Source organism: Nesterenkonia pannonica (assembly GCF_019575955.1).
Taxonomy (GTDB): Bacteria; Actinomycetota; Actinomycetes; order Actinomycetales; family Micrococcaceae; genus Nesterenkonia; species Nesterenkonia pannonica.
This window is the reverse complement of the sequence record NZ_CP080575.1, coordinates 1,866,548-1,921,843: the sequence shown is the minus strand read 5'-3', so window position 1 is coordinate 1,921,843 and position 55,296 is coordinate 1,866,548. Positions and strand designations below refer to the sequence as shown.

The 55,296-nt window shown below is 66.4% G+C and carries 62 protein-coding genes and 16 pseudogenes (2 of these 78 only partly in view); 57 read left to right on the top strand and 21 right to left on the bottom strand.

The features are described 5' to 3' along the window. The 5 genes and pseudogenes from K0H76_RS13720 to K0H76_RS13700 all read left to right on the top strand — a co-directional run. Positions 1–1,279 (top strand): annotated as a pseudogene (locus tag K0H76_RS13720) (mycothione reductase) (it extends 174 nt beyond the left edge of the window). An 88-nt stretch (positions 1,280–1,367) separates the two neighbouring features. Continuing rightward, positions 1,368–1,970, top strand: coding sequence for a DsbA family protein (locus K0H76_RS13715; protein ID WP_258933357.1), 603 nt, complete (start codon positions 1,368–1,370; stop codon positions 1,968–1,970). Positions 1,971–2,012: 42 nt separating this feature from the next. Then, on the top strand, positions 2,013–2,264 hold the full coding sequence (locus K0H76_RS13710) for a valine--tRNA ligase (RefSeq protein ID WP_258933356.1): 252 nt from the start codon (positions 2,013–2,015) through the stop codon (positions 2,262–2,264). A 184-nt stretch (positions 2,265–2,448) separates the two neighbouring features. Beyond that, positions 2,449–3,189, top strand: a complete 741-nt coding sequence (locus K0H76_RS13705; protein WP_258935418.1) for a valine--tRNA ligase — start codon at positions 2,449–2,451, stop codon at positions 3,187–3,189. Positions 3,190–3,296: 107 nt separating this feature from the next. Continuing rightward, positions 3,297–4,538 (top strand): valine--tRNA ligase, encoded by a 1,242-nt coding sequence (locus K0H76_RS13700; RefSeq protein WP_258933355.1) that lies wholly within the window; start codon positions 3,297–3,299, stop codon positions 4,536–4,538. Between the two features lie 182 nt (positions 4,539–4,720). Here K0H76_RS13700 and K0H76_RS13695 read toward each other — a convergent pair whose 3' ends face one another. Further along, positions 4,721–5,428, bottom strand: a complete 708-nt coding sequence (locus tag K0H76_RS13695; RefSeq protein ID WP_146341490.1) for an MgtC/SapB family protein — start codon at positions 5,426–5,428, stop codon at positions 4,721–4,723. A 294-nt stretch (positions 5,429–5,722) separates the two neighbouring features. On the opposite strand from K0H76_RS13695, the pseudogene ileS reads away from it, so the two are divergent. The 12 genes and pseudogenes from ileS to K0H76_RS13635 form a co-directional block, all read left to right on the top strand. Further along, positions 5,723–8,924 (top strand): annotated as a pseudogene (ileS, locus tag K0H76_RS13690) (isoleucine--tRNA ligase); the annotation flags it as partial. A gap of 58 nt (positions 8,925–8,982) precedes the next feature. Next, a pseudogene (locus K0H76_RS13685) lies at positions 8,983–10,392 on the top strand (bifunctional folylpolyglutamate synthase/dihydrofolate synthase). Positions 10,393–10,510: 118 nt separating this feature from the next. Beyond that, complete coding sequence (locus tag K0H76_RS13680; protein WP_258935417.1) at positions 10,511–10,672, top strand: hypothetical protein; 162 nt, start codon at positions 10,511–10,513, stop codon at positions 10,670–10,672. A 192-nt stretch (positions 10,673–10,864) separates the two neighbouring features. Next, a pseudogene (gene ndk, locus K0H76_RS13675) lies at positions 10,865–11,277 on the top strand (nucleoside-diphosphate kinase). A 17-nt stretch (positions 11,278–11,294) separates the two neighbouring features. Then, positions 11,295–11,510 (top strand): hypothetical protein, encoded by a 216-nt coding sequence (locus K0H76_RS13670; RefSeq protein WP_258933354.1) that lies wholly within the window; start codon positions 11,295–11,297, stop codon positions 11,508–11,510. A gap of 187 nt (positions 11,511–11,697) precedes the next feature. Continuing rightward, on the top strand, positions 11,698–12,249 hold the full coding sequence (locus K0H76_RS13665) for a hypothetical protein (protein ID WP_258933353.1): 552 nt from the start codon (positions 11,698–11,700) through the stop codon (positions 12,247–12,249). A gap of 16 nt (positions 12,250–12,265) precedes the next feature. Next, on the top strand, positions 12,266–12,817 hold the full coding sequence (locus K0H76_RS13660) for a hypothetical protein (protein WP_258933352.1): 552 nt from the start codon (positions 12,266–12,268) through the stop codon (positions 12,815–12,817). After that, positions 12,787–13,239, top strand: a complete 453-nt coding sequence (locus K0H76_RS13655; protein WP_258933351.1) for an ABC transporter permease — start codon at positions 12,787–12,789, stop codon at positions 13,237–13,239. The genes K0H76_RS13660 and K0H76_RS13655 overlap by 31 nt, the downstream gene beginning before the upstream one ends. 6 nt (positions 13,240–13,245) lie before the next feature. Further along, positions 13,246–13,380, top strand: coding sequence for a hypothetical protein (locus K0H76_RS13650; RefSeq protein ID WP_258933350.1), 135 nt, complete (start codon positions 13,246–13,248; stop codon positions 13,378–13,380). A 14-nt stretch (positions 13,381–13,394) separates the two neighbouring features. Further along, positions 13,395–14,561 (top strand): ABC transporter ATP-binding protein, encoded by a 1,167-nt coding sequence (locus tag K0H76_RS13645; RefSeq protein WP_258933349.1) that lies wholly within the window; start codon positions 13,395–13,397, stop codon positions 14,559–14,561. Between the two features lie 143 nt (positions 14,562–14,704). Continuing rightward, positions 14,705–15,496, top strand: coding sequence for a glycosyltransferase (locus tag K0H76_RS13640; protein WP_258933348.1), 792 nt, complete (start codon positions 14,705–14,707; stop codon positions 15,494–15,496). Between the two features lie 41 nt (positions 15,497–15,537). After that, on the top strand, positions 15,538–16,080 hold the full coding sequence (locus tag K0H76_RS13635) for a hypothetical protein (RefSeq protein ID WP_258933347.1): 543 nt from the start codon (positions 15,538–15,540) through the stop codon (positions 16,078–16,080). 127 nt (positions 16,081–16,207) lie between these two features. On the opposite strand, the gene K0H76_RS13630 is transcribed toward K0H76_RS13635, so the two are convergent. Further along, positions 16,208–16,417: a hypothetical protein gene (locus K0H76_RS13630; RefSeq protein WP_258933346.1), complete on the bottom strand. Its 210-nt coding sequence runs from the start codon at positions 16,415–16,417 to the stop codon at positions 16,208–16,210. 118 nt (positions 16,418–16,535) lie between these two features. Here K0H76_RS13630 and K0H76_RS13625 point away from each other — a divergent pair, with 118 nt between their 5' ends. Then, entirely contained in the window at positions 16,536–17,090 is a 555-nt protein-coding gene (locus K0H76_RS13625) for a hypothetical protein (protein ID WP_258933345.1), read from the top strand. A 105-nt stretch (positions 17,091–17,195) separates the two neighbouring features. Next, positions 17,196–17,708, top strand: coding sequence for a hypothetical protein (locus K0H76_RS13620; protein ID WP_258933344.1), 513 nt, complete (start codon positions 17,196–17,198; stop codon positions 17,706–17,708). Between the two features lie 9 nt (positions 17,709–17,717). On the opposite strand, the gene K0H76_RS13615 is transcribed toward K0H76_RS13620, so the two are convergent. Then, the gene (locus K0H76_RS13615; protein ID WP_258933343.1) at positions 17,718–18,446 is read right to left on the bottom strand and encodes a hypothetical protein; all 729 of its coding nucleotides are present in this window, start codon (positions 18,444–18,446) and stop codon (positions 17,718–17,720) included. Then, positions 18,443–18,694, bottom strand: a complete 252-nt coding sequence (locus K0H76_RS13610; RefSeq protein ID WP_258933342.1) for a hypothetical protein — start codon at positions 18,692–18,694, stop codon at positions 18,443–18,445. The genes K0H76_RS13615 and K0H76_RS13610 overlap by 4 nt, the downstream gene beginning before the upstream one ends. Positions 18,695–18,869: 175 nt before the next feature. Between K0H76_RS13610 and K0H76_RS13605 the strand changes: the two are divergent. From K0H76_RS13605 to K0H76_RS13590, 4 genes and pseudogenes are all read left to right on the top strand, one after another. Then, positions 18,870–20,091 (top strand): annotated as a pseudogene (locus tag K0H76_RS13605) (AAA family ATPase); the annotation flags it as partial. Between the two features lie 533 nt (positions 20,092–20,624). Continuing rightward, positions 20,625–21,656: a hypothetical protein gene (locus K0H76_RS13600; RefSeq protein WP_258933341.1), complete on the top strand. Its 1,032-nt coding sequence runs from the start codon at positions 20,625–20,627 to the stop codon at positions 21,654–21,656. A 267-nt stretch (positions 21,657–21,923) separates the two neighbouring features. Beyond that, positions 21,924–22,172: an AAA family ATPase gene (locus K0H76_RS13595; protein ID WP_258933340.1), complete on the top strand. Its 249-nt coding sequence runs from the start codon at positions 21,924–21,926 to the stop codon at positions 22,170–22,172. Between the two features lie 70 nt (positions 22,173–22,242). Further along, positions 22,243–22,419 carry a hypothetical protein gene (locus K0H76_RS13590; RefSeq protein ID WP_258933339.1) on the top strand — a complete coding sequence of 59 codons (177 nt, stop codon included), beginning with the start codon at positions 22,243–22,245 and terminating at the stop codon, positions 22,417–22,419. A gap of 4 nt (positions 22,420–22,423) precedes the next feature. On the opposite strand, the gene K0H76_RS13585 is transcribed toward K0H76_RS13590, so the two are convergent. The 10 genes from K0H76_RS13585 to K0H76_RS13540 form a co-directional block, all read right to left on the bottom strand. Beyond that, positions 22,424–22,990: a hypothetical protein gene (locus tag K0H76_RS13585; RefSeq protein ID WP_258933338.1), complete on the bottom strand. Its 567-nt coding sequence runs from the start codon at positions 22,988–22,990 to the stop codon at positions 22,424–22,426. Between the two features lie 88 nt (positions 22,991–23,078). Continuing rightward, positions 23,079–23,378 carry a hypothetical protein gene (locus K0H76_RS13580; protein ID WP_258933337.1) on the bottom strand — a complete coding sequence of 100 codons (300 nt, stop codon included), beginning with the start codon at positions 23,376–23,378 and terminating at the stop codon, positions 23,079–23,081. Positions 23,379–23,577: 199 nt separating this feature from the next. Continuing rightward, a complete protein-coding gene (locus K0H76_RS13575) occupies positions 23,578–24,006 on the bottom strand; it encodes an ATP-grasp domain-containing protein (RefSeq protein ID WP_258933336.1) in 429 nt (142 codons plus the stop codon). A 33-nt stretch (positions 24,007–24,039) separates the two neighbouring features. Beyond that, a complete protein-coding gene (locus tag K0H76_RS13570; protein WP_258933335.1) occupies positions 24,040–24,246 on the bottom strand; it encodes a hypothetical protein in 207 nt (68 codons plus the stop codon). Positions 24,247–24,291: 45 nt separating this feature from the next. Next, a complete protein-coding gene (locus K0H76_RS13565) occupies positions 24,292–24,597 on the bottom strand; it encodes an acylphosphatase (protein WP_258935416.1) in 306 nt (101 codons plus the stop codon). Positions 24,598–24,646: 49 nt separating this feature from the next. Further along, positions 24,647–24,772, bottom strand: a complete 126-nt coding sequence (locus tag K0H76_RS13560; protein WP_258933334.1) for a hypothetical protein — start codon at positions 24,770–24,772, stop codon at positions 24,647–24,649. 73 nt (positions 24,773–24,845) lie between these two features. Continuing rightward, positions 24,846–25,529, bottom strand: coding sequence for a hypothetical protein (locus tag K0H76_RS13555; protein WP_258933333.1), 684 nt, complete (start codon positions 25,527–25,529; stop codon positions 24,846–24,848). Between the two features lie 58 nt (positions 25,530–25,587). Beyond that, positions 25,588–25,800 carry a hypothetical protein gene (locus K0H76_RS13550; protein ID WP_258933332.1) on the bottom strand — a complete coding sequence of 71 codons (213 nt, stop codon included), beginning with the start codon at positions 25,798–25,800 and terminating at the stop codon, positions 25,588–25,590. A 356-nt stretch (positions 25,801–26,156) separates the two neighbouring features. After that, positions 26,157–26,507, bottom strand: coding sequence for a hypothetical protein (locus tag K0H76_RS13545; protein ID WP_146341507.1), 351 nt, complete (start codon positions 26,505–26,507; stop codon positions 26,157–26,159). Between the two features lie 38 nt (positions 26,508–26,545). Then, positions 26,546–27,226 (bottom strand): hypothetical protein, encoded by a 681-nt coding sequence (locus tag K0H76_RS13540; protein ID WP_258933331.1) that lies wholly within the window; start codon positions 27,224–27,226, stop codon positions 26,546–26,548. A gap of 308 nt (positions 27,227–27,534) precedes the next feature. Here K0H76_RS13540 and K0H76_RS13535 point away from each other — a divergent pair, with 308 nt between their 5' ends. From K0H76_RS13535 to K0H76_RS13515, 5 genes are all read left to right on the top strand, one after another. Beyond that, positions 27,535–27,813 carry a hypothetical protein gene (locus K0H76_RS13535; protein ID WP_258933330.1) on the top strand — a complete coding sequence of 93 codons (279 nt, stop codon included), beginning with the start codon at positions 27,535–27,537 and terminating at the stop codon, positions 27,811–27,813. Further along, positions 27,810–28,772, top strand: coding sequence for an MFS transporter (locus K0H76_RS13530; RefSeq protein WP_258933329.1), 963 nt, complete (start codon positions 27,810–27,812; stop codon positions 28,770–28,772). The genes K0H76_RS13535 and K0H76_RS13530 overlap by 4 nt, the downstream gene beginning before the upstream one ends. 115 nt (positions 28,773–28,887) lie before the next feature. After that, entirely contained in the window at positions 28,888–29,814 is a 927-nt protein-coding gene (locus tag K0H76_RS13525; protein ID WP_258933328.1) for a hypothetical protein, read from the top strand. 133 nt (positions 29,815–29,947) lie between these two features. Beyond that, positions 29,948–30,301, top strand: coding sequence for a hypothetical protein (locus K0H76_RS13520; RefSeq protein ID WP_258933327.1), 354 nt, complete (start codon positions 29,948–29,950; stop codon positions 30,299–30,301). A 273-nt stretch (positions 30,302–30,574) separates the two neighbouring features. Next, positions 30,575–31,057, top strand: coding sequence for a CapA family protein (locus tag K0H76_RS13515; protein WP_258933326.1), 483 nt, complete (start codon positions 30,575–30,577; stop codon positions 31,055–31,057). Here the strand turns inward: K0H76_RS13515 and K0H76_RS13510 are convergent. Next, positions 31,030–31,467, bottom strand: coding sequence for a hypothetical protein (locus K0H76_RS13510; RefSeq protein WP_258933325.1), 438 nt, complete (start codon positions 31,465–31,467; stop codon positions 31,030–31,032). The two genes, K0H76_RS13515 and K0H76_RS13510, sit on opposite strands and share 28 nt — an antisense overlap. On the opposite strand from K0H76_RS13510, the gene K0H76_RS13505 reads away from it, so the two are divergent. Further along, complete coding sequence (locus tag K0H76_RS13505; RefSeq protein WP_258933324.1) at positions 31,447–32,172, top strand: ATP-grasp domain-containing protein; 726 nt, start codon at positions 31,447–31,449, stop codon at positions 32,170–32,172. The two genes, K0H76_RS13510 and K0H76_RS13505, sit on opposite strands and share 21 nt — an antisense overlap. A gap of 835 nt (positions 32,173–33,007) precedes the next feature. Here K0H76_RS13505 and K0H76_RS13500 read toward each other — a convergent pair. The 6 genes and pseudogenes from K0H76_RS13500 to K0H76_RS13475 form a co-directional block, all read right to left on the bottom strand. Further along, positions 33,008–34,170: pseudogene (locus K0H76_RS13500) on the bottom strand (ammonium transporter). Between the two features lie 271 nt (positions 34,171–34,441). Next, positions 34,442–35,603: pseudogene (ftsY, locus tag K0H76_RS13495) on the bottom strand (signal recognition particle-docking protein FtsY). A 23-nt stretch (positions 35,604–35,626) separates the two neighbouring features. Continuing rightward, positions 35,627–35,890, bottom strand: a complete 264-nt coding sequence (locus K0H76_RS13490; protein ID WP_258933323.1) for a hypothetical protein — start codon at positions 35,888–35,890, stop codon at positions 35,627–35,629. Then, positions 35,890–36,234 (bottom strand): hypothetical protein, encoded by a 345-nt coding sequence (locus K0H76_RS13485; protein WP_258933322.1) that lies wholly within the window; start codon positions 36,232–36,234, stop codon positions 35,890–35,892. The genes K0H76_RS13490 and K0H76_RS13485 overlap by 1 nt, the downstream gene beginning before the upstream one ends. Positions 36,235–36,244: 10 nt before the next feature. After that, on the bottom strand, positions 36,245–36,457 hold the full coding sequence (locus K0H76_RS13480; protein ID WP_258933321.1) for a hypothetical protein: 213 nt from the start codon (positions 36,455–36,457) through the stop codon (positions 36,245–36,247). Positions 36,458–36,536: 79 nt separating this feature from the next. Continuing rightward, positions 36,537–36,659, bottom strand: a complete 123-nt coding sequence (locus K0H76_RS13475) for a hypothetical protein (protein ID WP_258933320.1) — start codon at positions 36,657–36,659, stop codon at positions 36,537–36,539. A gap of 19 nt (positions 36,660–36,678) precedes the next feature. Here K0H76_RS13475 and ffh point away from each other — a divergent pair. The 28 genes and pseudogenes from ffh to K0H76_RS13335 all read left to right on the top strand — a co-directional run. Continuing rightward, positions 36,679–38,263: pseudogene (gene ffh, locus K0H76_RS13470) on the top strand (signal recognition particle protein). A gap of 150 nt (positions 38,264–38,413) precedes the next feature. Beyond that, positions 38,414–38,899 (top strand): 30S ribosomal protein S16, encoded by a 486-nt coding sequence (rpsP, locus tag K0H76_RS13465; protein ID WP_258933319.1) that lies wholly within the window; start codon positions 38,414–38,416, stop codon positions 38,897–38,899. Then, on the top strand, positions 38,889–39,131 hold the full coding sequence (locus K0H76_RS13460) for an RNA-binding protein (protein ID WP_146342008.1): 243 nt from the start codon (positions 38,889–38,891) through the stop codon (positions 39,129–39,131). Before rpsP ends, K0H76_RS13460 begins: the two co-directional genes overlap by 11 nt. A gap of 13 nt (positions 39,132–39,144) precedes the next feature. Then, positions 39,145–39,703, top strand: a pseudogene (gene rimM, locus K0H76_RS13455) (ribosome maturation factor RimM). After that, positions 39,704–40,403, top strand: a pseudogene (trmD, locus tag K0H76_RS13450) (tRNA (guanosine(37)-N1)-methyltransferase TrmD). A 274-nt stretch (positions 40,404–40,677) separates the two neighbouring features. Further along, complete coding sequence (gene rplS / locus K0H76_RS13445; RefSeq protein ID WP_146341519.1) at positions 40,678–41,076, top strand: 50S ribosomal protein L19; 399 nt, start codon at positions 40,678–40,680, stop codon at positions 41,074–41,076. A 14-nt stretch (positions 41,077–41,090) separates the two neighbouring features. Then, complete coding sequence (lepB, locus tag K0H76_RS13440) at positions 41,091–41,717, top strand: signal peptidase I (RefSeq protein WP_258933318.1); 627 nt, start codon at positions 41,091–41,093, stop codon at positions 41,715–41,717. Further along, positions 41,714–42,415 (top strand): signal peptidase I, encoded by a 702-nt coding sequence (gene lepB, locus K0H76_RS13435; RefSeq protein WP_258933317.1) that lies wholly within the window; start codon positions 41,714–41,716, stop codon positions 42,413–42,415. The genes lepB (K0H76_RS13440) and lepB (K0H76_RS13435) overlap by 4 nt, the downstream gene beginning before the upstream one ends. Before the next feature lie 27 nt (positions 42,416–42,442). Next, positions 42,443–43,132 (top strand): ribonuclease HII, encoded by a 690-nt coding sequence (locus K0H76_RS13430; RefSeq protein WP_258933316.1) that lies wholly within the window; start codon positions 42,443–42,445, stop codon positions 43,130–43,132. A 135-nt stretch (positions 43,133–43,267) separates the two neighbouring features. Beyond that, positions 43,268–43,570: a YraN family protein gene (locus K0H76_RS13425; RefSeq protein ID WP_258933315.1), complete on the top strand. Its 303-nt coding sequence runs from the start codon at positions 43,268–43,270 to the stop codon at positions 43,568–43,570. Positions 43,571–43,664: 94 nt separating this feature from the next. Then, positions 43,665–45,219: pseudogene (locus tag K0H76_RS13420) on the top strand (YifB family Mg chelatase-like AAA ATPase). Beyond that, positions 45,216–45,878: a DNA-protecting protein DprA gene (locus K0H76_RS13415; protein ID WP_258933314.1), complete on the top strand. Its 663-nt coding sequence runs from the start codon at positions 45,216–45,218 to the stop codon at positions 45,876–45,878. Before K0H76_RS13420 ends, K0H76_RS13415 begins: the two are co-directional and overlap by 4 nt. Before the next feature lie 308 nt (positions 45,879–46,186). After that, a complete protein-coding gene (locus K0H76_RS13410; RefSeq protein WP_258933313.1) occupies positions 46,187–46,423 on the top strand; it encodes a hypothetical protein in 237 nt (78 codons plus the stop codon). Positions 46,424–46,495: 72 nt separating this feature from the next. Continuing rightward, complete coding sequence (locus K0H76_RS13405) at positions 46,496–46,711, top strand: site-specific integrase (protein ID WP_258933312.1); 216 nt, start codon at positions 46,496–46,498, stop codon at positions 46,709–46,711. After that, complete coding sequence (locus K0H76_RS13400) at positions 46,678–46,992, top strand: hypothetical protein (protein ID WP_258935415.1); 315 nt, start codon at positions 46,678–46,680, stop codon at positions 46,990–46,992. The genes K0H76_RS13405 and K0H76_RS13400 overlap by 34 nt, the downstream gene beginning before the upstream one ends. Beyond that, positions 46,926–47,424 (top strand): annotated as a pseudogene (locus K0H76_RS13395) (tyrosine-type recombinase/integrase); the annotation flags it as partial. The gene K0H76_RS13400 and the pseudogene K0H76_RS13395, both read left to right, overlap by 67 nt. 112 nt (positions 47,425–47,536) lie before the next feature. Further along, positions 47,537–48,052 (top strand): annotated as a pseudogene (locus K0H76_RS13390) (DUF3145 domain-containing protein). A 46-nt stretch (positions 48,053–48,098) separates the two neighbouring features. After that, positions 48,099–48,395 (top strand): hypothetical protein, encoded by a 297-nt coding sequence (locus tag K0H76_RS13385; protein WP_258933311.1) that lies wholly within the window; start codon positions 48,099–48,101, stop codon positions 48,393–48,395. 154 nt (positions 48,396–48,549) lie between these two features. Continuing rightward, positions 48,550–49,257, top strand: a complete 708-nt coding sequence (locus K0H76_RS13380; protein WP_258933310.1) for a helix-turn-helix domain-containing protein — start codon at positions 48,550–48,552, stop codon at positions 49,255–49,257. A gap of 84 nt (positions 49,258–49,341) precedes the next feature. Next, positions 49,342–50,276, top strand: a pseudogene (locus K0H76_RS13375) (ACP S-malonyltransferase). 79 nt (positions 50,277–50,355) lie between these two features. Then, positions 50,356–51,358, top strand: a pseudogene (locus K0H76_RS13370) (ketoacyl-ACP synthase III). Positions 51,359–51,396: 38 nt separating this feature from the next. After that, positions 51,397–51,642: an acyl carrier protein gene (locus tag K0H76_RS13365; protein ID WP_258933309.1), complete on the top strand. Its 246-nt coding sequence runs from the start codon at positions 51,397–51,399 to the stop codon at positions 51,640–51,642. 52 nt (positions 51,643–51,694) lie between these two features. Further along, positions 51,695–52,591, top strand: a complete 897-nt coding sequence (locus K0H76_RS13360) for a hypothetical protein (protein WP_258933308.1) — start codon at positions 51,695–51,697, stop codon at positions 52,589–52,591. After that, on the top strand, positions 52,476–52,928 hold the full coding sequence (locus K0H76_RS13355) for a hypothetical protein (RefSeq protein WP_258935414.1): 453 nt from the start codon (positions 52,476–52,478) through the stop codon (positions 52,926–52,928). Before K0H76_RS13360 ends, K0H76_RS13355 begins: the two co-directional genes overlap by 116 nt. Positions 52,929–53,022: 94 nt before the next feature. After that, a pseudogene (locus K0H76_RS13350) lies at positions 53,023–53,788 on the top strand (ABC transporter ATP-binding protein). A gap of 14 nt (positions 53,789–53,802) precedes the next feature. Further along, a complete protein-coding gene (locus tag K0H76_RS13345; RefSeq protein ID WP_258933307.1) occupies positions 53,803–54,438 on the top strand; it encodes a hypothetical protein in 636 nt (211 codons plus the stop codon). 56 nt (positions 54,439–54,494) lie between these two features. Then, a complete protein-coding gene (locus tag K0H76_RS13340) occupies positions 54,495–54,725 on the top strand; it encodes a hypothetical protein (RefSeq protein ID WP_258933306.1) in 231 nt (76 codons plus the stop codon). A gap of 8 nt (positions 54,726–54,733) precedes the next feature. Beyond that, a protein-coding gene (locus K0H76_RS13335) for a hypothetical protein (protein WP_258933305.1) crosses the window boundary here: on the top strand, positions 54,734–55,296 show its 5' portion. The gene runs 73 nt beyond the window's last position; only the first 563 of its 636 coding nucleotides appear in the window; the start codon lies at positions 54,734–54,736; its stop codon lies off the right edge, out of view.

The following is a 55,296-nucleotide window of genomic DNA, read 5'->3' as shown; positions in this document are numbered from 1 at the left end:
GTCCGTCCGCACTGGCCCGCGCACCCCACGAAGCAGCCCGCCTCGGGGTCACGATGGGGAGGCCCGCGCCGACTGGCCCGCCATACGGGACAGAATCTTCGGCCGCATTGATGCCATCTCGTCAGGAGGGCGGGAGTACCGGGAGAGTCTTGAAAATGTGCACCTGCTCCAGGAGAAGGTCACGCTGACCGGACACAGGTCCTTCCGCTCGGAGACGACAGGCACCGAGGTCCGCGCCGAGCAGCTTGTGATCGCCGCAGGATCGCGGCCGGTCATTCCTGAGGTGCCAGGCATCACGCTGCCCCAGGTCCATACCTCGGACACCGTCATGCGGCTGGAAGAGCTGCCTGAGCGCGTGCTCATCGTCGGCGGCGGCTACATCGCCTGCGAGTTCGCGGCGATCTTCTCTGGCCTGGGCAGCAGCGTGGTCCAAGTGAACCGCAGCCAAGGGCTGATGCGCCAGCTCGACGAAGAGATCGCCCAGGCGTATTCGGCCCAGGCCGAGAAGAACTGGACCGTGCGATACCAGCGCACCCTCGCCTCGTTGGAGCCGCACGAGCCCGACTCCGAGCAGGGTGGGGTCACCGCCCACGTGGTGACCTCGGACGGTCGGGCTGAGACCTACGACGCCGACTGCGTGCTCGTCGCCACGGGGCGGACCCCAACACGGATCTGATCGGCGCTGCCGACGCGGGCCTGGACCTCCATGAGGACGGACGGCTGGCCGTCGACGCCCACCAGCGTGTGCTGTCCGAAGGCTAAGCCGGTCCCAGGCCTGTACGCAGCCGGGGACATCTGCTCCGAGGCGATGCTCAAACATGTGGCCAACCACGAAGCGCGGGTGGTCTCGCACAACCTGGAGAATCCTCGGGATCTCAGGCAGGCCCGCACCTTCGCCGTGCCTGCCGCTGTGTTCTCCCACCCCGAGATCGCGTTCGTCGGGATGACCGAGGCCGAGGCAGTCGACTCGATAGGCCAGGTGAACGTCACCGTCAAAGTCCAGAAGTACGGCGACACCGCCTACGGCTGGGCCATGGAAGACATGAACGGTCTGGCCAAGGTCGTGGCGGACCGTCGCACGGGTGAGATCCTCGGCGCCCATGTCGTCGGAACGCAGTCGTCGAACCTCATCCAGCCGATCGTCCAAGCCATGAGCTTCGGGCAGGATGCCTACACCGCAGCACGAGGCCAGTACTGGATCCACCCCGCGCTGACCGAGGTCATCGAGAACGCGCTGCTGGGTCTGGACGTCCCGATTCCGGACAGCGCACCGCTGTAGCGGACCCAGCGTCGGGGAGGAACAACGCGGCGCCTTCAGCAGTTGGCACGGAGGCACCCACCCTGAATACGTCGAAAGGACAGTACCGATGGCAGAGCGTGTTGACTTCTGGTTCGATCCCCTATGCCCCTTCGCGTGGGCAACCTCCCGCTGGATCCTCGAAGTGGAGAAGGTCCGCGACATTGAGGTCCACTGGAACGTGATGAGCCTCGGAGTGCTCAACGAGGAGAAGAACCCGAGCCCGGCCGAGGACGCCGAGCAGCTGGCCCGTTGGATTCCGGCCCGTGCCTCCACAGCCGTGGAGCTCGCGCACGGCGAGGAGAAGGTCGGTGAGTTCTACACCGCAGTGGGCACCGAGATCCACCACCGCGGAAACCGAGACTTCGAAGCCGCCGCGGCTCAGGCCCTGGAGAGCATCGGTGCCGACTCCTCCCTCCTGGAGCAGGCGAAGACGGACACCAACGACGAGCGCATGCGCGCCTCCCATCACGAAGGGATCTCGCGGGTCGGCCAGGACGTCGGCACCCCGGTCGTCGCCTTCAAGGGCACCGCATTCTTCGGTCCGGTGATCACCCGGGTCCCCGAGGGCGAGGAAGCAGGCAAGGTCTTCGACGGCGCGGTCGCGCTCGCCGAGTACCCCTACTTCTTCGAGCTGAAGCGCTCCCGCACCGAGTCGCCGCAGCTCGGCTGAGCACAGCACGGGGGCGAGTCCGCGCGTGAGAGACTGAGGCTCATGTCTGACGAATCCCTGGGCACGGACTCGCCCATCACCCCCGCTGTTCCCGAAAAGCCCGCGTTGGAAGGCCTCGAGGCCACGCTCAACGAGGCCTGGCAGGCCGAGAGGCTCTACCACTTCGACGAGACGGCCCCCGCGAGCAGGTCTACTCCATCGATACCCCGCCGCCGACGGCCTCGGGGTCCCTCCACGTGGGCCATATGTTCTCCTACACTCAGACCGATGTGGTTGCCCGCTTCCAGCGGATGAGGGCAAAACGGTCTTCTACCCCTCGGCTGGGACGACAACGGTCTGCCGACCGAGCGCAGGGTCCAGAACTTCTACGGCGTGCGCTGCGATCCCTCCCAGCCGTACGACCCCGACTACACGCCGCCGACGAAGCTTAGGCGAAGAACCAGCGCGACTGGGACGCCATCAGCCTAAGCAGAACTTCATCGAGCTCTGCGAGACGCTCACCGTCCAGGACGAGAAGGTCTTCGAGGATCTCTTCACGCGCCTGGGCCTCTCCGTCGACTGGCGCCAGACCTACCGGACCATCGACGAAAACTCGCGGGCGGCATCCCAACGCGCCTTCCTGCGCGACGTGAATTCGGGCAACGCCTACACCGCAGAGGCGCCGACGCTGTGGGACATCACCTTCCGGACCGCAGTGGCCCAGGCCGAGCTGGAGGCCAAGGAGCGGCCCGGTGCCTACCAGGCCATCCCTTTCTTCGCCGCCGACGGCAGCGAGGTCGTCATCGAGACCACACGGCCGGAGCTGCTCCCCGCCTGCGTGGCCCTGGTGGCCCACCCTGACGATGAGCGATACCAGCCGCTCTTCGGCACCACGGTGACCTCTCCGCTCTTCGGGGTGGAGGTCGAAGTCACCGCGCACCGGCTCGCCGACCCGGAGAAGGGCTCCGGCATCGCCATGATCTGCACGTTCGGCGACATGACCGACGTGACCTGGTGGCGTGAGCTGCAGCTTCCCACCCGCGCTCTGATCGGCCGTGACGGCCGCTTCGCACGAGAGACGCCGGAGTGGATCGCCTCAGCGCAGGGCCGCCTCAGCTACGAGCAGCTGGTAAGCAAAACAGTCCACTCGGCCAAGGAAGCGGTCGTCGAGATGCTGGGCGAGGCTAGGCTTCCTGCGCGGAGAGCCCAAGCAGATCACCCACGCCGTCCACTTCTATGAGAAGGGCGACAAGCCGCTCGAGGTCGTCACCTCCCGGCAGTGGTACATCCGCAACGGCGGACGTGATGCGGGCCGCCGCGCCGAGCTGATCGAGCGCGGCTTAGCAGATGGACTGGCACCCCGCGTTCATGCGCTCCCGCTACGAGAACTGGGTTGAGGGTCTGAACGGTGATTGGCTGGTCTCCCGCCAGCGCTTCTTCGGCGTGCCGATCCCGGTCTGGTACCGCCTGGACGAGGATGGCGAACCGGACTATGAGCACCCCTCCTGCCCGAGGAGGCTCAGCTGCCCGTCGACCCCTCCTCCGACGCGGCTCCAGGCTTCACGGAGGATCTGCGGGCGTTCCCGGCGGCTTCGTCGGCGAGCAGGACGTGCTCGACACCTGGGCGACGTCCTCGCTGACCCCTCAGATCGCTTAAGCAAGTGGGAGCGCGACAACGAGCTGTTCACCCGCGTCTTCCCCTACGATCTCCGGCCGCAGGGGCACGACATCATTCGTACCTGGCTGTTCTCCACCGCTGTGCGGGCACACTCGCTGCACGAGTCGGTCCCGTGGACCAATACCGCAATCTCCGGCTGGATCCTGGACCCGGACCGTAAGAAGATGTCCAAGTCCAAAGGCAACGTGGTCGTGCCCGATGAGGTCCTGGAGAAGTTCGGCACCGACGCGGTCCGCTACTGGGCCGCCAGCGCCAAGCTCGGGGCGGACACCGCCTACGAGGAGGCGCAGATGAAGATCGGCCGCCGTCTGGCGATCAAGCTGCTCAACGCCTCGAAGTTCGCGTTCGGGATGGGCGTCACGGAGGAGCACATCGTCCACGACGCATCCTCGGCCCAAGGCGTCGCGCACCCGCTTGACCAGGCACTTCTGGCCCAGCTGGCCACGGTGGTGGATGAGGCCACGAAACGGTTCGACGAGTACGACTACGCGAGGGCCCTCCAGCTCACAGAGCAGTTCTTCTGGAGCTTCACCGACGACTATGTGGAGCTGGTCAAGGACCGTGCCTACGGCGGTCAGGGCGAGGACGCTCAGGCATCGGTCCGCGCGGCCCTGGCGACCACTCTGGACACGCTGCTGAAGCTGTTTGCGCCCGTTCTTCCGTTCGCCACCGATGAGGTCTGGCGATGGTGGCGCAGCGGCTCCGTCCACGGGGCGGAATGGCCGAGCTCGGAGGGCCTGCACGCCGCCGCGGCGAGGCAGTCGCCCTGGACGCGGTGGCTGACGCGCTCGTTGCCGTGCGCCGGGCAAAGTCCGACGCGCAGGTCAAGCAGCGCACCCCGATCCTCACAGGCACCTTGGCCCTCCCAGAGGTCCAGCTGCCGCAGGTCTCCGCGGCTCTCGAAGATCTGAAGTCGGCGGTCAAGGCGGAGCAGCTCGTGCTCGTCGCCGGGGAGACGCCGCAGAGCTCACCAGCGCGGAGTACGCAGCCTCTGACGCGTAGGAGGCGAACTTCTCCTGAACAGCGGCGGCGCGGACCCAGGGCAGAAAAGCCCGGGCCCGCGCCGCCGCTCGTTGTGCTCCGGAGGCCGCGATCAGTCCAGCTGATTCTCGAGGGCTCGGACCTCGAGGACGCCTCTGAGCTCGGTGAGGGACTGCATGAGCATGCCCGGTGACTGGTACTGCGAACGGCTGAACGTCATGGTGGCGTCGACTACAGGGCCGTCCTCCGTATCCTCCCGCTTCGTCTGCGAAAGACCGGTCTCGTAGCCCATATCGGAGGCTGCGCGGAGGATCTCCCGAAGGATGCCGTGTCCGTCCCGGTAGCGCACCTCGAAGCGCTGAGTGCGGCCATGCTGGGGGAGCCGCCGCACCAGCCACGTCACCACTGTCATAGCCAGCAGGTGCAGTGCCACGGTGATCGCCGCAATCAGCGGCATCCCCGCGCCGCAGGCCATGCCCACTGCTGCGGTGACCCAGATGGAGCCCGCAGTGGTGAGGCCCGAAACGATGTTCTGACGGACGAAGATCACGCCCGCTCCGATGAACCCGATCCCGGAGACGATCTGGGCCGCGATGCGAGAGGGATCGAGGATGACTCCGTCTGCGAGGATGTGAGCAAAGCCATAGGCGGAGACCAGGGTGAAGAGCGCTGAGCCGAGGCCGACCAGGATGTGCGTGCGCGCTCCCGCCGACTTCTGGCGCACCTCGCGCTCGATGCCGATGACGGCGGAGAGCACGAAGGCGCAGATCAGCAGCAGCGCCTCCTCCGCGGCTGTGTCGCGCAGCAGTTCGATGTCCATTGCCCTGACGCTAGAAGGTGCCTCTTCGGCGCACAAGTCCTCTAGTAGACTGTTGAGCCGAATCCGCTTTGATCCGGCCATCACCGGGGAGCATCCGGAAGAAAGGTCCGTGACGGTGCCGCCGTCGCCACTGAGTAGACCCGGACGGGTATGCCCGTCACAGCAGTCGTGGAGAGGCGCAGAGCCGGCACTGCCTACCTGTGCAAGCAAGGTGGTACCGCGCCTCGAGCTCCGGCTCGCAGCGTCCTTGCGGCAGCACTGAATACTCTGTTCGGCCCGACCAGGATGGACTCCATGACCGAGACTTCTCCCGTCTACCCACGCGCTGCCTCCGGCAAGGAGCGTGAGGCCCCTGCCTCCGCGCGCTTCCCCGAGATTGAGGAGCGCATCCTCAAGTACTGGGACGAGGACGGGACGTTCAAAGCATCCGTCGAGCAGCGGCAGGGGGAGGAGTTCGTCTTCTACGACGGCCCGCCCTTCGCCAATGGTCTTCCGCACTACGGTCACCTGCTGACGGGATACGCCAAGGACCTCGTCCCGCGGTACCGCACGATGCGCGGCCAGCGCGTCGAGCGGCGGTTCGGCTGGGACACCCACGGCCTGCCGGCAGAGCTCTCCGCGATGAAGGAGCTCGGCATGCGGGACAAGGCCGAGATCGAGGCGATGGGGATCGACACGTTCAACGATGCGTGCCGCTCCAACGTCCTTCAATACACCAAGGAGTGGAGAGCTACGTCTCCCGCCAAGCCCGCTGGGTCGATTTCGAGAACGACTACAAGACCCTCAACGTCGACTTCATGGAGTCGGTCATCTGGGCGTTCAAGCAGCTCCACGACAAGGGCCTGACCTATCAGGGGTTCCGGGTGCTCCCTTACTGCTGGAAGGACGAGACCCCGCTCTCCAACCATGAGCTGCGGATGGACGACGAGGTCTATCAGGACCGCCAAGACCCTTCGGTCACCGCCGCCTTCCCCGTGACAGAGGGTCCGGATGAGCTGCTGGGCGCTCACCTGCTCGCCTGGACCACCACTCCGTGGACGCTGCCGACCAACTTCTCCATCGCCGTCGGCCCGCATGTCGACTACGTCGTCGTCGAGGCTCCGGCGGAGGGCCCCGTGCCGGGGAAGGTGGTCCTGGCGCGCGAGCTGCTCGGCGCCTATGCCGAAGACCTCGGATTCCAGGACGCTCAGCAGGCCGAGCAGGCCGTCGGCGCGGCATACCGCGGCGAGCAGCTCGCGGGAGTGCGCTACGAGCCCCTCTGGGACTACTACACCGATGAGGAGGCCTGGGGCACCCAGCACGCCTTCCGTGTCCTGGTCGAGGACTACGTCACCACCACAGACGGCACCGGACTGGTGCACCAGGCCTCGGCCTATGGTGAGGAGGACCAGCGGTCCTCAGAGGCTGCTTAAGCATCCCGGTCATCCTTTCGGTGGACTCCGCGGCGAAGTTCCTGCCTATGTTCGCCGAGCCCACGCCGTCGGGGCGCGCCCCACTGGCTGACATCGCCGGAGTCCAGGTCTTCGATGCGAACCGCACGATCATCAACAGCCTTCGGGCCGACGGCCGTCTCGTGCGCGAAAAGTCCTATGTGCACTCCTACCCGCACTGCTGGAGATGCCGGACCCCGCTCATCTACAAAGCTGTGACCTCCTGGTACGTCGCCGTCACCCAGGTCAAGCAGCGGATGCTTGAGCTCAACGAGCAGATCAATTGGATCCCAGGGAACGTCAAGCACGGTCAGTTCGGCAGGTGGCTCGAGAACGCCCGCGACTGGTCCATCAGCCGGAACAGGTACTGGGGAGCCCCATCCCCGTGTGGGTCTCCGACGACCCCGCCTACCCCCGCACTGAGGTGTACGGCTCGCTGGAGGAGCTGAAGGAGGCATTCGGCGACTACCCGCGCAACGCCGCGGGTGAGCCGGATCTGCACCGCCCATGGATCGACGGCCTGACCCGGCCGAACCCCGACGATCCCACCGGACGCTCCATGATGGTGCGGGTCGAGGACGTGCTGGACGTCTGGTTCGACTCCGGCTCCATGCAGTTCGCGCAGGTGCACTACCCCTTCGAGAACGCGGAGTGGTTCGAAGGGCATCACCCCGCCGACTTCATCGTCGAGTACGTGGGCCAGACGCGCGGCTGGTTCTACACCATGCACATCCTGGCCACGGCTCTCTTCGACCGGCTTAAGCATTCACCAACGTGATCAGCCACGGCATCGTGCTGGGCTCCGACGGTCAGAAGATGTCGAAGTCGCTGCAGAACTATCCGGACGTCAACGAGGTCTTCGACCGCGACGGCTCCGATGCGATGCGCTGGTTCCTCATGAGCTCCCCGATTCTTCGCGGCGGAAACCTGGTGGTGACCGAGGAGGGCATCCGTGAGGGTGTGCGCCAAGTGCTGCTGCCGGTGTGGAACGCATGGCACTTCTTCGCCCTCTACGCCAACACCGCCCGGGGCGGAGCTTACTACGAGGCGAAGAGCGTCCGGGCGGATGAGGTGGAGAACCCTCTGGACCACTACATCCTCGCCGCCACGGGCGATCTGGTGCGTGAGGTGACGGACGCGCTCGACGCGTTCGCGATCGCGGAGGCCACCGAGGCACTCCGCCGCTATGCGGAGACCCTGACGAACTGGTACATCCGTCGGTCCAGGGCGCGGTTCTACTCCGAGGACCTCACGGCCTACGACGTGCTCTTCACGGCCCTCGAGACCTGCGTCCGTGTGGCCGCGCCGATGCTTCCGCTGATCTCCGAAGAGATCTGGCGAGGTCTGACCGGAGGGCGGTCTGTGCACCTGGCGGATTGGCCCAACCCGGAGGACTACCTGCGCGACGAGCAGGCCGTCGATCGGATGGAGCGTACGAGAGCCATCACCTCGGTTTACTCTGCCCTGCGCAAGCAGGCCAAGATAAGGTGCGGCAGCCCCTCGAGCGTCTGACCGTGGTGGTTCCCGAGGCCGAGGAGCTGTCGGGCACGTACCAGGAGATCATCGCCGACGAGCTGAACCTCAAGTCTGTCGAGCTTCTCGAAGCCGCGCAGACCAACGAGGCTGACTTCGGCATTGGCTTACAGCTGGTGGTGAACGCCCGCGCGGCGGGACCCCGGCTCGGGAAGGATGTCCAGCACGCCATCAAGGGCGCCAAATCCGGGGACTGGTCCGTGCAGGAGGGCTCCGTCACGGCTTACGGCCTGCAGCTTCACGAGGGTGAGTATGAGCTGACCACCACGGTCTCGGAGGAGGCGGGCGACAAGGCCGTCACGACGCTGCCCGCCGGATTCCTCGTCCTTGACACCGAGCTCACCCCGCAGCTTGTGGCTGAAGGTACGGCCCGTGACGTGATCCGAACCGTGCAGGCGGCGCGCAAGGCCGCCGATCTCAACGTGTCCGACCGCATCCGCACCACGCTGACGGCTCTGCCCGAGGTGATCGCCGCGGTGGATGAGCACGCGCAGCTGGTCACCGAGGAGACGCTCACCGCAGACCTGGACCTGGTCGAGGACCCTCGGCCGCCGAACCTCAAGCAGACGTCGTCGTCATGGAGAGCATCTGATGCCAGAGCAGCCGCTGACCCCGGGCGAGCCGTACGACCAGTTCTCGGTCGCATCGGTCTACGCCGAGCTTCTGTCCCGAACCCCGAGAACGACATGCAGCCCCGGCTGGAGCCGATGCGCATGATCATGGACCTCCTGGGCAACCCTGAGCGTTCCGCCCCAGCCATCCACATCACCGGGACCAACGGCAAGACCTCCGCTGCTCGGATGATCGAGGCGGGACTCCTGGCCCATGATCTCCGCACGGGTCGGTACAGCTCGCCGCACATGGGATCGGTCACCGAACGGATCAGCGTGGACGGAGTGCCCGTCTCCGATGAGACCTTTGTGCGCATTTGGGACGAGATCCGTCCTCATATCGGCATGGTCGATGAGAGGCTGAGCGCGGACGGCGAGGTGCCGCTGACCCTCTTCGAGTGCCTCACCGTGCTGGCCTTCGCCGTCTTCGCCGACGAGCCCGTGGACGTCATGGTCCTGGAGGTGGGCCTGGGCGGAGCATGGGACGCCACCAACGTGGTCAGCGGCAGCGTCCAAGTCGTCACCCCCATCAGTCTCGACCATACTGACCTGCTCGGAGACTCTGAGCATGACATCGCCCTGGAGAAGGTAGGCATCATCAAGCCCGGCGGATTCCTCGTCTCCGCCGCGCAGGTTCCTGAGGCCGCCGATGTGCTGCTCGAGGCAGCGCGTGAGGCAGGAGTTCCCTTCCGCTTCGAGGGGTGGAGTTCGGCGTGGAGTCCCGGCTCCCCGGCGTCGGCGGCCAGCAGGTCACCGTCCAGGGGCTCGCAGGGCGCTACCCCGATCTGCTCCTGGCCTTGCACGGCGCTCATCAGGCCCAGAACTTCAGCCTTGCGGTGGCGGCTCTGGAGGCCTTCATCGGCGGAGCCGAGCAGGAGCTGAATCTCGAGAACCTCCAGCTGGCATGCGAGCACATCACCAGCCCCGGTCGCCTGGAGACCCTCCGAACCGGACCGGCGATCATTGCCGACGCTGCTCACAACCCTGCCGGGATCGAGGCCTCCGCGGAAGCGCTCAAGGAGAGCTTCGGGCTGGACAAGCTGGTGCTGGTGGTCGGAATCCTCCAGGAGAAGGACGTCCGCGCCATGCTCGCGGCCCTCTACACGCAGTACGGGGACCTGGCCAGCGACATATGCCTCACACAGTCCGTCTCGCCCCGTGCGGTGCCCGCAGAGGAGCTGCGCCTAATGGCTGCCGACGCAGGCTTCCGCGATGAGGACCTGCACAGCACTGAGCGGCTCGACGAAGCCATCGACTGGGCCGTGTCCCGTGTCGACGAGGACGGCGCCACCGTCACCGGCGGCGTGCTGATCACCGGATCGGTGACACTGGTGGAGAGGCTCGCACCCTGCTGGGTGCAGAGGACGACCGTCTCAGAAAGGACACCTGATGGCCAAGCGCCGCTTACTGACCAAGGCCCAGCGGGAGTGGAGGCCCGGGCAGACGCGCCCCCGCGCTCGGTGAAGACGCTCTTCGCCTCCTCGGTGCTGTGCCTGGAGGCATGTCTGATGCTGTTCTTCGGGCTGACCGCCTGGGGGCTCAACCAGCACTATTGGTACGCCTGGTGGCTGCTGGCCTACTCGGGACTGATCGCGGTGCTGCTGGTGCTCACATGCGGGCTGCTTCGCCGCCCCTCGGGTACGCGATCGGCTGGGTCCTGCAGTTCGTGATGATCTCGGCATTCCTCTGGACGGCGCTCATCACCGAGGAGGGCCTGTGGACGCCCTTGGCACTCATCCCGGGGCTGGGCTTCCTGGCCTGCTGGTGGTACGCGGTGCGCACGGGCGCAAGGCTTGACGTCGAAAGATGGAAAGATACCGGATGGAAGAACAATTGGCCGCTGAACGTGAGGAGAACGATTCATGAGCGAACGAACTCTGGTGCTCATCAAGCCCGACGGCGTAGAGCGCGGTCTGACCGGCGAGATCCTGCGGCGAGTGGAGCAGAAGGGCTACCGCGTCGCGGAGCTGAAGAAGGTCGCCGCAACGCAGGTGCAGCTGGCGGAGCACTACGCCGAGCATGAGGGCAAGCCGTTCTATCAGCCTCTGGTCGATTTCATGCTCTCAGGCCCCATCGTGGCCGCCGTGGTGGAGGGTGACGGCGTCATTTCGGGCTTCCGCTCGCTGTGCGGCGTCTCAGACCCCACCGCCGCCGCTCCAGGGACGATCCGCGGCGACCTGGGCCGCGACTGGGGGAGAAGGTCCAGAAGAACCTCGTGCACGGCTCAGACTCCGCTGAGTCGGCCGCGCGTGAGATCAGAATCTGGTTCGGCTGAGCCGAGCGGAGCTGAGCGTGCGTGAACGGGATGAGGCAGCAGTGAGGAGCGCAGCGGACCTTCCTGACGCTCAGCGGCCCATTGGGCGATTCATCGCAGACCGGGTTCTCCCGCGCTGGGAGCAGCTGAATGAATACCCGCGCGCCACCTCTCACCAGGCGTTCGTCACCAAGCAGCTGCAGCGCCGAGGCTTCACGGTGCTCACTCTCCCGGGGTCGGACAGGTCTATCTGAGGGCCAAAGAGGTTCGAGGGGCGGCTATGGGCGTCTGACGACGCTGGTGAGCGCGCAGGCGCTTGAGGCGACGAGCTCCTGGGATCTGCTGCAGGAGTACCTGGCCGCGGCGGAGGTGCCCGCCTATGAGGCGGCTGCTTAAGCGGACGCACCCCACAACGAGGGTCTGGCGGTCCGCTTCTTCACCGTGGGCACCGAACCGACCGCGGCTGCCGTCCAGGTGCCGCTCTTCGTCGTCGGCGACGGACGCAGCACCGTACGCGAGCTGGTGACGCGCAGCTTCGAGCACCGCAGGCGCAACCGTGCACTGGCCCTTGCGCTGCCCCGTGAGGTCACGCTTACCCTGATCACTGCCGCCGACCTCACTCTCGACACGGTCCTCGGGCACAAGGAGCTGCGGATCCTTCGGCGAAACAGCGACCTGTTCACGGGGATGCTTCCCGTGGATGTGACAGCAGTGATCTCCGCAGAGCTGACCGAGGTGGCTCGTCAGGCTGCCGCATCCGTGCCGGGCTACGGCTCAGGCTCGGTGGACATCCTCACCTCGAGCCTCCGCAGCGCCGCCGACGCCGCGGTGTTCGGCATGGACCCAGCGGCCAGCATGCGCATGCACGCATATCCGGCCCTGGGCTCCCGTCAGGGCATCGGCCGCCACATCAGCGAGCAGTTCCGTCTGCGCAGCGAGTACTGGGATCAGTCGTTCAGCCCGGCGTTGCTAGAATGGGACGAGCTCGAATGAGGAAGGGACTCTCTCAATGACTCAGACTGACCTCCGTCCGGGGCCGTCTCAAGGCTCGACGGGTCAGGATGTCAGCGACTCCAGCTTCAGCATCGGCTCGCGCCGAGTGCTGGAGCTCGACGGCAGTCGCCTCCTGCGCGTAGGGGCTCGCCCGTCTCTGGGCCAGTACCTCAAGGAGCTGTGGCACTTTCGCCACTTCCTGTTCTACGACTCACGCTCCCGCGTCTCCTCGCAGAACAACCTGGATTCGCTGGGTCGCGCGTGGATGCTGATCAACCCCATGCTTCAGGCACTGGTCTACCTGACCATCTTCGGGATCATTCTGGAGACCAGCCGAGGCGTCATCAACTTCATCGGCTATCTCATCATCGGTGTCTTCACCTTCCGATTCATCACGAGCGCGGTCACCGGGGCGCCACCTCAATCGCCAACAACCAGCGCGTGGTGCAGTCCTTCAACTTCCCGCGCGCCGCGCTGCCCATCTCAGCCACGGTTCGCGAGCTCTTCGCCTCGATACCGGTCTTCCTGCTCATGGCTGTGCTGGTCTACTTCCTCGGCGACTACATGATCGGAGGGCTGGAGGAGGGTGTCGTGAATATCACGATCACCTGGCACTGGCTGCTCTTCTTCCCGGCGATTCTGCTGGCCCTGATGGTGATGACCGGACTGGGACTTCTGCTGGCTCGGGCGGTGAACGCCCACAACGATGTGCGGCACCTGATCACCATCGGCACGCGCATTTGGTTCTACACCTCTGCCGTGATCTTCGGGGTTGACCGTTTCGCTGACGCGGGGCACGGGTGGCTCGTGACCGTGATGCATCTGAATCCGGCCTTCTGCGTGCTCGACATCATTCGCCACGCGTGGATCTACGACGGCTTCGCTGACCCCATGCGCTGGGTGGTCCTGGGCAGCTGGGCCGTCGGCCTGATGGTGATCGGCTTCCTCGTCTTCTGGCAGGGCGAAGAGACCTACGGCCGGGAGCGCTGAGGCTCGATGGATCAGACGGTGACCAGCTACACCCCGCGCCGCGCCAATTGGCTCGCTGGCAATGGACACGACTACCCCGATCACGGGGCGGCGGACGATTTCGGCTTCATCGAAGAGATTCACTGGGATGACGCCCCCTGACCCAGAGCGCTCCGGTGGTGCAGCGGCTGGAATCCCAGAAGGTCGCCGTGGCAGTCGACGGTGCCTCCATGACGTACAGGGTGCGGTCGGACAACCAGCACCTGAAGGAGAAGGGCCGCTTCGCTCGACAGATCAAGAAGGCGCTCGGCTCCGGGTGGCTGGAGGTTCCGGCCCTCCAGCCGCTGAGCTTCGTGGTCAACCGCGGTGAGACGGTCGGCGTGATCGGCACGAACGGCTCCGGAAAGTCCACGCTCATGAAGCTGCTGACCGGTAAGATTCGCCCCTCTTCAGGCGACGTCTACGCTACCTCGACTCCGGTGATGCTCGGTGTGAACGCCGCCCTGGTCAAAGAGATCTCAGGGCGCGAGAACATCAAGCTCGGCTGCCTCGCCATGGGGATGACGCCGGCAGAGGCCGAGCGGAAGTTCGAGATGATCGTCGAGCTCTCGGGTCTGCGCGAGGCGCTCGATATGCCGCTGAAGGCCTATTCTGCGGGTATGTCGTCCCGGCTGCAGTTCGCGATCGCGACCGCCAAGGACCCGGACATTCTGCTGATCGACGAGGCGCTGAACACCGGCGACTCGCAGTTCCGCGCGCGGACCAAGGATCGCCTCGACGAGGTGCGCTCCCAAGCAGGCTGCGTCTTCCTCGTCTCCCACTCGCTGGGCACCATCAAGCAGATGTGCACTCGCGTCATCTGGATCGAGCAGGGACGCCTCCTCGCCGACGGCGACCCGGAGTGGGTGTGCTCGCAGTACCAGGAGTACACCGATCACAAGTCGAGCGGGCGCACACGGTCCGCCCAGATCGTCTACGACCGGACCATGCTCAAGCTCGCACCGGTAGAGATCGAGTTCTCCGACGGCAGCCTACCCACAAAGCCAGCGGCGCCCGCGCGAACTGACGTGGTCGCCATGAGCGGTATCGGCCGTCTGCGCCGAAGTGCGAGCCGCGCCTACCGGAGAGCGGCAGGCACGGAGCTCCACCGGCTGCGAGAGCAGGTGGACGAACTGGCTTACGAGGTGCATGTGCTCAGGGCCCGCCAGCAGGCCCACGGGCCCGCCCCGACGGAGACGGCAGACATTGCCATGCTCACAGACATGCGTCTTCCCGGGGCACCACGGCATCTCTGGCGGAGGAAGTCATCGCTCAGCACGATGCCGGGCTCAGCACCGCGCTGATCCATGCGCAGAGCGGCATCACGAGTCTCTCCACAGGCTTCAGCCCACACATTCGCCGGGTCATGAATCTTGAGGGCGTGCACCTCGTCTCCCCGTCCGAGCCCCTCAGAGCGGGTCTGCTCATCATCCGCCACCCCAAGGCGATGGCGACTGCCGCGTCCCGCTTCCCTCAGATCCAGGCGGAGCAGGTGGTCATGGTGGCCAACCATCCGGCCGTCGACGCAGCAGGGCACGCGGAATACGACGTGGCCCTGGCCGACGCGCGTGCTCGTGCCGCATTCGGCGCGGCACCGGTGTGGGCACCGATCAGCTCAGTGGTCCGCGAAAGCCTCGCCCAGGACGCGGAGAGCATCGTCCTGCGGGCCGAGGACTGGCCCAACATCTTCGGTCGCCTCCCGGCGGCGGGCCCTGCGCGCAGCCCCGGAGACGGCGTGCCGGTCATCGGACGCCATTCGCGGCCACAGCGCGAAAAGTGGCCGGACACCCGTGAGGACCTCCTGGCCGCCTACCCCGATGCCGATGATGTGCGCGTGGAGATCCTCGGCGGCGCCGAGATCCCTCAAACGATCCTCGGAGAGCTGCCCGCGCGCTGGAACGTGCTGCCGTTCGGGGAGGAGGAGCCGAGCGAGTTCCTCCGGCGTGTGGACTTCTGGGTCTTCATGCATCACCCCTCCTGGCGGGAGGCTTTCGGCCGGGCAGCTATGGAGGCGCTCGCCGCGGGATGCGTGGTGGTGCTCCCGCCCTACCTCGAGACTGTCTACGGGGATGCGGCCCTCTACGCGACGCCCCATGAGGTGCGAGGCATCGTGCAGGAGTGCTGGGACTCGCCCGAGATGTTCCGGCGCCAGGCGCAGGCCGGTCGCGACTATGTGGCGCGCTACGGTCCGCAGGCCCATCTGAGGCGACTCACAGAGCTCGGAGTCGTGACGCCATGACCGCCGACCAACCTGTCGAGGTATGCGGTGCACTGGGCAGAATGACTCCCACCGCCGCCCGCGGCTTCGAGCGCATGCTCGCTGCAGCTTCGGATGAGGGCGCCCAATGGCGAACGAGCCGTGAGGAAAAGGGCTGGCGACTGCGCAGCACCGCAGCGCTCCCAGCGCTCGAGGCCGGTGACGGCTCCGTGCACCATCTGTGGAACGCGGCAGGGTCCGCGCACCACAGGGCGGGGCGGCCGTGGACTGAGGCTGCCGCGCACGCTGATGCCTGCGGGCTGCTGATGCACGCAGCCGGAGGCGGGATCCTGCATGGAAGCGTCTCAGGTGCGCAGGTGCTCTACACCGCAGAGGTGGACACCGCGGTGCTCTTCTCCACGCGGCTGCGCTGGCTCACCCATGCCCTGGACCGCCTCACCCCGGACTGGCAGGCCTGGGCGGAGATCCTCTCCTTCGGGGCGCCGGTCGGCGGGCACACCACCTTCGAGGGCATGCGCCTAGCTTCAGCCCATGGAGTACGCGGAAGTCTCCTCCGAGGGGAACTCGCCGCCGCGTCGTCGGCAGGCCCGGTGGAGCTGGGCTGAGCACGAGCCGCGTCCCGTGAAGGATATGCAGGCGGTCACCGAGCAGGTTGTTGCTGACATGGCAGAGTTCATGCGGTAAGCCGCGGCGACGGGCGCGTCCAATCCGATGCTCTCCGGCGGACGTGATTCACGGATGCTCACGGCCTTGGCTCTGCGTGAGGCCCCTGATGCGGAGAGCGTCACCGCGTGGACGACCAGCTCGGACACCGGGTCGGCCCTCGAAGAGATCGTCGGCGCACGTGCCGCGCACGCCCTCGGCGTAGGCCAGCGCATCGTCACCGGCAGGTATGACGAGGTCGACAGGGATCTGCGCGCCTACGCCGACGCGGTGGACCATCAGGCGTCCTTCCACGTGTGGCTGACCCCGGTGGCCAGACGTCTTGGGGCGGCGGAGGGGCCGATCTTCGACGGAATCGGGGAGGGTCTTCTTCGGAGGCGGGTTCGCGGACTCTTCGGTGAGGAGCTCCTCGGAGAGCCTCAGCGCCCAGCGCGCGGCGTCTCGGTCCCATTATCTGCTCGAGGCCAACAGGGTGCTCTCCTCGGCACTGACTGCGAGCCTGCGGGGCTCGGCCCGCTCGCGCGCCGTGGAGGTGGCGCGGCCGTACGAGTCGCACCCCAACGGCCACACGCTGGCGTCATATCTCATGCGGACCGTTCCCGGCATCGCGCTGGCTCCGGCGCGCGTGCTCGGCCGCTCCCGGCCCACGATCATGCCGATGATCAGCGACGCGGTCGTCTCGGCGGCGCTGCAGCTGCCGCACGAGGCCAAGGCTGAGGGCGCGTGGTATCCGCAGCTCCTCAAAGCGGCGGACGCCCGCCTGGCGGGGATGCCGACGGCCGACGATCTGCTCGGCATGCATCACCACAAGAGGAGGATGGCCAGCCGGGAGGGGGCCCGGGCCGTTGCCGGACTCATCCGGTCGGGGCCAGCCTCGCTGCTGCTGAGCCCCGCACTGCGCGACGCTGACCCGCAGGAGGGTCAGGGCTCGTCGCGTGGCAGCGGGCGCTGAGCACGACCCGAACCCAGCACCTGCTCAAGGGCCTGTCCATGCTCAGCCTGTGGCTCGAGGACTACGGCCCGCGGCTGACCGACGCCGATCCACTGGGGGTCCATCGTGCCTGACAAGCCGGTTGAGACATCATGGCTGCGCCGACGGGCCTCGCCGCATCTTCGCAGGGTCAAACGGGGCGCCAGGCGCGGCATGAGGCAGCTGCGCAGCTCGGTGCGCCCGCAGGTGGGCGGCCTGGGGCCTGTCCATCGGACGTCGCCGTGGCGGCACCTGCGGGACCTGGCAGAGGGTGCGGCTGTGCCCGCCATCGGTCTGGATCTCGTGCTCGCTTCCGCCCCCGAGGGGGAGACGGCTCTGCCCGAGCGCTTCATCGATCCTCTGATCCTCGCTGAGCGTCGCAGCATTCCGACCGTCATGCTGGTCGACTCGGCAGATGATCTCGAGCACCCGCTGGCCGCGGTGGTCACTCACATGGTCACGTATCGGCAGGAGCTGCTCGGCCAGGTTGAGGCCTTCGCAGGAGAGGAGCGCACCCTCCTGCTGGGCAGCGCCGCACCGGTGCGGCGTCAGGTGCAGGAGCTCCTGAGGCTGACCCGCGTCCACACGCGTCGCGGCTGAGGCTGCGGCTCAGCTCTCCACAACGGCGCCGCGCGCCGTGTAGTAGCGCTTCACCCGAGGGTCCGCGAGCAGGGGCCCATGCACCTGCAGCACATTCATGCCTGAGTTGATGTTGGCTTCGAGGATGACCGGCCCCGTCGGAGAGATGATGATGTCCCAGCCGATGTACTCGAGGAATCCGAGCTTGCGGGCCCCGTCGAGCACGAGCTTCTTCGTCTCTTCCCAGAAGGGCACGGTGATGCCCTCGATGGCGGAGCCCGTGTCCGGGTGGTGGGAGAACCATTCGAGCTCGTTGTCCTCAGGCAGTCGCGACGCCTGGGAGAGCTGACCCGTCTCGAGATCCACTGCGGCGCTGAGCCCGCCCTTGGTCCAGTTGTCGACGTGCCCGGAGCGTGATGTGCCGATGCGGTGCACTGCCCGCGCGATGAACGGCTCGTGGTCCTTGTCCAGATCCGGCATGGTCAGCACGCGGATCGTGTTGGTCGCCTCCGGGTTCAGAGCTGACTGAACCTCGTGCTGCGGCACAGCTGCCTCGAAGAGCAGCGGCTTGTGGAAGGACTCCACCCACGCTGTGATCTCGTCGAGGGTGGTGGCGCTGCCGTCGATCCGATAGCCGTTCTGGTCCCGCCTGATGGAACGCACACCATTGGCCTCAGCCCCATGAAGCGGCTTGGCGAAGATGTGCGGGCGCTCTGACAGTGTCTTCTCGAGGAATTGGGCGGTGGGCTGGTGGGTCACATCGGGAAGCCATGGACTCGTCCGCGGCTGCATATCCCCAGGAAGGGGACCACCTGGGCCTCCAGGCTGAGGCTGTTCATCAGCAGGAAGAAGTTGAACTTGTTGTTCATGGCCTCCTGCAGGTGGGGGTTCACCATGTTCTTGGTGCGCAGGTAGCGCTGAACGTCGTTGACGTAGAGGGACGGGTCATTGCCCCGGTCGAGCCCGTAGAGCGTGGCCGAGCGCGACAGGAAGCCCCGCGCCACCATTGGGGGCTGCGGGAGGAGAAATCCGTCTCCCAGCGGAACTCCTTGCGCAGGAACCGTCGTGCCGCACCGAGCTTGCGCCGCTGCCACCGGTAGTTCCGGACACCGGAACGAAGGGCGCTGTTCAGAAAAGCCATGACCGTGATCGTATCGGGCATCGGGCACAATGGTGGGGATTATGCATCTGAAGACGCTCACTGTGCGGGGTTCAAATCCTTCGCCTCCGCCACCACCTTCGAGTTCGAGCCCGGGGTGACTGCTGTGGTGGGCCCCAACGGATCGGGCAAGTCCAACGTGGTGGACGCCCTCTCCTGGGTGATGGGCGAGCAGGGGCCAAGTCCCTGCGGGGCGGCTCCATGGAGGATGTCATCTTCGCTTGCACCTCTGAGCGCCAACCGCTGGGGCGTGCCTCTGTCAGCCTGACGATCGACAACACCGACGGCCTGCTCCCCATCGAGTACTCCGAAGTCACCATCTCCCGGACGATGTTCCGCACCGGCGGATCCGAGTACACGATCAACGGATCCTCCGCGAGGCTGCTGGACATTCAGGAGCTGCTCTCCGACTCGGGCCTGGGCAGGGAGATGCACGTCATCGTCGGCCAGGGCCAGCTGGACCAGATCCTCCACGCCACCCCCGAGCAGCGACGCGGATTCATCGAAGAGGCGGCCGGAGTGCTCAAGCACCGGCGGCGCCGCGAACGATCCGTGCGCAAGCTCGAGAACATGCAGGGAAAGCTCGAGCGCCTCGAGGACCTCATCAACGAGGCCTCGCGCCAGCTCGCCCCGCTGGTAAGCAGGCCAAGGTCGCCCGGCGGGCCCAGCGCATCCAGCATGATCTGCGCGACGCGCTCTCGCGCCTCATCGCCGATGATCTCGTCCAGGCCGCAGGCGCCCTCGCAGAGTCCAGCCGGGGCGAGGAGTCAGACATAGCCCGAGCCGAGGAGCTGCGGACGCAGATCGAGGCGCACGACTCATCGATGCAGCGACTGACCACGCAGGCTGAGGAGGCCCGGACTGCCGCAGAGAAGCTTTCAGTAAGCCACCACCAGCTCGCCCAGGCCCAGGAGCGCCTGCGATCTGCGGCCTCCTGGCGGGGAGCGGGCCGCAAGCCTCGCCGCGTCCTCCGTCGTCGACTTCTCCGGCTCCCGAGACCCCGAGCAGCTGCGGACCCAGGCCGAACAGGTCGTGCGCGAGGCCGCCCAGAAGCAGACCGAGGCAGAGGAGGCCGCCGCAGAGCTGGAGAGACGGGGCACGACGCGGGCCGAGGCGGAAGCAGCGCTCGCCGCCGAGGAGACCCTCATCACTGAGCAGCTGCGGGCTGCGGCGGACCGGCGCACCGGGCTGGCGACCCTCCGCGGCCGCGTCGACGCCATCGATGGTCGCCTCGAAGCGTCTCAGCAGCGAGGCGACCGCGCGCGAGCTCAGCGCCGCTCCGACCAGGGCGCTCTCGAGGCCTCGGCGGCGGACCTCGAACAGCTTCGTCAGCGCAATGAGGAGGCCGACAGCAGCGGTGCAGAGCTTGAGGCTGCCTACGAGGCCGCGCGAGCGGCGCAGGGAAGCACCGAGAGGACTACGAGCAGGCGCGCGCCGCCGCCCGCCAGGCTGAGATCACCGTCTCTGAGCGCCGTGCTCGCCTCTCCGGGCTCGAATCGGCGCTCGCCGCCGCCGACCACGCGGTCGCCCTCGATGATCAGGGGCTGCCTTCAGCGTCGATGTGGTGCGCGCCGGAAGCGACGATGGGCAGCTCCGGGAGGCGCTCGCCGGGGCGGTGCTGGTGGGGATGCCGCCTTCGGCCGTGAGCTGGTGGACCGCGGTGAGTTCTCCGCGGCGCTGACGATCGGCCAAGCGGTGATCAAGGACGGCGAGCGCATACGTGGGGAGCGGGCAGAGCCGCCGAAGGCACCCTGACCGAACAGATTGAGCAGCTCGAAGTGCTCATCAGGCAGGGTCAGGAGGAGCTGGAGGCGGCCGAGGCCGCAGCTGCGGGCAGCGCTGAGACGCTCAGCGCCGCCGAGCAGCGCACCGCGGAGGCGCAGCAGGCCCATCAGGCCAACGAGGCAGCTGCGGCGTCGACAGGTGAGCAGCTGCGACGACTCTCCGCTGAGGTGGAGCGCGCCAGGGAGCGCATTGCCGAGTCGGCGCAGGAGATCGAGGATGCTGAGGCGGCCATCACGGAGCTGCGGGCCCAGAGGCACGAGCTGATTGAGCGTCTGGAGGCAGCTGAGTCGGACGAGGTCATCGAAGACCCCTCCACCCAGGAGCGTGATCGTCTCAGCGCAGAGGCCGCAGATCGGCGGCGGCATGAGGTGGACGCACGTCTGGCTCTGCGTGCCGCCGAGGAGCAGCACCGGCAGCTCCTCGAACGGACTGCGTCGCTGCGTCGGCAGGCTCAGCAGGAGGTGCAGCGCAGAGAGCAGGTGCAGAGAGCTGCCGCAGCGAAGGCGGAGAAGTCGCAGGCCGCTGAGACGGTGCGGACCGAAGCGGAGCACGCGGTGGACCGGATCGTCGCCCAGCTGGCTGCGGCGCAGGAGGCGATCGACGCGGCCCAGGCGCAGCACCGGGACCTCAGCGCTTCTCTCGAGGAGGTGCGCGCCTCGCGTCGCGTCCAGGACGCCGAGCTCCAGGACGTCGCGTCCCGCCTGCACGCCGCTGAGGTGAAGCAGACGGAGCTGCGCCTCGCCCTGGAGGCTGCTGAGGCTCGAGCGGACGAGGATCTCAGCCTCACGCCGGAGTATCTCATCGAACACTATGGCCCCGACGTGCCCGTCCCTGTTCCCGCGGAGGATGAGGATGAGGCGGGGGACCGGACGGCGGAGGCGGGCGGCCCTACGACAGAGGCGAGCAGGAGGCGCGGCTCGCTCAGGCCCGCAAGGACCTCAAGTCCCTGGGCAAGGTCAATCCGCTGGCGCTGGAGGAGCATGCGGCACTGGAGGAGCGGCACACCTACCTGCAGAATCAGCTGACGGACCTGAAGAAGTCGCGGCAGGACCTGCTGGACATCATCCGCGACGTCGACGCCACAGTCGAGAAGGTCTTCGCCGAGGCGTTCGCGGACACCAAGGAGCAGTTCGAACGGGTCTTCTCCCGGCTCTTCCCCGGTGGCGAGGAAGGATCGAGCTGACGAACCCAGAGGATCTCCTGAACACCGGCGTGGAGGTCCACGCGCGGCCGCCCGGCAAGCGCATCAGGCGCCTCTCCCTGCTCTCCGGGGCGAACGGTCCCTGACGGCTGTGGCGCTGCTGGTGGCGATCTTCAAAGCGCGTCCCAGCCCCTTCTACGTGATGGACGAGGTGGAGGCCGCGCTGGACGACACCAACCTCTCGCGGCTGCTGGTGATCTTCGAGGAGCTTCGTGAGTCCTCTCAGCTCATCGTCATCACTCACCAGAGACGGACGATGGAGATCGCTGACGCGCTCTATGGTGTGTCGATGCGGCAGGACGGATCCACCCGCGTCATCTCCCAGCGCTTGAGCAGATAGATCTGACTTTCAGGGTGCCTTGTGCTGGTGGAGCTACGATGCGGTCCTCGAGCACTGGAAGGCAGGCACGATGTCATACACCGCGGTCGCCTGGGACATCGGCGTCGACCCTGACGCGGAGCCGGTGCTGATTGAGTGCAACTTCCGCGGCGCCGTGTGGCTCTATCAGCTGGCGGCCGGTCAGCCTCTCTTCGGGGACCTCACCTCCGAGCTGCTCTCAAGCATTCGACCGGACCACGGAGCATAAGACGTCAGCCTCTGAGGGCGGCGATCTCGTCCAGCATCTTCTCTGCGGACCCCGCGACCAGGACAGGGAAGTCACGAAGGTCAGGCTTGACGGAGATGCCCTCGACAATCACTGACCTCTTCTGAGAGTCGCGCACGACGACGTCGACGAAGCCCCAAGGCAGCGACGGAATGGCTCGAACAGCATCGATAGCGGCTGAGCCGATGCGCTGCGCCAGACCGGAGGAGCATGGCCCCGCTTCCGTCGGGCCCAGGAGAGCAAGAGGCTCGTTCCGCGATGCGCAGACCCTGAATCGTGATCCCGTCTGCACCCGCTGCGCTGTCAGGTTCTCGCCCTCCGCACCCGGATACACGGAGATGCTCGGGTCATAGGAGCGGCGTGCGTACCATCCTGCTTCACGCGAGATCAGCGTCAGATCAGTCTCAGCCCGCTCGTGATAGGCCCTGAGGTCTTCCAACGACTGGACTTTGAGTGAGCGAGGAACAGCGACCCCGGCTTCCTGGAGTATCTGCTGAGTGAGGTGGTGCCGACGAAGCAGCGCGCTCGCACTCGCCCGGAAGCGCTCGTCCATGATCCCGTTGAACCACTTGTCACGCTGGCCCTCGCGTGCCGCAACGATAAGGCGGTTCGCCTTGAACTCCGTGCTCCAGCCCTTGGTCTCAAGATGGTGGGCGAGGGTGTGGGTGCGGATGTCCAGGGCAGAGGCGCCCGCCCGGAGGTCGGAGGAAGCAGCTCGGGCAGAAGGTCAGTGGGTGAGGGAGCGGCGTCAGCTCTGTGCTCTTCACGCCGTCGATGGGGGCAGATGCCAGGAGCCGCTCCCAGGCAGGACCTGCCACGTCCTTGGGCTCTCCGTAGACCGGGTAAGTGGAGTTGCTGACCGCAGCGTTGGTGTTGAGCTCCAGCAGGTAAGGCTCTCCCGTGTCCTTGGCGACGAGGATGTCCGCACCGCCCCAATCCATGGTCGGGATGGCGCGGATCGCGTCACGTCCGACAGCGAGAACCGAGGGTGAAGGAGATCGAGGCACTCACTCGCTTCGCCGCCGCTGCTGATTCCTCCTACGTTGCGCACAGTGATTCGTTCCCCTTCGGGGAGGACCGAATCGAGCGTGAGCCCTTGGCGCTTCAGGTGCCTCTCCGTCGTCCTGTCGACGGGAATCATCAGCATGCAGTTATTGGGGTTTCTTCGGCGAAGCTCGTTCTTGGCCTCGATGAGCTGAAGAACCGTTGCACGTCCGTCCCCGCGACGCGGGGCAGCAGCCGACGCACTGCACCGAAGCACTTCTCCGGAGTGACGATGAGCCGAAACTCGATGCCATCGATGTACTCCTCCACCAGCACACCACGACCATCCGTATTCGCGTCCTCGTAGCCCTGAACGATCTCATCGGCGGTGCTGGCGTTGACCGTTACGTTCTTGCCCTGGCCGCCGAAGCGAGGCTTGATCACCACGGGGGCAGCGAGCTTCGACTGTATGCGCAAGGCCTCATCGGATGAGGAGGCAATATCGCCTCGTGGGGTGGAGACTCCAGCAGACTCGAGCAGCCGCTTCGTCAGGTATTTGTCCTTGACGATGAGCCCGCCCGTCACGGTGTCCGTGCACATGTGACCGCGAAGCAGCGCTCATAAGCCATCCTTCTCCGCAACGGCAGTGTACGTCCCGTACCAGGTGACGTCTGCGCCGTCTCGCGCAGCGGCCCGCGAGGTCACAAGTGTCCCGACGTTGCGGCCCTTTTCGAGCTGCTGCGCGATGACTTCCTGCGAATCCTCATCCTCGTAGAGGTTAGGCTCGTCCTTGACGATGTCCGGAAAAGTATCCGTGAGGCTCACGTGATCCCCATTCGTGATAAGCGCACACTGCGTCGCGTAATCAGCTCAGATTAGCCTACGCAGCTGGCGTCTCAGGCGGCGCAGAAAGCCTCGCACGGTGGGGGCCTGGATGATGCGGAACTCTTCCGACTCCGGCCTCTCCGCACGAGTCATCGCGACGGACGTGATCACGGACTTTGTGGGTCCCTTTGAGGAGAGGTAGCCGAGAGCTGACACTGCGTCGGCCGGGCCGGACACGACGGCCTCGACACGCTTTCTGCTTGCGTTCTTCACGTAGCCGGTGAGACCGAACTGACGGGCGCGGCGCCCGAACCATTTCCGGTACCCGACGCCCGTGACCCGGCCTCGGATGTCGAAGCGGAGGGTGAGGGTGTCGACCTGCTGCGGCGGGAGCGCAATGTCAGCGGCTGCAGCGGTCGCCTCGAAGAACTTCTTCGCGACCGGTGCGGGGTTCCCACATGGGGTACTGGGCGCTGCCGATGGCGGCGTGAGCGTTGAGCTCGATCACAGTGCACTGCTGCTCCACGTGGGCTTGCGGTGGTCTTCGATGAGCATATCGAGGCCGCAGAATCCAAGGCCCGGAACGGCCTGCACTGCTTTTACCGCAAGCTCCTTGATGGAGGATGCATCTCATCGGCGATCTCGAAGCTGTCGCCGCCCTGGGAGAGGTTCGCGGAATTCGCCAAGAGCACCGTCCGTCCGGCTTCGGGTACGGAGGAGTACGTCAGTCCAGCCAGGTTGAGCTGGTATTGGAGGGACTCGCCGACCTTGATCGGACGGGAGCTCAGATGCGGGTTGTCCTGGCGGGCGCGATTCTTGTATTCGATGAGATCGGCCACGGTGTGGACACCGTCCCCGGTGACAGAGGCAGGTGCGCGGACCACGGAGGCCACGACTTCGTCGCCGATGACGACGATGCGGTAGTCCTCGCCGGGGACGTGATCCTCGATGACGAAGTCGTCGTCTCCCAGCTCACTCTGCTGATAGAGCTCCAGCGCGTCCTGGAGGTCGTCGCGGCTCTGGATATTTGCGACTACACCGATGCCGCGCAGCCCTGCCACGGGCTTGCAGACCACCGGATAGCCGATGCGGTCGGCGTATTCGATCGCCAGTTCGCGGTCTGCAGTGGAGAAGACTCGACCCTGCGGCACTGGGACGTCGATGCGCTGAAGCAGCCGACGGGTGGCCTCTTTGTAGCTGCAGATCGACAGTGCCACGCCGCTTGCGAGAGGAGAGCGGCCCCATTTGAAGCTCAGCCGCTTCTCGGATGCTGGGTCGGTCACCACGAACGCGCCGTTCGGATAGCGGGTGCTGGTAAGTCCGTAGCGGAGCGCTTCACGCTCAAGAGGTGTCCCTTCGTCCCGTCCTTAGGGAGCGGCGCGATGTACGGGGCATCGTCGAAGACGTTCGTAAGCTGACCCTCATATGCGGGGCCGCAGGCTCGGGCGCCACAAAATAGCGGTTCACCTGCGGAAGGCGGTTCCGCAGCAGCGCACCGAGCTCGTCGCCCGAGCCCTGCTCCTGGGTGCTGAACTCTACGAGCGCCTCCGTCATCGCTGCTTCGATGCGGGCCAGAGCCTCCAGCCCAGGCGATTCCTGGAGCTCCTCGACCTCGGCGGGTGTGCCCGGGTGAGTCCCTCAACGAGCGCGCGAAGCTGACCGGCGTCTCCGCGCGGGATGTCCGCAGCAAGAAGCGCCTCGAGGGCCCTCTCGCCGCCTCCCACGCTGCAGAAGGGACGACCAGGTGCTCCCCGTGGTGCACAAGTTCCGACTGTCCCAGAGCGGACACCTGCGCGCCGGCACGCTCACCTACGACCTGCGCGTAGACGCGGGAAGGGCGGGCCTTGGCCTCGTCCTGGCGCAGGCGGACCAAGCGAACGAGTGAGATGGGGCCCGTGCTCTTGTGTGCTTCAGACAACGTGGGTTCCCTTCGAGAAGTTGACGGCCGCGGCTCTGTCGTCGGCGAGGTGGCCCGCCATGAGGAGCTCAGCGAGCGCTGCGAGGACATCGGGGCTTCCCTTCGCGGTTGCCCTGAGCTCGCCTGTGACCTGGTCCACGCCGTGCACGCTGAGCGTGGCGCCGTGGTCCTGTGCGATGCGAGGCAGCTCCTCGCCCACGCGCTCTGCGTGGCGGAGGCCTTCGATGTCGAGCGATCGGGTCACGGCGTCGACTGGTGCAGGCAGCTCGAAGCCCGCCCGCCCCGCCTGGTAGGCCACGAGTGCGTCACCGAGCGTGTCACCGAGCGAAGCGTCGGCAGTCATGTATGTCTCGATTCGGGGCCGCTCTGAGATGCTGGTGATCAGGAGGGGCTTTCGCCCTCTTGGTAGGCGTTGGGATTGGCCACGGCGTCTATGGAGGCGAATGCCAGGCCCGGCACCGCATCAAGAGTTCTCACGAACAGGGCGGCGTCGTCGGCGCTCAGCTCATCGGTGACGCTGCGCACACCCGTAGAGTGATCCACATCAAGCTCGACAGCGGCGATGAGCGAATCTCCGACGATGAACGCGCGGATGGGGCGGCCCGGCATCTGCTTCTCCACCAGCATCCGGGACTTCAGCGGTGCGACCTCATGGCCGTCGTCATCGTATGTGAAGGTCAGGCGAGTGGTGGCGTAGCTTACCACGTACGGGTTGCTGCCGGGAGTGCGGTCTGCCTTGTCCCGTCGGCGCAGCGTCATGAACGCGCTGCGCAGCTCGTCGCCTGACGTGATCCCGCCGATGGCGCGCACGGGGTTCTCTCCTACGCCCTCGCGCAGAACGACCGGATAACCCAGCTTCTCCGCATACTTCTCCGCCTTCTTGAGGCTCTGCCAGGAGAACGACGCGCCAGGCGGGGTGGGGACCTCGGCCCGGTCCAGGAGTGCCCTTTTGAGGCGGTGATCCTGGGCAAAGGTGACCGCAGCGAGGTCTGAGGCCTCAGGCACGCCATGGGTGAAGGAGATCTCTGCCGGGACTGAGCGCGATCTTCCTGCCAGGAGCACCTGGCGGGGAGCGAGAGCACATCAAGATCGCGGGCCAGAGCCGCGCGATGCACTTGGTAGCCGTCAATGAGCCGGGAGGGGATCGGCACCCCTGCCGCCTCCACCTCCGGCTCCGTCATGCTGTCCTTCGGCACGTTAATCCCTTCCGGTTCCTGCATTCGTCGATCATCTGCACGTCCGAGCCTGCCGAGCTTACCAAGGGAGATGCTTGCTAAGCAGAAGCTGCCGCGGCGGTGCGGTGGTCCAGGGACAGATATTTGCGGAGCTTCCAGGAACATAAGCAGGGGCAGGGGTGTTGGCAACATGTTGTGACTGCAGGCGAACACATCTCAAGACCGCCGATCCCGGCCGAGCTCAAGGTGATGATCGTCTCTGCGTTCATCATCGCGATCGGATTCGGGATCGTTTCGCCGATTCTTCCCCAATACGCATCTGACTTCGGGGTATCCGCCATGGCAGTCTCGGCCGTGGTGTCGGCCTTCGGCCTGTTCCGCCTGCTCTTCGCTCCGGCGTCTGGGCGCCTGACCCAAGCATTGGGGAGACCCCGGTCTACGTCATCGGCCTCCTCATCGTCGCGGTCTCGATGATCGCGACCGCGTACGCGCCCACCTATGAGCTGCTGCTGGCCTTTCGGGCAGTCGGCGGCATCGGATCCACATTCTTCACCGTCGCTGCCATGACGTTCCTGGCCCGAAAGTCCCCGCCCACCATCCGCGGGAGGGTGATGGGCGCCTACGCGTCGGCATTCCTCATCGGCAATATCGCAGGTCCCCTGCTGGGCTCAGCTCTGCTGGTCTTCGGCCAAGAGGTGCCGTTCCTGGTGTACGGAGCTGCCCTGGTCATCGCAGCAGCCGTTGTCTTCTTCATGCTTCGGAAGTCCCGCCTCGAGGATCGGAAGAACAAGGACGAGCGGCAGCGGGCGTCTGTCAGGGAGGCTCTCGGCCACGGCAGCTACCGGGCAGCGCTAGCCTCCGGATTCGCCAACGGGTGGGCGACATTCGGCCTGCGGAACTCCGTGGTGCCGCTCTTCGCCGCCTCAGCATTCGTCGGCACGGGCTGGTTCATCGACTCCGCCCAGCTGGCAGGCGTCACGCTGGCCTGCTTCGCGGCGGGCAACGTCGTGGTGGTGCTGACCCTCGCCAAACGATCCGACGAATGGGGCCGCCGCCCACCCATCATCCTGGGACTGCTCGTTGCGGGCGCAGCCACCGGTACCCTGGGCCTAGCCCCCGAGCCCTGGGTGCTGCTGCTCCTCAGCGTCATCGGCGGCGCGGCACCGGGCTCATCGTCCCCGCCCAGCAGGCCGCTTTGGGCGATCTCGTGGGGAGGGCGCAACGGCGGCACTGTCATCTCCACATTCCAGATGGTCCAGGACCTGGGGGCGATCATCGGACCGCTTCTCGCAGGACTGCTGGTGGACCAGCTGGGCTACGCCTGGGCGTTCGGTCTGACCGGCCTCATTCTGATGCTCGGCGCCGCAGCCTGGAGCCTCGCCCCGGAGACCCTGACCCGGGAGGAGAGCGGCGGACGGCCTGCCGCATCGTAGTCTCAGCCGCGGAGGCGGATACTAGGGTCCGTCGACTGACCATCCGCACACTCGTATCCGGTGACTCGGGACCACCGCGTTTTTACCGTCTGAGCGGCAAGGAAGAAGGATAGGCATGGAGTTTCAGTGGCCGGAGCACTTTCAGCCCTCGGTCGTCCGCTCGGGATTCGGGGCTGGCACCGTATCGACCCACACGTTGGCGCTGGAGGCGTGGAGACGAGGGCTGAAGGTGACGTTCCTCGCTCCCAGCGGCAAGGAGCTGGAGGTGTCGGACGGTTCGCGCACCGTCCGTTTTGACCGGTCGCGGGCCGCCAGCGAGATCAGCGAAGAGGCATACAGCATCGTGGAGTCGAAGTACGACACCACCGCCGCCCTCCGGGCCGCAGGCGTTCCCGTGCCGGAGGCGTTCGCGCTCGCTGCGTCGGAGACCACGTTCGAGGAGGTGAGGGCCCACGCCGAATCGCTCGGCTACCCGGTCGTCCTCAAACCCATGAGGGGCTCCAGGGGGCGAGGGGTCTTCGCCAACATCCAGTCGGTGGAGCAGCTCCCGGAGTACTACACGTATCTCGTCGACGACCTTGGGTCTGAGCACATCGTCCTCGAGCGCCATCATTTCGGCGGTGATTACCGTGCCTTCGTAGTGGGCGACCGTTTTATTGCGGCCTGTCAGCGCATTCCCGCACGTGTCTCAGGCGATGGAACTCACACGGTTGGCGAACTGATCGATCAGAAGAATCGGCTTCGCAGACAGAATCCGTTCCTGTCCGGAGGGCTCATCGCCAAAGACTATGAGGTGCGCTCCATGGTGGCGCAGCAGGGTCTCACGATGGACTCTGTGCCCCTGCGGGATGCTGACGTTCAGCTGCGGCAGAAGGCCAACGCCAGCGCCGGGGGTGATGTGGTGGACGTGACGGACGCGTTTCCGGAGCATATGCAGGCCGCCGCTGTGAGCGCCGTGTCCGCAATACCAGGCCTCCCTGCGGCTGGAGTCGACATTCTCTGGGATCCGGACAACGCAGGGGTCGGGAGACCGAGTTCGTGATCATCGAGATGAATTCGCGAGCTCATATCGGCGTGAACATGTATCCGACCCACGGCCGAGGAGAGATGTCCCGGAAGCAGTCATCGACAACTTCTTCCCGGGTTCGCGCCGCCCGAGCACGGCGGGCGCAGAGATGCTCACCTTTGATCGGGCTGATCTTCTTCAGCCCATCCTGAACGGAACGGCGGCCTCGGTCGAGCTGAATCCACTCCCGGAGCACGGCCTGCCGGTCCGGCGGCAGTGTCGGCTCGCGGCAGGCCTCAGCCTTCCGCCCGCGCTCCGCCGGAAGATCCGCAGTGAGTACCGCAGGGCAGGGGTGAGCGGCAGACTCGTGCTCCGCGAGCCCGAGCCCCGTCTGGTCGTGGCAGGGGAGGAAAAGTCCGTTCGCGAATGGTTCCGACGAATCGCCCGAGTTCTCGGCGAAGAGTTCTCGCAGGTCGAAGAGTATACGGGGCCAGTGCACCTAGGGTTCGGAGTCTCCGAGTGATCGGTACGGCTGTGCGCGTGTGTTGTCCTCCGGGAGCAGAAAATTCATGAAAGGCTGAATAGAAGCTTAAGTAAGACTGAACATTGAGAGGATCCATGGAAGGCCAGCACGATCGCTCGTCGGCGCGCCCTATTGCGCATCGGAGCAGGCGCTTTCTTCAGCAGGTGCGTCATGGTCGGCCCCTGAGGTGCACCGCACGCTGCTCCTTGGGAGCCTGACGGCGACCAGCTCGAGAACGAAAACCTGCAGCGGTACCGCACTGCGGCTGACGAGGTGATTCTCGGTGCCAGCGGGGTGTTCGAGGACGCGGCAGGGACGGTCCGACTGCCCAAAAGGGTAGGCGGCGGCGAGATCAGGGTGGACGGAGCCTCGGGAGACTCCCCATCGATTCCGCACACTCGGCCCGACGTGTTTCAGGTGGCGTTTCCCCATTGGCCCGCAAAGTACAGCTGGCGAACGCGCGCCCAGAAGCGCGAAGGAAAGATCAAGCAGTCCCAAGGGGCTGATCTCGTGGTCGGCTGGGGAAGCCATTGCCTCCAGGAAGTCGAGCACCGGAACAGCGGTTGGCTCGTCTACGGCCTGGGTCGCGGGGCAGCGGCGCCGGACAGGCGCTTTGCACGCCCACAGGTTGAACGGCATCTCGTCGCGTGCAGCTTCGTGGCCGTGCTCGAGCTGTCCCGGCGTCCAGGGCGCCGGGAACGGTCCGTGTCACTCAAGCTCTATCCGGTCTATGCCGGAGTCGATGAGAGCGGGTAGGCATATGCGCCCGTCACTTCCGAGGACTTCCGCAGAGTCGTACAGCACCTCGCATGGCGAGGGCCGAGGGGTTCGGCCAAGCGGGCGCAGGCTGTGGTGAAGACGATCTCGGTCGTCACCTTCACCTTCCGGTAGGACAGTGGCCCGTCGGGCGGCAGCCGGAAGCGCAGAAAGGGCCCTCGCAGTCCGACGCAGCAGCTCGTCTTACGGAGCTTCTTTCGCACGCGGAGGCGGATGACTTCGGAATCCACCGTCAGTCCGTGCGCCACCACGCCGCGCTCGGTAGGCGACTCAGCAGTGCCCTGGTTGCAGAGCAGGCCCATGCCGAAGGCGCGGACATCAAGTGGGTCAGCCCGGCACGAGCGGTCGCCGAGCACCACGGAGTCCGGGTGCTGATTGACGGAGCCCACGCCAACGAGTCCGCCGCAGCGACGGTTTTCGTCTCAGACAAGTACCGGACAGGAAAGCTGCTTCGAGATGCAGGCGTGAGGGCTCCTCGCAGCGAGGTCGTCCGCTCTGCAGGCCGCGCACACGAGCTGGCCCAAGCGTGGCAATGCCCGCTGGTCATCAAACCGCGCAGCGGAAACAAGGGTCGTGGCGTGTTCGTGAACCTCACGACGCCGGAGAGCATCACCTCCGCCTTCGAGAGTGTCCACGCGCTCGGCAACGACGTCCTGGTGGAAGAGTTCGTTCAGCCGTTCGAGGAATACCGATGCATCGCGACCGCTGCCGAGTGTCTCAGCGTCGTCCGCCGGGTTCTCCCTCACGTCGTCGGAGACGGACAGTCGACGATCGCTGAGCTCATCGCTGAGAAGAACGAGGAACGACGCCGTTCGCCGCACCTGATGAAGAGCCTCATACCGCTCGACGATGTGGCACGCAGCCATTTGGCCCGGCAGGGCAGCGACCCCGAAAGCGTTCTGCCGATGGGCAGGGCCGTGACTGTTCGGGATGTGGGCGGGCTGAGTTCAGGCGGAGACACCGTGGAGTGCTCCGAAGAAGTGCCAGCTTCGCTCAAGGACACGGCGAGCGCTGCTGTGGCCAGCATCCCGGGGTGTGGCACGCGGGGGTCGACATCGTTGTCTCAGCTGCCGGAGACATTCCCTACGTCATAGAGATCAACACAGGAAGCGGCATTGCAGGGCATCACTATCCGTCGCGGGGCGAACCCAAGGAACTGGCAAGCTATCTCTGGCACAGCCGCCTCAGCGAAGCTGTCCTGAGGACGCGCCAAGACGATGGGATCGCTGCCCCCGCGACGCAAGACCGTGGTCGGTTCGAGAGCACAACGATCACGGAGCCGATCGACCTGGTTCGGGAGGCACAGGCCCTCTTGGAGAGTCGCGGCTTCACGATTGCGAGGAGGGCACGCGTCTCTGGACAGCCCAGGCTCGGGACGGAGGTGTTCGTTGGAGCTTCGGCCCCTGGACCGACTACGACCTCAACATCGTGCGCCAGCTTCTGAAGCACCCACAGGTCGCGCTCAACGTCATCCGGAGTGGAGGACTTCCCGTTACTTCTGAGGCGGCGGAGGAACAATCCTCCGCGTTTTGCCTCTCGTCGGGAGAGTCTGCTGGCAACTTCAGAGTATGGGTCCCACGTCGCGAGCCACATGGTTGAAAGTGCGGCTGCGCTCGCCGTGAGCGCCGTTCGGGCCATCCCTGAGCTTCGCTGGGGGCAGTCGATGTCCATGTGAGCGCGGACGAGGTCTCGGTCGCGGAGATCTCGGTCCCTTCCGTCATTTCCGGCGGTCACGAGGTGCTGACGGGCTCCGCAGCCTCGATAGTGGATCAGATCGTTCAACCCGCTCTCGCGGACATGTGCATCATGGTTGGCAACTGACCCCGTCCAAGAGCGCCTGGCACGGGGACAGCACTGCAGTCCGCGCCGCGGGCCACACACAAGGGGCGGGCTCCAGCGCAGTGCTGGAACCCGCCCCTTGTGCTGCACCTAGGCGCAGAGAGAGCTGAAGCGAATCAGTGACCCGCTGAGGTCCTCTCGATGTAGGAGTAGGCCTCGGTCTGGTGAGCCGCCACGTCGATGCCTAGCCTCCTCGACCTCTGCGTCCACCCGGAAGCCGATCGTCTTGTGGATCGCCAGACCGATGATGAATGTAGCCACGAACGTAAAGATCGCGGTCACGACCACTGCCACCACCTGAGCGACCAGGAGCTCGAAGCCTCCGCCGACCAGGATGCCGGAGCGACCCTCGCCGTAGATGTCCTCGTAGCCGAAGAGGCCGATGGCCACTGTGCCCCAGAGGCCCGCCACGAAGTGCAGACCGACCACATCAAGAGTGTCGTCGAACTTGCCCCACTTGATGTCGACGGCGAAGCAGCAGATCACGCCGGAGATGGCGCCGAGGATGATCGCACCGACTGGTGCCACGTGGGCGACGGCGGGAGTGATGGCCACCAGACCAGCAACAATTCCGGAGGCAGCGCCCACAGGGGTGGGCTTCTTGCCGCGGGCCCACTCGGTGAGCAGCCACGCGACCAGTGCCGCTGCCGGAGCCAGCATGGTGTTCAGCCAGTTGAGGGAGATTTCGTCAGTGCTGCCAGCCTCACCCAGGTTGAAGCCGAACCAGCCGAACCACAGGATCGAGGCGCCCAGCAGCACGAAGGGAACGTTGTGAGCCTTGTTCTCCGTGATCTCCGCGAAGCGTGAGCGAGGTCCGATCACCAGGACCAGAGCCAGAGCCGCCAGGTAGGCGCACATGTGCACGACCAGGCCGTAAGCAAAGTCAACAGCCTCACCCACGGCGTCGCCGATGAGTCCGCCTTCGACCAGCAGTCCGCCGTCGCCCCAGACCCAGTGGGCCAGGGGTGCGTAGACCAGAGTCAGCCAGATCGGAACGAAGATCATCCACGCGGAGAACTTCGCCCGGTCTGCAATGGCGCCTGAGATCAGCGCAGTCGTGATGATCGCGAAGGTACCGCCGAAGCCGACCCATACGAGCTCGTCGTAAGCCGCTTCGAAGGATCCCATCGCAGCGAAGTTGTCAGCGGGGTTGCCGAAGAGGCCCCGACCGATGAACCGAACGAGATCGCGTCGCCCCAGAGGGTCCATGTGATCGCGACCAGTCCCATAGCCGCGAAGCTCATCATCATCATGTTCACGGCGGACTTGGTCTGGGACAGACCGCCGTAGAACAGAGCGAGTCCGGGGTCATAAACAGCACCAAGGCGCCTGCTACGACAACCCAAATAACATCAGCTTCCATAATGTCCCTCCAGGAAACGTCGTCTACCGATGGCTTTCACCGGTGCGAGCTGACTTCTATCCTGGAGGGCACGTGTTTCGCCTCAGCGGCCCTCGTGTTTCAAGAACGTTAACTTTTTCCTGCGAAAAGGCATTTCGCCACATGTGAGGCCCGGCTGTGCATCACTGGTCCTCGAGGAGCGCGTCCACGAACGACTCGGCGTCGAACGGAGCGAGATCGTCCGGGCCCTCACCGAGCCCCACGAGCTTCACCGGCACCCCCAGCTGCTGCTGAATGGCCACCACAATGCCGCCGCGTGCGGTGCCGTCGAGCTTGGTCAGGACGATGCCGGTGATGCTGACTGCCTCCGAGAAGACTTTGGCCTGCGAGAGCCCGTTCTGGCCCGTTGTCGCATCCAGCACGAGCAGCACCTCGTCGACCTGCGACCGCTTCTCGACCACACGCTTGACCTTGCCGAGCTCGTCCATGAGATTGGCCTTGTTCTGCAGCTTACCAGCAGTGTCCACCAGCACGGCGTCGACGTTGTCCTCCTGCGCCTTCGCCACGGACTCGAAGGCCACAGAGGCGGGATCCGCCCCTCCACATCCGACGCGACAGTGGGGACACCCACACGGGCGCCCCACGTGGTCAGCTGTTCGGCTGCGGCAGCGCGGAACGTGTCCGCTGCGCCCAGCACCACAGTCCGGCCCTCGGCCACCAGCACTCGGGCAAGCTTGCCCACAGTGGTCGTCTTGCCGGTTCCGTTGACCCCGACCACCATCACCACAGTAAGCCGTCCCTCTGCCGTCGTCGTGAGCTCACGGTCGAAGGTGGGGTCGACGAGCTTCACGAGCTCCTCCCTCAGAAGCTCCCGCACACGCGCAGGGTCCCTTGAGCCTTCGACCTTGACGCGCTCACGGAGCGTCTCGACGAGGCTCATCGCCGCCTCGGCACCGAGGTCCGCGGTGAGGAGAGTCTCCTCGATCTCGTCCCAGACGTCGTCGTCGATCTCGTCCTGGCTCAGGAGTGCGAGCAGGGTCTTGCCGAAGACGCTGTTCGACTTGACCAGGCGCGCCCGCAGCCGGGCCAGGCGCCCCTCTGCAGGCTCCGGGCGGTCCAGCTCCGGCTCGGCGGGAACGAGGGGAGCGTCACCCTCGGGGCCTCCTCGACCAGGGTGTCGTAAGCGGGCTCATCCGCCTCCGGAGCATCATCGGCATCCCGAGTGGTGGGATAGCGCTGCTGTGACCGTCGGAAGAGGTCGGAGCCGCTGACGAGGAAGAATCCGAGAAGGCTGACGAGCAGAACGGCCAGGACGATGAAGGTGATCAGAACAGAAGTTTCCACGCGCCTCAGTGTCCCATACCGGATCAGCGTCTGAGGCGGCGAGACACCTTCTGCGCGGTGGTGCGCGCTCGCTCCGGCAGTGCGCCGAGCACGGACGAGTTCGCCTGCTCGGCGAGAGCCTCAAGGGCGCGGGAGTGGTCGCTCGACGCGGCCTCAGTCTCCTCCAGTAGGCGTTCGATCCGATCCACCTTCTCGGTCAGCTGCTCGAGCTGCTGCTCACGCCGCTCCAGGCGCGCCTGAAGGCTCTCATTCCTGGCGCGCTGCGCCTCCACCTGATCGGCGAACACTACGCCCTGCTCATCGAGCCGCTCCGCCAGGTTCCCGAGGTCCGCACGAACAGCCGAGAGCCTCTCCGGAACATCCTCGAGTCCCCCAGCGCTGAGCGCACACGCTCCTCCAGGTCTCGGAACTCCACGCTCCGCACCTCGTCGAGGCGGTCGTATACGCTCCGAAGCTCAATGATCAGATCCCGCTGATGGGCGATGAGCGAGACCACGACGTCGTGCGCGTTCTTCCCGAGGTCCTCAGGCGGCGTCGCATCTGCCTCCGTGAGCGTGGACGACGAGGCATCCTCGGAGGAAGCTTCGTCGGTGCGGGTCTGCTCCTCGTCGGCTGAGCTCGCGTGTGTCATGGATCATCTCCTAATGCTGAGCGGTGCCGTGGATGATGTCGAAGAAGCTGGGACGAGGCGCTGAACCGTCTGCCTCCGCTGCTGACACTGGCTTGGTGGACCGTGGACGCAGCTCGTCCGGCAGCGCGCGGAAGCCGATGTGCGGCGGGACGCGAAGATTTCCCATGTCGAACCCGGTGAGCGCACGCAGGCCGCTCGCCGGAAACTCCTGGATCTCGCGCATGAATGCCGCACGCTGTGCGTAGGAGGCGGAACGCGCGGTGTGCGCCCCGCCAAAGCGATCGCAGGGGCAGCGCCGCGGCTCAGACCGGGGTGCGACGGATGCCGGACGCGGCACGTCGATGCCCCTGCTCCGCGCCCTCCAGCAGCTGCTCGTGGGCAGCCAAAGCCGCCTGAACAACCCGGGCGTCGTCTTTTTGGCTCACATTGATACCCTAGATGATCGTGTTCAACTCCCTCTCCGACCGCCTCGCCGCGACCTTCAAGAATCTTCGCGGCAAAGGGCGTCTCACCGAAAGCCGACATCGACGGCACTGCCCGCGAGATTCGTCGCGCCCTGCTCGACGCCGACGTCGCAGTGTCAGTCGTCCGTGAGTTCATTCGCCGGATCAAGGAGCGCGCCCTGGGCGAGGAGGTCGCTCAGGCGCTGAACCCCGGCCAGCAGGTCGTCAAGATCGTCAACGAGGAGCTCGTCGGAATCCTCGGCGGTCAGACGCGTGAGCTGGCCTTCGCCAAGCAGCCGCCCACGGTGATCATGCTCGCCGGGCTGCAGGGCGCCGGCAAGACCACCCTGGCCGGAAAGCTCGCGCACCACCTCAGGTCAAAGGGACACACCCCGATGCTCGTGGCCTGCGACCTCCAGCGGCCCAACGCGGTGCGCCAGCTGCAGATCGGCGGCGAGCGGGCTGGGGTCCCGGTGCACGCTCCGCATCCGGGCGTCTCCTCCGAGGCCGAGGTCCCCACCGGAGATCCAGTCGCGGTGGCAAGAGAAGGCGTGGCCGCGGCGCGTGAGAAGCTGCATGACGTCGTCATCATCGACACCGCTAAGCCGACTCGGAGTCGACGCTGAGCTGATGAAGCAGGCCGGGGACATCAAAGCCGCCGTCGGCGCTCACGAGACCCTCTTCGTCATCGACGCCATGATCGGCCAGGACGCGGTCAACACCGCACAGGCATTCAACGAAGGCGTCGACTTCACCGGCGTGGTCCTGACCAAGCTGGACGGCGATGCGCGCGGCGGTGCCGCCCTCTCCGTGGCAGAGGTCACCGGCAAGCCCGTGATGTACGCCTCGACCGGTGAGGGTCTGCGGGACTTCGAGGTCTTCCACCCGGACCGTATGGCCAAACGCATCCTCGACATGGGAGACGTGCTCAGCCTCATCGAGCAGGCCGAGGCGAGCTGGGACAAGGCTGAGGCCGAGAAGATGGCCCAGAAGTTCGCTGACCAGGAAGACTTCACCCTGGAGGACTTCCGCGCTCAGATGCAGCAGCTCAAGAAGATGGGCTCGATGAAGAAGCTCCTGGGCATGATGCCTGGGGCCCAGGGCATGCGTCAGCAGCTCGACCAGTTCGACGACAGTCAGGTCGACCGCATTGAGGCCATCATCAGCTCGATGACGCCTCACGAGCGCAATGCTCCCAAGATCATCAACGGCTCCCGTCGGGCACGCATCGCCAAAGGTTCAGGCGTGCATGTCTCGGAGGTCAACCAGCTCCTCGAACGCTTCGGGCAGGCCCAGAAGATGATGAAGAAGATGGCGGGCGGCGGCGGAATGCCCGGAGGCATGCCGGGAATGCCGTCCGGGATGGGCGGCGGTGCGCCCAGCGCGGACGGAAGAAGGCGGCCAAGGGCAAGCCGAAGAAGAAGGCGAAGTCCGGGAACCCGGCCAAGGCCGCGCAGGAGGCCCGCGATGCCGAGCAGCGCCGCCGCGAGAAGCTTACCAGCGGCTCTGCGTTCGGAGCGCCGCAGCAGGATGTGAGCCCCGAGGATCTCTCCCTTCCCAAAGGATTCGAGAAATACCTCAAGTAGATGGCATAATTCTCTAGTACTTTGCACAGGCCGGGGACCCTCTCATTCCCTGTCACTGAGCAATGTCTCCACAGCGGCATACCGCGCAGCAGCCCCACACTGCCAGAGATGACCGACTGTGACCACAAGACTCAAGGAGCAGCTACACAAGTGGCAGTCAAGATTCGTCTGAAGCGCATGGGCAAAGTCCGTGCACCCCACTACCGGGTCGTCGTCGCCGACTCGCGCACCAAGCGTGATGGTGCCGCCATCGAGCAGATCGGCAAGTACCACCCCACCCAGGAGCCTTCGCTCATCGACATCGACACAGAGCGCGCGCAGTACTGGCTCTCCGTCGGTGCTCAGCCCACCGAACAGGTCATGGCGCTGCTGAAGGTCACCGGCGACTGGCAGAAGTTCAAGGGCCTCGAAGGCTCAGAGGGCACTCTGCGGACCAAGGAGGCTCCTCAGGAGTACACGGTCCCCGAGAAGGGCTCGGTCATCGTCGAGAACACCGGCAGCACCGAGAACCCCACCGATGAGAAGGCTCCCGCTGAGGCGCCTGAAGCATCCGCCGAGGAGACTCCGCTCCCGACGCAGCAGAGGAAGTCGCCGCGGAGAAGGCAGCGGAGTAATCATGTCGTCTGTGATCACTGATGCTGTTGAGCACCTGGTGCGCGGCATCGTCGACTCTCCCGACGACGTCGATGTGCGTCAGAAGGATGGACGTCGCTACGACACCGTCCAGGTCCGGGTCCACCCGGAGGACCTCGGACGCGTGATCGGTCGTGCCGGGCGAACCGCCAAAGCGCTGCGCGCAGTGGTTTCGGCGCTGCCCGGCGGCCAGGATGTCCGCGTCGACGTCGTCGACACGGACCGTCGCCGCTGACCTCAGCAGAATCATGGCGCAGACTGAATACGGAGCCGACCCGCAGCCCAGCCCCGAGAGGGACGGGCTGCGGGTCGCTCGTATTGGTAAGCCCCACGGCGTGCGCGGGAAGTCACCGTCGAGCTGTTCACCGACGAGCCTGAGGCGAGGCTCGGCCCCGGTGCGGTGCTGGAGCGCAGGCCCGGCAAGGGCACCGAGGACCGGACCACGCAGCAGCTCACTGTGTCCTCCCAGCGGTGGAACAAGAAGATCTGCATGCTTTCCTTCGAGGACGTGCGGGACCGTGATGCTGCAGAGGCTCTGAGGGGCTCCACCCTGCACATCGAGATCCCCGACGAAGACGAGCAGGAGGGCTGGTACTCCCACGAGCTTGAGGGAATGGTCTGTCAGAGCCCCGACGGTCATCCCTACGGCGTTGTGGTTGAGCTCGTGACCGGCCCGGCGCAGGATCTTCTCGCAGTCAGGACCGAGGCGGGGACGAGGTGCTCATCCCGTTCGTGGAGGAGATCGTCCCCGACATCAGCGCCGATGAGCGCATCATCACGCTGACCCCGCCCGAAGGGCTCATCTGAGTGCGCATCGACCTGATCTCGATCTTTCCGGAGTTCTTCGACGCCCTTGACCTTTCGCTGATCGGAAGAGCTCAGGAGGACGGGCTGCTGGATGTGCGGCGCCACCAGCTCCGCGACTACGCCGCAGACCGGCACCGCACCGTTGACTCGCCCCCTGCCGGGGGTGGAGCGGGCATGGTGATGAAGCCTGAGCCGTGGGCCCTGGCCCTCGAATCGGTGCTCTCGTCCCGGGCCGCGGGCACACGCCCCACCCTCATCATCCCCACCCCCTCGGGTGAGGTCCTCAGCCAGAGCCTCGCCCACGAGTTCGCCGCCCATGAGCACCTCGTCTTCGCCCCCGGCAGGTTCGGGGAATCGATGAGCGAGTGGCCGCATGGGCAGAGGACCACTTCGAGGTGCGCAGGGTGAGCATCGGCGACTACGTGCTCAACGGGGAGAGGCGGCCGTCGTCGTCATGGTCGAGGCCATTGCTCGCCTCGTGCCGGGAGTCATCGGGAACGCAGAATCCCTCACGGAGGAGTCCCATGCCGACGGCCTGCTGGAGTACCCGGTCTACACGAAGCCCGCCGATTGGCGGGGTCTGCACGTGCCCGAAGTGCTCCTCAGCGGAGATCATGCCCGCGTGTCTGAGTGGCGCCGCCAGGAGTCTGAGGAGCGAACGCAGAGGCTGAGGCCTGACCTCTGGGCACGGCGAGCCTAAGGGCGGCACCATCGGCTCATGTGCGGCCGGGGAATCCTGCTGGCACATTTCCCCGCGGGGACCGCTGTGACATACTTGTTGGCTGTGCCCGCTGGGCGCTGACCTCTGCCACAGGGAGGCGCGCCGAACAGCCGGGCCGCGGAATTCCGGCGACCGCCGGACCCGTCCACCAGCTTTACGACTCGAGGCGAGCGCGCGGCGTCTGCTGCGCTATCGTCCCAGGTCCCTGATATCAGGGCGACTGACCTGTGGCAGCCCGTCCCAAGGAGATGCAATGCAGAAGCTCGACTTCCTGGACCAGGCTAGCCTTCGGGACGACATCCCCGACTTCGGCCCCGGCGACACCGTCAGCGTCCACGTCAACATCATCGAGGGCAAGAACACGCGTGTTCAGGTCTTCAAGGGCTATGTGCTCGGCCGCCAGGGCCACGGCGTCGGCGAGACCTTCACCGTCCGCAAGATCTCATTCGGTGTGGGCGTGGAGCGCACCTTCCCCGTGCACTCCCCAGTGATCGAGAAGATCGAGGTCTCGGCGCTCGGCGACGTCCGCCGCGCCAAGCTCTACTACATGCGTGAGCGCCACGGCAAGGCGGCCCGCATCAAGGAGAAGCGCGAGTCAGCGGTGGCCCGCGCCAAGGGCCGCGACGTCGAAGAGGCAGCTTCCGAGGCCTGAGCCTCACTGCAGACGTGATCAGACGTTGGGGGCTGCGGCTGGCTGCTGTGCTGGCCGCAGCCCTTCTCGTCTCCACGGCGATACGTGTCTTCTGGATCGACGTCTACGTCGTGAACCAAGACTCGATGGACCCCACTCTCCACCACGGGGAGCGAGTCGCCGTGGATAAGCAGTACCCGGGTCAGGACGGCCCCCAGAGCGGGGATGTGATCATCTTCGACGGGGAAGGGTCCTTCACCCCATACCAGGGGCAGCGCTCGCCGCTGAGCCGACTCGGTCAGCAGATGGCCCACTGGATCAGCATAGGCGCTCCTCCGCAGGTCTTCGTCAAACGCGTCATCGGCGTCGGAGGAGACACCGTCGCATGCTGCACGGACGATGGCCAGCTCACCCTCAACGGAGAACCCCTGGAAGAGCCCTATCTGGCCCCGCACGAGCTCGCCTCGGAGCTGCCGTTCGAGGCTGAGGTGCCGGAGGGGCGCATGTGGGTTCTGGGGGACAACCGCAGCGAATCCGTCGACTCGCGCGCCCTGCTCGGCGCCCCAGGCGGCGGTATGATCTCGGAAGACCGCATTATTGGGCAGGTGACGGATGTTGTCTGGCCGCTGTCAGAACGCCGAAGCCTCGAGGAGTCCCTTTGACTGATCAGCCTGCTCAGGCGCCCAGCGGCGGCGGGCGGAAGCGCCATCCCATGGTGAGCCTGCTCATAGAAGCGGCGATCGTCATCGGCCTGGCTGTGCTCATCAGCTTCATCGTCAAGACTTTCTTCCTCAGAGCCTTCTACATCCCGTCCGAGTCGATGGAGCCTGCTCTGGAGGTCGACGACCGCATTGTGGTCAACCTCCTCGCACCCGGACCAATGGAGCTGGACCGCGGTGACGTCGTGGTCTTCGAAGACACCCGTCAGTGGTGGGGGCCGGAGCAGAGCCCCGAGACGAATCTCGGGCAGGAGGCACTGATCTTCATCGGTCTCATGCCCGACACCTCAAGCCACTACGTCGTCAAGCGGATCGTCGGACTCTCCGGGGACACCGTGGAGTGCTGCGACGAACAGGGCCGGATTCTCGTCAACGGCGAGCCGGTCGATGAGCCTTACATCAATGATGGCCACAGCCCCAGCGAGCAGGAGTTCAGTGTGGAGGTGCCCGAAGGGCATGTGTGGCTGCTCGGCGACAACCGCGGCGCCTCGGCGGACTCGCGGGCCCATGTCGACGAGCCGAATGCCGGGGCGGTTCCCGAGGAGGACGTGATCGGCAGGCACTTGGGGACGGTGTGGCCCTTCGATCGCTTCGTAAGCGGCGCCTCGCAGGACGAGCCGTTCGAATCGGTCCCGGAGTAGCCGGAGCGGCGCGCCCCCAGAGGCTCCATGACGCAGTCGGCCGCCCATGCCACCCTGAAGCCCGAGCTGCAGCTCCTGGCAGAGCGGGGAGCTCGGCTGATCGCTGGAATCGACGAGGTCGGCAGAGGCGCGCTGGTAAGCCCGGTCACGATCGGCGTGGTCGTCATCGACCTCGAACGGCTTTCCCCGGATGTCCTCAGCGCCGGCGTCTGGCCGCTTCTGGACGGTGTCCGCGACTCCAAGCTCCTCACCCCGGCGGCCCGAGTCAGGTGGCAGCCGACCATCTGCGAACACGCCGCCGCCCACAGCGTCCAGCACCAGAGCGCAGACCAGATCGACGCCAAGGGCCTCACGGCTGCGCTGGGAGCCGTAAGCCGCGCCGGGGTGGAAGCGGTGGAGCGGTCGATGGGGCGCACCTTGGACGCGGTGCTGCTTGATGGGACGCACGATTGGCTGACATCGGGTGCGGATCCTCGCGTGAGCACCATGCCGAAGGCAGATCAGAAGAGCCAAACGGTGGCCTGCGCATCTGTGCTGGCGAAAGTTGAGCGTGATGAGCTGCTGCGCGGACTTGCCCACGAGCACCCCGAATTCGGCTGGGAGTCGAACAAGGGGTACGGATCGAGCGCCCATAGGGCGGCTATTCAGGTCCACGGACCGAGTCAGCACCACCGGCGGTCCTGGAATCTGGGAGCTCCCGCGCTGCCGGGTCTGTGACCCTCCCCGCTCGGTATTGCACTGAGGGCGATTCGTAGGCGCTGACACGCCGACGTGTGCTCGGGCCGCGCTGGAGATTCCGTGCCGGCCGCTCCGGCGACGGAGGCTGGTCTTCGGCGACGGAGAGGAGAGCGCATGCGCGCCAAGGATCGAACGGGGTGGGACGGGGAGCAGCTGGCTGCCGATTTCCTCGAAGCGAAGGGCCACCGCGTAGTGGAGCGCAGATGGAGGACGCCCACCGGCGAACTCGACCTCGTCACTCTCGACGAGGGCACACTGGTGGGCGTGGAGGTCAAGACACGGCGAGGCATCGGCTACGGTCACCCTCTCGAAGCCGTGAACGGGAAGAAGCTGCGGCGTCTTCACATGCTTGTCCGCGAGTACGCCCTGAGCCACTCCTGCGCATGCCTCACCGGGTCGACGCAGTCGGAATCGTGATGCCCACCCGCGGCGCCGAAGCTGTGAGCATCGAGCACCTTGCCGGGGTGGTCTGATGACGGGCCACGCTCCGTCCGCCCCGCGCACGACGTCGATGGGACGGGCACGCGGGGCCGTGGTCATCGGCGCCGAAGGCCGTCTGATCGAAGTCGAAGCGGACATCGGCCAGACCCTCCCCTCCTTCGTGCTCCTCGGGCTCCCGGACGCGGCCCTGAGGAAAGTCAGGACAGAGTCCGTTCGGCGGCGAAGAACGCGGGTCTGAGCCTGCTTAGCGCGCCGCCTGACGGTGAACCTCTTCCCGGCTTCCCTTCCGAAGGCCGGTTCGGGCCTCGATCTCGCCATCCTCGTCAGCGCGTGGGCTGCCGACGGAAAGGTGTCCGAGACCGAGAACGTGCTCTTTATGGCGGAACTGGGGTTGGATGGCCGCCTGCGACCGGTGAGAGGGTCCTCCCGGCTGCTGCAGCTGCTGTGCACGCCGGGTTGGGGACCATCGTCGTCGCTCAGGAGAACGCTGCCGAAGCCGCCCTGGTTCCCGGTGCTGAGGTGCTCTCCGCTGATCACGTCTTGGACGTGGCGGCAGCTTTTCGCTCGCCCAGCCTGACTGGTGCAGCGCTCGAAGGAACGCGCGGCATCAGCCGCCTCGTCGGCGGTGTGAGCACCGATGAGGCGCACCCGGCCGAGCACCTGCCGGATCTCTCAGAGGTCCGAGGCCAGCTCGAGGCGCGGTTCGCCCTCGAGGCCGCCGCGGCGGGCGGGCACAACATGCTTCTTCTCGGACCCCGGGCGCCGGAAAGACGATGCTTGCTGAGCGGCTTCCCTCCATACTGCCTCCGCTGACGGATGAGCATGCCATGGAAGCCACCGCCATCGCCTCCGTCAGTTCGGCAGCTCAGGCTCAGCTGACCGGGCTGCAGCGCACCCCGCCCTTCGAAGCGCCGCACCACAGCGCCTCAGCGGCCGCGATCATCGGCGGTGGCACCGGCATGCTGACGCCGGGCGCTGTGACCCGCGCTCACAGAGGCGTGCTGTTCCTCGATGAGGCGCCCGAATTTCAACGACACGTCCTGGACTCTCTCCGGCAGCCGATCGAAACCGGCCGCATCGCGCTGCAGCGCTCCGCCGGGCAGGTGATCTTCCCCGCCCAATTCCAACTGGTGCTCGCTGCCAACCCATGCCCCTGCGGCATGAACTCCGGGCGCGGGCTCCAGTGCACCTGCACCGTGGCGCAGAGGAGAGGGTATCTTCGCCGCATATCGGGCCCGATGCTGGACCGCATCGACCTCCAGGTCAGGGTGGAGAGACCGCGCTCCTCGGCCCTCGCGCTCGCGGAGCCGGGCGAAACGTCAGCACAGGTGCTGGCAAGGGTCCGGCAGGCACGGGCACGCCAGCGCGAACGACTGGCGCCCTACGGCCTGCAGCTGAACAGCCAGGTCTCACTCAAGCTCCTCTCCGATGAGCTGCGGCTGCCGCGGCCGGTCACCGCGCAGCTCGACGCAGCGTTGGACCGTGCGCTCATCTCGCTGCGCGGCTACGTGCGCATACTCCGCCTGGCGTGGACGCTCGCAGACACCCAGAGCAGGGATGAGCCCGCGGCCGAGGACATCGACGCAGCCATGCAGCTGCGGCTCAGCGCAGGAGATGTCCGATGAGCGAACACCTCAGCCTCTCCGTGCGCGAAGCCAGGGCAAGCCTCAGCCGGGTGATCGAACCCGGTGACCTTCTCGGGTGTCTCATGGTGTCGCTCCTGGGCCCCCAAACCGCGTGGGAGCTGATACGGGCTGAAAGCGCCCCGCCTACCTCATCCCAGCAGGGCGTTGCCGAAGCGGCCGAACGTGCCTACCTCAGCCAGAGGCAGCGGTCCCTCCGACATGGCCTGGCGCGCTGGCGCACGCGGGTCCGACAGGCAGACGGCCCACGAGACCTGCGGCGCATCCGCCAGCTCGGCGGGGACCTCCTGATCCCTGAGGACGCAGCATGGCCGCGGCAGCTGGATGAGCTCCATCCTGCGGCGCCCCTGGGCCTATGGTTTCGAACGGCGCCCGCGGGAGCCTCGCCCCAGCACACCATGGAGGAGCTGAGCATAAGGATGCCTGCCCCGCACCGAAGGGTCGCAGTCGTAGGCGCCCGGGAGATGACGGACTACGGCGCGCGGGTCGCCTACGAGCTGAGCGAGGAGCTCGCCTCCCACGGAGTCACCATCATCTCCGGAGGGGCCTACGGAATCGACGCCGCGGCACATCGTGGTGCACTGGCAGCAGCACGCGCCGCCGAACACCGAAGCGCCCCCACCCTGGCAGTCCTCGCTTAGCGGCGTCGACCGCCTCTACCCCGCCGGCAACGAACGGCTTCTTCAGGCGATCGCTTACCGAGGCCTCCTCCTCTCCGAGCTCCCTCCGGGCGCGAGTCCCACACGCCACCGGTTCCTGCACCGGAACAGAATCATCGCTCTACCAGCGCCGCTACGGTCGTGGTCGAGGCCCGAGTTCGCTCCGGCGCACTCTCAACCGCTAACCATGCGCTCGCCCTCAGCCGACCCGTCGGAGCAGTCCCCGGAGACATCCATTCCGCCGCCTCCGCCGGAACCCACCGGCTGCTGCAGGAGGCGCTACCCACCTGGTGACCAACGCCCTCGACATCGTCCACATGATCAGCAGCGCGGACGTCATGCCCACGGCCGCAGCGGCACCAGCCCAGCCGAAGCTGACCGACGCTCAGCCGCTCCGGGACCGTCTCGACCGCATGAGCGAACCCGACCGGCTCCTCTACGACGCCTTCCCGCGACGGCGGCTGATCACCCCAGGGCGACTCGCAGAGGAGGCCGGGCTCCCGTCCCGCAGGTCCTCAGCGGCCTGACCCGCCTGCAGGCAAACGGCCTGGTGCGCGCTTCCAACGGCGAATGGGCCCGCTGCGAGTAGAGTGCACAGCATGGCGCAGGCAGACAGCGCGGGCGACCCTCTGCTCGAAGAGTTCGCCGCCCATATCCAGCACGAGCGCGGCCTGTCCGCAAACACGCTCCGCAGCTACCTCTCCGACCTCACCCAGCTCGCCGACAGCTGCGGCCCCTTCGACAGCTCACCCTCGGATCGCTGCGCACCTGGCTCGCAGAGCTGCACGAGGCCGGTCTCGCCCGCAGCACACTGAACCGAAAAGTCGCCGCCGCACGCGCATTCACCGCATGGGCCCTTCGCCGCGGCCACCTGACGGAGGATCCCGCCCTGCGACTGAGAACAGGCAGCCGCGGAACCCACCTCCCGACATCCTCCAGGCCGACGACATGCACCAGGTCGCCGACACCCTGGCAGCTCAGCGCCTCGGCCACGCCGACCTACGGGAAGAGAGCCCCCGCGAATACGCGCTCGCCGCCCGCAACGAGGCCCTCGTCGAGACCCTCTACGCCGCAGGCATCCGCGTGTCCGAGCTGACAGGCCTCAACATCGCCGATCTCGACCAGAGCCGCCGCACCCTGCGGGTGAGAGGCAAAGGCGACAAGGAGCGGACCGTCCCCTACGGCAGGCCCGCCGCGGAGGCCCTCGACCGGTGGCTCGCTGCACGGGACCAACTGGCCGGACCCTCGGTAAGCAGCGCGGTGTTCCTGGGCGCGCGCGGAGCCCGCATCGACCCCGCGTCGTGCGCCGCATCGTCGACGAAGCCCTAGAGGGGCTCGGCACCACCGGGGCTCGCGGGCCCCACTCCCTGCGCCACAGCGCAGCCACACATCTCCTCGACGGGGAGCCGACCTGCGCGCCGTGCAGGAGCTCCTGGGCCACTCCAGCCTGCAGACCACCCAGATCTACACCCATGTGTCGTCCGAGAAGCTGCGGAAGGCCTACACCCAGGCCCACCCGCGCGCGTGAACGGAGCTGTCGGCAGGCGCCGGGGCAGCTGTTACGATGTGTCCACATCCTCCATGTGAGTCATCTGTTCGGTCGTTGGGGAAGACGCACCAACAGACACGTGGAGGATCACATGAACACATACGCTGCAGACGCGCGGGGTGCCCGTGGTGTGCTTCACATCCACTCGGCCCCGACGGCGCTGTGCCCGCACGTCGAGTGGGCCGTCGCCTCGCTGGTCGACACGCGCGTCGACTTCGACTGGGCGCAGCAGCCCGCTGCCCCGGAACGTGCCGCGCAGAGCTGAGCTGGCACGGCTCCCAGGGGATGGGCGCCAAGCTCGCCTCAACGCTGCGGGGTCTCGCACACCTGCGCTTCGAGATCACCGAGGAGCCCTCCGCGGGCTGCGACGGCTCGCGGTGGTCGCACACCCCGAGCTGGGGATCTTCCACGCCACCATCGACACGGCGGGGAACATCATGGTCTCCGAGGACCGCATCCGCTATGCCTACGAAATGGGCGCAGGCGACCCTCCGTCGTGTACCAGGAACTGTCGCTCGCCCTGGGCGAGGCCTGGGACGAAGAGCTGGAAGCGTTCCGCCACGCCGCCGAAGGGGCGCCCGTTCAGTGGCTTTCACGAGTCGGCTGAGCGCGCTTTGTAGAATCTCCACAAATTCGTGATCTAAGGTGGCGGAGTGACCGCCCTCCCCGCCCCCGTCGCCATCTCGGATGAGGCGCTCCGCACTCTCCGCAGCAGCCTCTCGCCTCTGACGACGATCGTCGGAGAGCACCTCGAGAACGAGCTGTCCTGGTACGCCACCCTCAGCACCGAGGAGCGGGCCTCCCTGCGCCTCATCGCCCAGCGAGGAATCTCGACTGGTCGCCTGGCTGGAGGACCAGGACTCACGCTCCATCCTCTGGTCAATGAGCTTCTCGGCCCTGCGCCCACGGACCTGATGCGCAGCATCTCCTCCACAGAGCGCTCCAGCTGATCCGCGTCATCGTCGAGGCTGTCGAACAGCGGCTTCCCGGCCTCATGCCGGCACCAGACCGGCCACTCGTGCTCGAAGCAGTCCTGAGATACTCACGAGAAGTCGCCTTCGCGATAGCCGATGTCTATGCGCGAGCAGCAGAGTCGCGCGGGGCGTGGACTCACGGCTGGAGGCGCTGCTCGTCGACGCTCTCCTCCGGGACGAGCCCTCGGAGCAGATCTCCTCCCGCGCTGCCGCCGTCGGCTGGCAGTCCCAGGCAGGGCTGAGCGTCATCGTGGGGAAGGCGCCGCAGGAGTCGGACGCCCTCTTCATATCGAACATCCGGCGCCAATCCATCCGGTTCGCCGCCGACGCCGTCGCCGGAGTCCAGGGGGACCGTCTGATCCTGCTCCTCGGCGGCGCCGAGGACCCGGCCCCGGCGGTCGCGAAGGTGGAGCCTCACTTCGGCGATGGTCCCATCGTCTACGCGCACCACGAGGGCCCGATCGCCACGGCCGCAGGCGCCGCCACAGCTGCCTTCAGCGGGTACAGCGCCGCGCCCGCGTGGTCACAGGCGCCCCGGCCGGTCAACGCCGAAGACCTGCTCCCCGAGCGGGCCCTGGCCGGAGACGACAAGGCCAAGCAGACCCTCGTCAGCCGTATCCATGGAGTGCTGGCAGAGGCCGGGCACAGCCTGCTGGAGACCGTGCAGGCCTACGTCGAGGGCGGGCACAGCCTCGAGGCGACAGCGCGCGAGCTCTATGTGCACACCAACACCGTCAGGTATCGGCTCAAGAGAGTCACCGAGGTCACCGGCTGGGACCCGATGGAGCCACGGGACGCCTACGTGCTGCAGACCGCGCTGGCCCTCGGGCGGCTGTGACGCGCAGTCAGAGTCACGGCCCGGTGCCTACTCTGTAGGATTCCTACAACCCTCAGAGCAGTCCTCGGCTGGAAAGGTGGGCACGTGCTCGCGATCGTATGCCCCGGACAGGGATCCCAGAAGCCCGGAATGCTCAGCCAGTGGCTCGAGCTGGAGAACGTGCGCGCCGACCTGGCGTCCGACGCGCAGCTCGCCGGAGCGGACCTCGTCGCTCACGGAACCGAGTCGGACGAGGAGACGGTGCGGGACACAGCAGTTGCGCAGCCGCTCATCGTCGCCGCCTCACTCATCTCCGCCCAGGCGCTCGGCGTGACCGCCCAGCAGCTGGCAGGCGCCAGCAGCCGCGTCATCGTCGCCGGGCACTCCGTGGGCGAGATCTCAGCAGCCGCCGTCGCTTACTCCATCACTCGCCGCGATGCCTTCCAGCTCATCGGCGTGCGCGGCACCGCCATGGCAGAGGCAGCCAGTGCGCACCCGACCGGCATGGCCGCAGTGCTCGGGGGCGACGAGAGCGAGGTGCTGGCAGCGATCGAAAGCGCAGGACTGACGCCCGCAAACGTCAACGGCGGCGGCCAGATCGTCGCTGCTTACTCCCACGAAGCTCTGGAGGCCCTCGCAGCGAACCCGCCATCCCGGGCACGGGTGATGCCGCTGAAGGTCGCGGGCGCCTTCCACACCGACTACATGGCGTCGGCCCGGGAGAAGCTCGCCGCGGCGTCTCAGGACATCCATGCCGCTCAGCCCGTCCTCCCGCTCCTCTCCAACCGCGACGGCACCGAGGTAACGGACGGCCCAGACATGATGTCCCGCATCGTCGACCAAGTCACCCGGCCGGTTCGCTGGGACCTCTGCATGGATACGATGAAGTCCCGCGGAGTGACAGGAATCCTCGAGCTCGCCCCCGGGGAGCACTGGTCGGACTGGCAAAGCGCGGGCTCAGAGGTGTAGCTTCGCTGGCCGTCACCTCGCCCGAGGACCTGCTTACAGCCCAGGACTTCATCACCGAGCACACCGCCTGACCCGAAGGATCACAGAACCCGCCGTGAACGCCTACCAGCACTCCGCGCTCGCCCAACCTGCCCCGTCGCCGGCACCGCAGTGCTGGGACTGGGCGCCCACCGCCCGGACGTCATGGTGGACAACGAGCAGATCTGCCAATGGATCGACTCCTCGGACGAGTGGATCCGCAAACGGACAGGGATCGTCACCCGCCACCGTGCGCCCGCCGAGGTGTCCGTGGTCGACATGGCCGAGGGCGCGGCGCGAGACGCCATCCAGGACGCCGGAATCTCCCCGAGAAGATCGGCGCCGTGATCGTGGCGACCGTCACCCATCCTTTTCAGACTCCTCTGCTGCGGCCGCCCTGGCCGCACGCCTGGGCATCAATGCATCGGCCTTCGACATCTCCGCAGCATGCGCCGGATACTGCTACGGCGTCGGTCAGGCCGATGCCCTGGTCCGCTCAGGCCTGGCCAGCCACGTGCTCGTCGTAGGTGTGGAGAAGCTCTCAGACTTCATCGACAAGCACGACCGCTCCATCAGCTTCCTGCTCGGCGACGGTGCCGGAGCAGTCGTCGTCGGCCCATCCGAGCAGCCCGGCATCTCACCCAGCATCCTTGGCTCCGAGGGAGACAAGTGGGATGCGGTCTCTATGGACTCCTCGCTGCTCAGGCTCCGCGACACCCTTGCCGAAGCGCAGGCCACCGGTGACGCGGCCACGCTGCTGGACACTGAGTCGCGCCTGTGGCCGACCCTGCGCCAAGAGGGCCAGACCGTCTTCCGCTGGGCAGTGTGGGAGATGGCAAAGGTGGCGAAGGAGGCTGTCCGCGCGGCAGGAATAGAGCCGAGTGACCTGACGGCCTTCGTTCCGCACCAGGCGAACATCAGAATCATCGACGAATTGGCCAAACAGCTGGGTCTTCCCGAGCATGTCCTGGTCGGCCGCGATATTGTCGATGCTGGAAACACCTCCGCAGCATCGGTGCCTCTGGCCCTCCATCGGCTCCGTGCGGAGAACCCCGAGATTTCGGGCGGACTGGCCCTCCAGATCGGCTTCGGCGCCTACCTGGCATACGGGGCTCAGATCGTCCGCATCCCATAAGACACTCACTAGGAACACCAACCCGAAAGGAGCCCACAGTGGCTGACAAAGACGCAATCCTCGCAGGACTGGCAGAGATCGTTGAGGAGGAGACCGGCCTGGAGACCGACGAGGTCCAGCTCGACAAGTCCTTCACCGAGGACCTCGACATCGACTCCATCTCCATGATGACCATCGTCGTCAACGCCGAAGAGAAGTTCGACGTGAAGATCCCTGACGAAGAGGTCAAGAACCTCACGACGGTCGGGGACGCCGTCACCTACATCGCGAACGCACAGGGCTGACCCCAGCAGACGCGCTCATCTTTCCAGCAAAGCCCCGGAGGAACCTTCAGCAATGTCCAAGAAGCTAGTCATCACCGGAATCGGCGCCACCACACCGATCGGCGGCGATGTGCCCACGCTGTGGCAGAACGCGCTGGCTGGCACCTCCGGGGCGAACACCCTTGAATACGACTGGGTCGAGCAGTACGACCTGCCCGTGACCTTCGCCGCAGAAGTGAGCGTGGACCCCAAAGCGGTCCTCTCAAAGCCGGAGGCCAAGCGCATGGATCGCTCGACGCAGCTGGGGATGGTCGCCTCCCGCGAAGCATGGAGCGACGCCTACTCTCTCCGGGGACTCCGCGGAGAGCGGCATCGACCCGCTGCGGTTCGCCGTCTCATTCGCCACCGGCATCGGCGGAGTGTGGACGCTCCTGGACGCATGGGACACCCTGCGCGAGAAGGGCCCTCGACGTGTGCTGCCGATGACGGTGCCGATGCTGATGCCCAATGGGGCCGCGGCGCCATCAGCCTGGCATTCGGAGCGCGTGCGGGAGCCCGCACGTCCGTCTCGGCCTGCGCGTCAGGCGTCGAATCGCTGGTGCTGGCCATCGACATGCTGCGTCGGGGCGAGGCCGACATCGTTCTGGCGGGCGGAACCGAAGGCTCGATTCACCCTCTCCCTCTGGCCGCATTCGGCAACATGCAGGCGCTCTCCCGCCGCAACGATGACCCTGCGGCCGCATCGCGTCCCTATGACGTCGATCGGGACGGCTTCGTGATGGGCGAGGGCGCGGGAGCCCTGGTCGTGGAGACGGAGGAGCATGCTGGCGCGCGGCGCGCGCATCTATGCCGAGCTGGCGGGCGGCGCTGTCACTTCCGATGCCCACCACATCACGGCTCCCGACCCCGAGGGGCTGGGCGCGACGCGGGCCATTCATGCTGCGCTCGAATCCGCGGGAGCTTCGCCTGAGGACGTCACACACGTCAACGCTCACGCGACATCCACTCCCAAGGGCGATGTCCCCGAGTACACGGCCATGAAATCTGCGTTCGGCGCGCACCTGGACAGCATCTGCGTGTCAGCGACCAAGTCCCAGACAGGACACCTCCTCGGCGCCGCAGGCGCCGTGGAATCCGTCCTCACCGTGAAGGCGCTTGCCGAACGCGCAGCCCCAGTCACGATCAACCTCGACAACCAGGATCCTGAAATACCCCTGGATGTGGTCACCGGCTCCCGCGGAAGCTCGGCGAGGGTGACCAGCTCGGGATGTGCTCGAGCTTCGGCTTCGGCGGCCACAACGCTGTGACGGCCTTCCGCACGGTCTAGGTGTCCCTGCAGGGCGCCAAGATCATCCGCGAGGATGATTCTCGCCCTCCGGGCTTCTTCTACGGTGGTTTCCCATGGACACTGCCGCTCACCCGCCCGCTCTGCAGCTCAGCGGACTGACCAAACGATTCGGGTCCGCAACTGCGGTCGAGAGCCTGACCTGACCGTGCCGCGCGGCTCCCTGTGGGGATTCGTCGGCCCCAACGGGGCGGGCAAGACCACTGCCCTTTCCATGGCAACAGGCCTCCTGAGGCCCGATGCCGGGACGGTGCGCATCGACGGGGTCGACGTCTGGAATGACCCCGCAGAGGCCAAGCGTCGAGTCGGCGTCCTCTCAGACGGCGCCCTTCTGTTCGAGAAGCTCACGGGAGAGCAGCTCGTCACCTACTCCGGGCTTCTGAGGGGAATGCCTCGAGGTCTGGTTGCCGAGAGGGTGCAGGATCTACTGCGTGTCCTGGGTCTCGAGGAGGCAGCCGGGAAGCTCGTGCAGGACTATTCGGCCGGTATGACGAAGAAGATCGCCCTTGCGACGGCCCTCGTCCACTCGCCCCAGCTCCTGGTGCTGGATGAGCCGTTCGAAGCAGTCGACCCTGTATCCGGGCGGACCATCCGAAGCCTGTTGGAGACCTTCGTCGCGTCAGGCGGAACAGTGATCCTCTCCTCTCACGTGATGGAGCTCGTGCAGAGGATGTGCACCCACGTGGGCATCATCGCCGAGGGGCGGCTGAAGGCCGCCGGAACCCTCTCGGATGTCGCCGGGGGCAACGACTTGGAATCTGTGTTCGTAGACCTGGTCGGTGCGGACCGAGTGGGGAGGGCCTGGGATGGCTCCGGCGCTGAGCCCCGGAGGCTACGTGGCTGCCCTGCTGCGGCTGAAGCTGCGTCTCTCCTGGAACGCCCTGGGCACCTCCGTCTGGGGCGCTCTCGGGACTGTAATGATGCTCGTCCTCGGCTTAGGCGGCGTGCTCGCGGTGAACGTCTTCTTGGTCGGGGTCGCAGGACGCGGCTCTCCGGGTGATGTTGTGACTCCCGCTGTGCTGGCAGGCTCCGGGGTCACCGCGCTGTGGCTCATCGTCCCCGTCTTCTTCTCGGACCGCCTCATGGATCCTCGGCGGTTCGTCTCATTCGCCGTGCCGCGCTCGGTGCTGGTGCTTGGTCTCACGCTGGCAGGCATGCTCAATGTCGGCCTGATCCTGACCCTCGGGTGGCTGCTCGGCCACGTCCTGGCGTGGCGCTCCTCGGCGGTGGCAGTGGTCGCGGCTGCGGCGACAGTTCCCCTCGCCCTGGTCATGCTCGGACTGCTGCATCAGGCTGCTTCGGCAGCGGCAGGAGCGTGGCTGGTAAACCGTCGCTCCCGCGATCTCCTCTCGATCCTTGCGCTGTGCGCCATGGTCGGCGCCTACCCCATTACGCAGGGAACGCTCGCGGCCGTCACCACCGTCGTCGACGCTGCGGATGCGGTTGCCCACTGGCTTGCTTGGACCCCTTAGGCGCCCTCTATGCCATTCCTGCCGATGCTGCCGCGGGCGACTGGCACCTGGCAGCGGTGAGGCTGGCGATCGCTGCGGCGGCGTGCGGCGCCGCGGCAGCGGTCACCCGTGCGGCACTCATATCGATCACAGAGAGGTCGCCGGGCACGGGCGGCTCAGTCAAGCACGCGCGCCAGGGACGATTGGGGCTTCTGGGGCGCTTCCCAGCCACACCGGCGGGCGCGGTGGCGGCACGACAGCTCACATACTGGTTCAAGGACCCCGCTACAGTGCGGGGCTGGTCATGATCCCCGTCATGGTGGCGCTCGGGGTATTCATGCATCTCCAGACAGGTGCGCAGTGGATGCTCTTCGCTCTGGGACCCTTCGTCGCATGGGTTCTCGGATATTCGGCCAGTGCGGACATCGCGTACGACCACTCCGCCTTCTCGCTGCACGTGACGACAGGGCTGGACGGGCGTGCAGATCGGGCCGGGAGAGTCGCAGCGGCATCGATCTTCGGTGTGCCTCTGTGCATCGTGGTGGCCGTTCTGCCCCTCCTTGTGGTGGGCACTGCGGAGCAGGCGGCCGTCGTCGCGGCGCTCTCTGTGGGGGTTCTGCTGACCATGCTGGGACTTGCCGCTGTCTTCTCTGCGGGGATGATCTACCCGGTGCCTAGGCCGGGCGACCCTCCGACCCAGGTGCCGCAGGGGGCCATGGGGCGGTCCATGCTGGTCATGCTGCTGAGCAGCCTGATTGCGTCTGTGCTGCTGGTGCCGGAGATCGTTCTAGCGGTGGTGTGGAGCGTCACCGGCCTGACGGTGTGGGCGTGGGTGCTGGGTGCGTTCGCTGTGCTGAAGGGCGTGGGGCTCCTCCTGGC

Excerpts from the sequence above, each read along its gene's own strand:
- K0H76_RS13545 (WP_146341507.1), bottom strand. The coding sequence starts at position 26,507 with ATGACTGCCGACGCTTCGCTCGGTGACACGCTCGGTGACGCACTCGTG.
- K0H76_RS13530 (WP_258933329.1), top strand. The coding sequence starts at position 27,810 with ATGATCGCGACCGCGTACGCGCCCACCTATGAGCTGCTGCTGGCCTTT.
- K0H76_RS13650 (WP_258933350.1), top strand. The coding sequence starts at position 13,246 with ATGGATCAGACGGTGACCAGCTACACCCCGCGCCGCGCCAATTGGCTC.
- K0H76_RS13630 (WP_258933346.1), bottom strand. The coding sequence starts at position 16,417 with ATGGTCCACCGCGTCGGCGTAGGCGCGCAGATCCCTGTCGACCTCGTC.
- K0H76_RS13680 (WP_258935417.1), top strand. The coding sequence starts at position 10,511 with ATGCTGTTCTTCGGGCTGACCGCCTGGGGGCTCAACCAGCACTATTGG.
- K0H76_RS13525 (WP_258933328.1), top strand. The coding sequence starts at position 28,888 with ATGGAGTTTCAGTGGCCGGAGCACTTTCAGCCCTCGGTCGTCCGCTCG.
- K0H76_RS13580 (WP_258933337.1), bottom strand. The coding sequence starts at position 23,378 with ATGGATTGGGGCGGTGCGGACATCCTCGTCGCCAAGGACACGGGAGAG.
- K0H76_RS13695 (WP_146341490.1), bottom strand. The coding sequence starts at position 5,428 with ATGGACATCGAACTGCTGCGCGACACAGCCGCGGAGGAGGCGCTGCTG.
- K0H76_RS13485 (WP_258933322.1), bottom strand. The coding sequence starts at position 36,234 with ATGACACACGCGAGCTCAGCCGACGAGGAGCAGACCCGCACCGACGAA.
- K0H76_RS13405 (WP_258933312.1), top strand. The coding sequence starts at position 46,496 with ATGGCGCAGGCAGACAGCGCGGGCGACCCTCTGCTCGAAGAGTTCGCC.
- K0H76_RS13635 (WP_258933347.1), top strand. The coding sequence starts at position 15,538 with ATGACTCCCACCGCCGCCCGCGGCTTCGAGCGCATGCTCGCTGCAGCT.
- rplS (WP_146341519.1), top strand. The coding sequence starts at position 40,678 with ATGCAGAAGCTCGACTTCCTGGACCAGGCTAGCCTTCGGGACGACATC.
- K0H76_RS13425 (WP_258933315.1), top strand. The coding sequence starts at position 43,268 with ATGCGCGCCAAGGATCGAACGGGGTGGGACGGGGAGCAGCTGGCTGCC.
- K0H76_RS13590 (WP_258933339.1), top strand. The coding sequence starts at position 22,243 with ATGTCATACACCGCGGTCGCCTGGGACATCGGCGTCGACCCTGACGCG.
- K0H76_RS13710 (WP_258933356.1), top strand. The coding sequence starts at position 2,013 with ATGTCTGACGAATCCCTGGGCACGGACTCGCCCATCACCCCCGCTGTT.
- K0H76_RS13480 (WP_258933321.1), bottom strand. The coding sequence starts at position 36,457 with ATGCGCGAGATCCAGGAGTTTCCGGCGAGCGGCCTGCGTGCGCTCACC.
- K0H76_RS13550 (WP_258933332.1), bottom strand. The coding sequence starts at position 25,800 with ATGACGGAGGCGCTCGTAGAGTTCAGCACCCAGGAGCAGGGCTCGGGC.
- K0H76_RS13660 (WP_258933352.1), top strand. The coding sequence starts at position 12,266 with ATGACTCAGACTGACCTCCGTCCGGGGCCGTCTCAAGGCTCGACGGGT.
- K0H76_RS13585 (WP_258933338.1), bottom strand. The coding sequence starts at position 22,990 with ATGGACGAGCGCTTCCGGGCGAGTGCGAGCGCGCTGCTTCGTCGGCAC.
- K0H76_RS13700 (WP_258933355.1), top strand. The coding sequence starts at position 3,297 with ATGGACTGGCACCCCGCGTTCATGCGCTCCCGCTACGAGAACTGGGTT.
- K0H76_RS13715 (WP_258933357.1), top strand. The coding sequence starts at position 1,368 with ATGGCAGAGCGTGTTGACTTCTGGTTCGATCCCCTATGCCCCTTCGCG.
- K0H76_RS13360 (WP_258933308.1), top strand. The coding sequence starts at position 51,695 with ATGTCCAAGAAGCTAGTCATCACCGGAATCGGCGCCACCACACCGATC.
- K0H76_RS13640 (WP_258933348.1), top strand. The coding sequence starts at position 14,705 with ATGGCGACTGCCGCGTCCCGCTTCCCTCAGATCCAGGCGGAGCAGGTG.
- K0H76_RS13520 (WP_258933327.1), top strand. The coding sequence starts at position 29,948 with ATGCTCACCTTTGATCGGGCTGATCTTCTTCAGCCCATCCTGAACGGA.
- K0H76_RS13430 (WP_258933316.1), top strand. The coding sequence starts at position 42,443 with ATGACGCAGTCGGCCGCCCATGCCACCCTGAAGCCCGAGCTGCAGCTC.
- K0H76_RS13415 (WP_258933314.1), top strand. The coding sequence starts at position 45,216 with ATGAGCGAACACCTCAGCCTCTCCGTGCGCGAAGCCAGGGCAAGCCTC.
- K0H76_RS13610 (WP_258933342.1), bottom strand. The coding sequence starts at position 18,694 with ATGGTGGCGCGGGGCTTCCTGTCGCGCTCGGCCACGCTCTACGGGCTC.